The following is a 57,671-nucleotide window of genomic DNA, read 5'->3' as shown; positions in this document are numbered from 1 at the left end:
GAGCCTGCTTCATATATCTCAAGATACAATGGAGAGAAGTCTGTAGTTCTTGCCCTTTCCCTTAAATCTGGAAAAAATAATATACTTCTAGGTCAGGAAGCTGAAAAGATGATGGGGGACTTTATGGAAAAGTATCCCATTGGAGTGAACTTTGATTTCCTGGCATACCAGCCTGGAATAGTTAGCGACAAGATAAACTCCTTTGTAAGTAACCTTGTTCAGGCCATTGTTACTATTATTGCTGTAATGGTTCTTGCTCTGGGACTGAGAACTGGAGTAATTGTATCTACCCTTATTCCTGTCGTGGCTTGTATTACATTCCTTATCCTCAAGAGCCTGAATATGGGGCTGGACCAGATGTCCCTTGCTGGACTTATCATTGCCCTGGGGATGCTGGTGGATAACTCCATCGTTATGTCGGAGAGCATAATGGTTATGATGGAGCAGGGTAAGAGCCGTATGGATGCCTGCCTGGATTCAGCCAATGAGCTGAGAGGGCCCCTTCTTGTTGCTTCCCTTATTATTGTAGCTGCATTCTCACCTATCTTCTTGGCTGAGGAATCTATCGGTGAATATACAGCTCCTATCGGTATAGTTGTAGCTATCTGTCTTCTTTCATCTTGGATGATAGCCAACACTCTGATTCCTCTTCTGTGTCATGATTTCCTTCATGTAGAGGAGCAGGAAGCTGACTACTCTGGTAAGTGGTACAACATGTACAAGGGTATACTTGTTAAGCTCCTTAAGTTTAAGAAGATGACAGCCCTTGGGGCACTGGGTATCTTCATGGCAGGTATCTTCCTGTTTAAGTTTATACCAGTTAAGTTCATGCCAGATTCAGATAAGCCTATAATGTTCTCTGAGATCAGGTTGCCAGTGGGAACTGCCATCGAGACAACCGAAGCTGTTATCGAGGACCTGGATAACTACATCCAAAACAACCTCCAGGTCCCAGATAATGAGATCGGAGTTGGATTATTTAAGAACATCGTTTCTGGAGGTACTGCAAAGGCCTATGAGAAACCTGGAATTCTTAGCTGGGGAGCATTTATCGGTGGGGGAGCTCCTAGATACTTCCTGCCATACTCTCCAGAAGCACCGGCACCTGAGTATGCCTATGTACTCTATAACCTAACCGACTATAAGCTGGTTCCTGAGTATGCTGAGCAGGTGGATAACTACATCAAGAGTAAGTATCCAAATGCTGATATTATCAGCCGTCCTTTAAGTAGTGGACCTACAGCTTCAAAGGATATCCAGTACAGAATCAGAGGTAAAAATCTAGAAGATCTCTACACTAAGATAGAGATTATCAAGGAAAAATTAAGAACAGTTCCTGGAGCTATAAATGTTTCAGACAACTGGAATATTAAGACAAAAAAGGTTACCGTTAGAATAAACCAGGAAAGAGTAAAGAAATCTGGCCTTACCAATGCTGAAGTGGCAAGCTCCCTCAAGGGAATCCTTTCAGGAATAGCTGTTACAGACTACAGAGAGGGAGACGACATCATCCCTATAGTCTTCCGTACTGAGTCGGATTTCAGAAACCGTATCGACAGATTAGATACCACTATGGTCTACTCCAACGACGGCCAGACTGCTGTTCCCCTTAGACAGATAGCTGATATAGAAGTAGCTTTCGAGCCTGGATTCATCTATAGATGGGATAGGGAGTACACAATTATTGCCCAGTCGGATGTAAGACGTGGATATACTGCAAACACCATCAATAGAGAGATGATCCCGTGGCTAGATGAAAAAATGGATGAGTGGGGGAATGGATACGACTACATCCTTGGGGGAGAAGCCGAGCAGGGAGATAAAGCGAGTACTGCAGTAGGGGAGAAGCTTCCAATTGCAGGTATGCTGGTTATCCTTCTTCTGATAGTTCAGTTCAACTCCCTGAAGAAGCCTCTCATCATCCTTCTTACTATTCCCCTTGGAATACTTGGAGTATCTGCAGGACTTCTTCTGAACAGGATGAACTTTGGATTTATGCCTTTAATCGGTCTTATCTCACTATGCGGAGTGGTTATTAATGCCGCCATAGTACTGATAGACAGGATCGATATAGAGATCGACAAGGGACTTACTCCTCAGGAGGCTGTCATAACTGCCTGCCTGGCTAGAATAAGACCTATTCTTCTGACCACCCTGACAACTGTATGCGGACTGGTTCCTCTGTGGTTATTCGGTGGTACTCTGTTCTCGCCAATGGCAGTAGCTCTGCTGTTCGGTCTTATATTCGCTACTATGCTGACTCTGGGAGTTATTCCGGCGCTCTATAGTATCCTGTTTAAGACTGACTTTACAGACTATAAGGACTAGCCTTTTAAAGCTAATTAAAAGAGGAGAGATAATATCTCTCCTCTTTTTTAATACCCTATCCGGTGGACCTCTTGTGCTCCATCACATACTCCCTCAAAAACTTCAAGTCCCTTGCCAGATCTCTGGCAATATTCAATATTATCTTTCCAAAGAGCTCTGGATTCTTCTTACACATAGTCATGAAAAGCTTTCTAGATATAACTGCAAGCTTTACATCGGTTTTAGCCAGAGCTGAAACCAGCTGCTTCTGTATTCCTATAGTGGCTGACATGCCAAAAAGGATTCCAGGCTCCCCTTCAGCCACCTTCTCCTCTAAGATGGAGAATTCCATCCTCCCTTCAAGAAGGATATAGAGGTCTCCAGGTGGATCACCCTCCCTGTAGATATAGGTTCCTGCTTCTACCTCTATCTCATCCACATACTCCATTATTTCATCCATCTCATCCTCATCTGCCCCTCCAAAGAAGGAGATCTGAGGAAGCATATCCAATATTTTCTCCTGTATTTCCCACTTTTCCATACCCTTCATCTCCTTAAGAATTCTTTCTAAAGGAAAGAGCTTCCAGTAAGTGTTGCCTCTCTATTCCCTTGCTACCCTCTAGATCAGCTATGGTCCTTGCCACCTTGAGTATCTTATCGTATGCCCTTGCTGAAAGAGCCAGTTTATCCACAGCTCCCTCTATGAGCTTTCTGCCCTCTACATCCAACTTGCAATATCTCCTTATCTCCCTCTGATTCATCCTGGAGTTGAGCTTTCTTCCTCCAAACCTCATCCTCTGAAGTCTTCTGGCTTCCTGTACCCGCTTTCTGATATCATCAGACCTTTCACCAGCTCCATAGGTCATGAGCTCCTCCCTTCCCAGCCTCTTTACCTCTATATAGAGGTCCATTCTGTCAAGGATAGGCCCAGAGATCTTCTTGTTGTAGAGCTCCATCTGGTATGGAGTACACCTGCACCTTCCGTCCCCCTCAAACATCATCCCGCAGGGACAGGGGTTACACGAAAGAAGTAGTATAAATTCACTGGGAAATTCCACCCTGTAATCAGCTCTCGTTATGGAAACCACTCCATCCTCCATGGGCTGCCTAAGGGTTTCCAAGATGCTTCTGGGAAACTCCGTTGCTTCATCTAAAAAGAGCACTCCATTGTGAGCCAGGCTTATCTCCCCGGCTTTAGGTACCCTTCCCCCTCCAACTAGGGCTATAGCCGAGGCTGAGTGGTGGGGACTTCTAAAGGGTCTCTTGGCTACAATGGGCATATTCTCTCCAAGCATCCCTGCGCTGCTATAGATCTTTGTTGATTCAATAACCTCCTCCTGGTCCATCGAAGGCATTATTGTAGGAAGCCTCTTAGACATCATAGACTTTCCAGAGCCTGGACTTCCTATCATATAGATATTGTGTCCCCCTGCTGCTGATATCTCCAGGGCTCTCTTTGCTCTGTACTGTCCCTTTACCTCTGCAAAGTCTATCTCAAATGCTTCATCCTCCTCTACCTGTTCCTCCAGATCTATCTCAGGTCTTATATCCTCCTCCACAAAATCATAGACCTCCCTTATATTATCCACGGGGATTACCTCTATCCCCTCTATTGTGGAAGCTTCTGGATAGTTTTCTCTGGGGATAACTATTCCCTTCATCCCCTGCTCCCTTGCACAGATTACTGCATTTATTATTCCCCTTGTTCTTCTTACCTTTCCTCCAAGGGAAAGCTCCCCTATATACATATAGTTCTCCAGTCTGGAATCCTCTGTTATATGCCCCATAGCCTTCATTATCCCCAGGGCTATGGGAAGGTCGAACTGAGGTCCCTCCTTCCTTATTCCTGCAGGAGAGAGGTTTACAACTATCCTCCTGGGATTCATATCAAACCTGCAATTTTTAAGGGCTGCCCTTACCCTCTCTCTGCTCTCTGAGATAGCCACATCAGCCAGCCCCACTATATTGAAGATAGGCAGACCATTTCCCACATCCACCTCTACCTCCACCCTATAGGACTCTATCCCTAAGAAGCCCGAGCTCAGTACCTTAGCCAGCATAATTCCACCTCCTGAAAACATCTCTAATATTATTTTATGTTTGCTCCTGATTATTTCCTCTAATAAAAAAGAAAAGCCCTAAAGGCTTTTCAATCTTTTTAAACACTCTATTAATCTGTCCACATCCTCTGTACTGTGGTTAGCTGAGAGGGAAGCCCTAAGCCTCGGAGTTGTTACCGTAGGCTTTCTTATGGCAGGAATCATTATCCCCTCATCCCTGAGCTTCTCACTCATCCATAGGGTCCTCTCATTGTCTCCCACTACAATGGGAATGATATTTGTCTCACTGTCCAGGGTTCCCATTCCTATCTTCTTTAGTTCATCTCTCAGATAGTCTGAGAGGGCAGCAAGCCTCTCCCTGGCTTCCCTGTCTCCCTGGGCTCTCTTTACCGCCTCCAGGTTGCAGGCTATAACTGCAGGAGGAAGGGAGGTTGTGTAGATCAGACTCCTGCATCTGTTTATGAGATAGTCTATTATATCCTCCGAGGAGGCCACATAGGCTCCCTGGGATCCATAGGCCTTGGAGAAGGTTCCCATGTTGATATCTATCCTCTCCAGGACTCCTGCCTCCTCTGAGGCGCCCATACCGTCTCTTCCAAGAACTCCTCCTCCGTGGGCTTCATCCACCATGAGCTCTATATCATACCTTTCCTTGAGTTCCACCAGCTTCCTCAGAGGGGCTTTGTCCCCCTCCATACTGAATACACTGTCCACAACTATAAGAGCTCTTTCATATTTCTCCCTGGTCTTAACTATCCTTTTCTCCAGGTCCTCCATATCGTTGTGAAGGTACCTAACCATGTGGGCTCCGCTCATCTTTATCCCGTCGTAGATGCTGGCATGGTTCAGCTTATCGCAGTAGATTACATCGCCCTTTCCGTAAAGGGTGGAGATTATACCTATATTGGCGTCATAGCCGCTGTTAAAGAGGAGAGCCCTCTCCTGCTTCTTCTTACAGGCTAGAAGCTCCTCCAGCTCTCCGTATATATCAGCTGTTCCCACTACAAGCCTGCTGGCCCCGCTTCCCACCCCATATCTCTTCACTGCATCTACTAGTGTTTTCTTCATCCACTCACTGTCACGATACCCCAGGTAGTTACTTGAGGAGAAGTCCAGATACCTCTTTTCTCCCTCATAGATATACTTTCCCGATATCCTCTCGATATTCTTTATCCTTCTAAAGAGTCCCTTTTCTCTCAAACCCTCCAATATTCCCTTAAAGTTCATATGCACACCTCACAAATATAGTTATAAAATTATATCTTTATTTTTTTTCTTTTACAATAGGAGGTCTCAGAAACTCACATTCAGGGAATATAAAAAGGAGCGTGACGTTGCATCCTTATAATCAACCGGAACTCTCATTGCTTCATTTAATTTTTTTATTCATTCTATACTTTTCTTAACAATAAAAAACTGGCAGTTGGTCCACTGCCAGTTTAATCACTCTATTTAAAATCCTTCATAGAGGCCCCTGAAGAATAGTGAAAGAGATACCGCTCCTGGATCTCTTGTACCCATAGCTCTTCCCCACTTATCTCTACCCTTTCCTCGGCTACACTCCATAGATTTAGTTCGCTCCGCCCTCTTGAAGGCTTCCTCCTTCATCCCACGGAATATCTCATAAAATTCACTTTCAGCATCTAAAGACTCCACCACAGGTATGAATACATCCATAAGGGTCTTATCCCCTACCCTGGCCTGGGAAGCCTCCTTGAGGCACTCCAGTGAAGAGGTAAACATCTCTCCAAGTTTTTTCTCATCTATCTCATTCTCATCCTCATCCAGGGGTTCAGCCAGTCCTTGGAACATTACTCCCCACAGAGGTGCTGCCACTCCCCCTTTAATAGAAAGAACTCTCCACCCAAGATCATGGAAGAAATCCTTCAGGGACTTATCCTCTATCCTCTCTAGCTCCTCATTTATTAAGTAGGCTATCTCAGCTATAGCCTCACCGTGATCCCCGTCCCCTACCTTGCTGTCCAGGTAGGAAAGATAAGATCTGCTTTCCGTCAAAAGGTTTGCCGTGTACTCCAGCATATTTTTAAGAGTATTTTTTCCTATTTCCATATTATTACCCCCTATCTCCAATAATAAGATTAGTAGTAATGACCACGAAGATTTTTATGATTTCCCAGCACCATCTTAACCACCTCCAGATCTAAAAACATAGAAGTTATAAAAAACTAATTGAGATCATTCATTTATTTAATATATGTTACTTAAATAATATTACCTAAATCCTCAAAAAACAAATTTCACTTACTTAAAATTTCATTAATGGAGCATTTGTACACTTTTATATATTGAGGGAACCATTGTTTTCTTAAATTTTTAAATATAAAAAAAAAGAGTTATCCTATAGATAACTCCTTTAAAATTATTTCTTTATAATTTTTGCCAGAACTCCGTTAATAAATTCGTGAGACTTCTCGTCTCCGTATTTTTTAGCGAGCTCTACTATCTCATTTACTACGATCTCATGTCCCATATCCTCAAACATAAGCTCATAAGTTCCAAACTTTAGAAGTGCTCTCTCTACATTTCCAATTCTGTCGAGGCTCCAGTTTGTCATCTCAGAGTTCAGAGTTTCCTCTATCTCATCCTTCTTCTCAACAATCCCCTTCACATACTTCTCTATAAAATCTTTGGAGTTTTTGCTCAGCTCAACTTCACCTCTAGAGATTACTCTTTCCGACACCTCTGCGATGCTTGCGTCATTAAGCTCAGCTTCAAATAAAATTTTGAATAATTCTTCTCTTGCTATCTTTCTGCTCATCTTCCTACCTCTCTAATCTTCCTTCAGTCGGTTAATTATAATTTTTTTTAGGCTTCCTATCTTCTCACAGTCACCTAGGTTATACCCTAACACTGTAACTGCAAGAACTATAATCATCTTCACGAACCCATATTTTATCAGAATTAATCCAAAAATAAAACCCCAAATTGCTCCAAAGTATTTTTTTCTATTCTCAAGGAACTCCTCTAAAAACTCAATAAGCATTATTCTTCACCTCTTTCAGCTAAGATACTACTCCCTCTCCTCTTAAGAAGTTTCGATACCTTTACCTCTACTTCCTCTACCTCTAGCGAAAGATATTCAAATATTTCATGTTTTATTCTTCCCTGAGTATCCGATATATTTCTGGCTATATCACTGTCGGAATATGCATCCACCGTCACTGTGATATATAGCTTCTTCCCCTTTATCTTGTTCTTTGCCTTTATGTTTTTCAGGTCTGGATTTCCAAGAACAACCTCTCTTACAAGGTTATTTATAGAGGAGGAGGATACAGTGAGTTTTCCGTTTTCCGTCTGTACCTGATAGTCCTTTGACTTTTCAAAGTTCATGAGAAACTTCTCAATAAATATCAGCAGATAGAAAACAGCTACCCCAAGGGTTGCTCCCCTAAAAACTATTCCCTCTAAATTAAAGTTAAGTATATACTTTGGAAAGATTGCAAGATAGATCCCCATTAGAGACAGGAAGAGTATTCCCAGCCATGCCACTGCAAAAAAAAGTTTTCTTACCATACTAAGACTCCCTCCACAACTTGATTTTCTAGTAATTTATAGTTTATCTTCCTATAAATGGCAAAAAATAAACTCGTGTGATTGATAGGAACTATCCACAAAAAAATTGCCAATAGTTCCTTCAATGACTATATATTAGTCAATATAAAGATTAGAGGCGGAAACCGCCCCTAATTTTTTTAGTCTAATATCTCCATTGACTCTTCTTCTTCCTCTTCTCTTATCTTTACATCCTGCACATATACATTCACTTCTACAACCTTAAGACCTGTAAGCTCAGTTACACTCTTAACGATTGCTTCCTGTACCTCTGTTGCAACTTCGGGGATAGGGAAACCATATTCCACTATTACATAAGCTTCAATGCTGCACTCCTTCTCTCCTACTTCTACCTTCACTCCATGAGTAAGTCTTTTCTTACCTAAGATTTTATTTACTTCATCTGCCACTCCACCTGCTAGCTTATAGATTCCTTTTACGTCTGTTGCTGCCTTAGATGCTACTACCTTTACTACGTCATCCGCTATTTTGATGTTTCCTAATTCAGTCATGAAACTACACCCCCGTTATAAAGTATTTCCTTAAAAGTTTTCTTAAAAAGTGCCGTATTTCCTTTTATTTAAATTATTTTCCCATCTGCCTGGGAGCAGCTGTCTATCTTTACTTGTCTCCGAAGTACTCCTCGATGAAGCTTGTGTATACCTCACCAGACTGGTACGCCTCATTGTCTAGTACCTTCAGGTGGAATGGTATAGTTGTATCTACACCTTCTATTCTGTACTCTTCAAGAGCTCTTCTCATTCTGTTGATAGCTTCCTCTCTTGTCTGTCCGTGAACGATAAGCTTAGCTATCATAGAGTCGTAGAATGGGCTGATCTCATATCCTTCATATGAGTGTGAATCTATTCTTACTCCGTTTCCTCCAGCTACGATATACTTAGTAAGCTTTCCTGGAGATGGAAGGAATCCAGCCTCGCTGTCCTCTGCGTTGATTCTACACTCGATAGCGTGACCAGTAAGTACTACATCCTCCTGCTTTACAGTAAGCTCTCCACCTGCTGCTGCGATGATCTGCTCCTTGATGATGTCCACACCTGTTATCATCTCTGTTACAGTGTGCTCTACCTGTACTCTTGTGTTCATCTCCATGAAGAAGAAGTTGTTTGTCTTATCCACAAGGAACTCAAGAGTTCCAGCTGAGTCGTAGTTTATAGCCTTAGCCAGCTTAACTGCTGCCTCTCCCATAGCCTCTCTTACATCATCAGTAAGTACTACAGATGGTGCTTCCTCGATAAGCTTCTGGTGTCTTCTCTGGATAGAACAGTCTCTCTCTCCAAGGTGTACTACGTTTCCGTGCTTATCTCCGATTATCTGGATCTCGATGTGTCTAGGATCCTCTACAAACTTCTCAATATATACATCTGGGTTACCAAAAGCTGCTTCTGCTTCGTTCTGAGCTGCTATGATGTTTGCCTCAAGCTCCTCATCATTTCTTGCAATTCTCATACCCTTTCCTCCACCACCGGCAGTGGCTTTTATCATTACAGGATATGTAATTCTCTCATTTACGTGCATCTTTGCTTCTTCGATAGTCTTTATGATATCTGTTCCCTCTGTAATAGGTACTTCATTCTCTATAGCTGTTTTTCTAGCTGTAGCCTTGTCTCCCATGTTTATAATACACTCTGGGCTTGGACCTATGAATGTGATGTTGTGCATCTCACAAATTCTTGCAAACTGAGCATTCTCAGCCAGGAATCCGTATCCAGGGTGGATTGCAGTAGCTCCAGTTACCTCTGCTGCTGCAATTACATTAGGTATCTTCAGGTATGACTCTGTACTCATTGCAGGCCCTATACATACAGCCTCATCTGCTAAACTTACATGCAGGCTCTCTCTGTCTGCCTCTGAAAATATAGCTACTGTCTTTATTCCAAGTTCCTTTGCCGCTCTTATTATTCTTACAGCTATCTCACCTCTATTGGCGATTAGTATCTTTTCAAACATCTTCTTCCTCCTAGGATTATTCAGCCTCAATCTTTATTAAAGTCTTTCCAAAATCAGCAATGCTACCATTGTCTAAAAGTATCTCCTTCACAACTCCGTCAAAGGTAGATTTTACAGAACTCTTTACTCCTATTGTAGCTATATAACCAATCTCCTGGTTCTTCTTTACTCTGTCTCCAACCTTTACCATAGGGTTTCCAGCTTTATCTACATAGTAAAACTTTCCTACATTCTCCGACTTTACTTCCTTATATGCTGGAGCTACAGCCTCTGCAACTTCCTCTACTGCAACCTCCTCTACCGGTGCTGCAACTACGTTGGATCTCTTGATCTCAACCTTGAACCCCTCCTCCTCAAAGGAGATGTTTGTTAAATTTGTATCAGTTAATATCTTCATTAGCTCTTCAACACTGTTTAAGTCTTTATTCATTTAGGAGCCTCCCATTCTTTTTATTTTATATTAGGTCTCAATTTTAGCACAAATATATATCCCTTTCAAGTTTGAATTACACTCGTAATTTTATGTTAGTGAATTTTTTTCTATTTTTTAATTACTATGTTATCCCTTCCTAAAAGGCTTACTACTTCTTCTACAAAGAGCTTAGAGGAGCTTACATTATACTTGTCTCCAAGGTCCACCCTTTTTTTATTACCGTCCTCCTCCAGAGCCAGTATAACATGCTGGGAACCTGGATGTCTCATTACTATTCTTTTCAGTTCTCCAAGAAGGTGTTTTCTCTCCTCCTCTACTAATATATATACCTTAAAAATTCCCATTTCTCCAATTTCATCTATGGGTTTGATGGTTCTCACTATGAGTTTCTTCTCCTCCTGCCCTCCGAAGGAATCTATCTGTACATTTCCCTCAAGGTAGAGGATCTCTCCCTCTAGGATATAGTGGCCCAGTCTCTCAAACTCCCTTGGAAAGGCCACCACAGATATTCTCCCATAGTAGTCCTCTAGTTCAAAAATCCCCATAACCTGGCCGCTCTTCTTGGTCACTACCTTTTTCAGGTTCCTTACTATTCCATAGGTTTCCATATGACCGTGACCCTTGGACTTTATCTCACGGGTTGTAGCCATCCTGTGCACAGCCATATACTCCTTGAGCTTGTCCAGGGGATGTCCCGAGAAGTAGAACCCCAGAAACTCCTTCTCACCCTTTAAAAGGTTTTCCAGCTTATACTCGGATTTCCCCTCCATCCTGAACTGCTCTATGGTTGCCTTGGCCTGACCAAAGAGGTTCATCTGCTGGATCTCATCCTCCTTCTGAAGCTTGGTAGCCCAGTTAAGTGCCTTCTCTATACTTTCATACTTCTCCCTTCTGTTCCCCGGAAGGGTATCCAGAGAACCAGAGAGAACCAGAGCCTCCAGAGCCTTCTTATTCATCCCCACCCTCTTGGTTCTGTTTACAAAGTCCTCAAAGTTGGTATAGTCCCCATTTGCCTCATGCTCCTCCTTTATCTTGAGCATAAGATTCTCTCCCAAATTCTTTATGGCAGACATACCAAACCTGATATACTCTCCATCTATACTAAATATACTGCTGGCTTTATTTACATCTGGAAGGGCCACCTTAACCTGATGGTTCTTGGCATCCTCTATATATATGGCCAGCTTCTCTATATTATTTCTTTCAGAGGTCATAAGGGCTGCATAGTAAGCCTGGGGATAGTGCACCTTGAAGTAGGCTGTCCAGTAGGCTACCAGGGCATAGGCTGCCGAGTGGGACTTATTAAATCCATATCCTGCAAACTTATCTATAAGGTCAAATACCTCTGTGGCCTTCTCCTCATCATATCCCTTCTTTACAGCTCTCTCCACAAACTTGCTTCTGTTCTCCTCCATTATAGCCACTTTCTTCTTACCCATGGCTCTCCTCAGAAGATCCGCTTCCCCCAGGGAGTAGTCTGCCATTACATTGGCTATCTTCATTACCTGCTCCTGGTAGAGGATTACCCCGTAGGTCTCCTTGAGGATATCCTTGAGGCTCTCGTGGGGATACTTTATAAGTGCCTTACCATTTTTTACAGCTATAAAGTCATCTACCATCCCCGATCCCAGGGGTCCCGGTCTGTAGAGGGCCAGGACCGCTATTACATCCTCAAACCTATCGGGCTTCAGCTTCCTCAGCAGCTTTCTTATACCAGCCGACTCCAGCTGGAAGACCCCCATGGTATCTCCATTACTCAGGGCTTCATATACCTCCTTGGAGTCCAACTCCACCTTCTGGAGGTCTATCTCCCTACCGCTTTCCTTCCTTATATAGTCTATGGTCCTCTGAAGGATTGTGAGGTTACGCAGTCCCAGGAAGTCCATCTTTAGTAGTCCCAGATCCTCCAGCTCCTTCATCTGATACTGAGTGGAGACCATCTTGGTCTTATTATCTGTATAGAGAGGAACATCCCTTGTTAGGGGATCCTTTGTTATAACAACCCCTGCAGCGTGGATAGAAGCGTGTCTTACGGTATTTTCAAGCCTCTTGGAAAACTCAATAAGGTTTTGGGCTTCCTCATCCCTGTCATAGTACTCCTGAAGTTCAGGTACCTCCCTAAGGGATTTATCTATAGTATAGAACTGAGGTATGAGCTTGGCTATCTTATCCACCTTGGACAGGGGAATATCCAGTACCCTTCCCACGTCCCTTACTGCTGCCCTTGCCTTCATGGTTCCGAAGGTTATAATCTGAGCCACCCTGTCGTGTCCATACTTCTCCCCTACATATTCTATTACCTCCTGCCTTCTCTCCTGACATATATCTATATCTATATCTGGCATTGAGATCCTTTCGGGATTCAGAAATCTCTCGAAGATAAGGTTATACTTCATGGGATCTACATCTGTTATTCCCAGGGTATAGGCCACCATACTTCCTGCAGCAGAACCTCTTCCAGGTCCTATGGGGATATTCTGCCCCTTGGCATAGTCTATAAAGTCCCATACAACTACGAAGTAGGCCTCATATCCCATCCTCTCAATGATATTCAGCTCATACTCCACCCTTTCAAAGGCTTCTTCCGTGGGTCCCTCAGGGTAACGCCTGCTAAGCCCCTCATACACAAGCTTTCTCAGGTATTCCGTTATGCTCTCTACCCCTTCTGGCACCTCATAGTGGGGAAACTTTAACTTTCCAAACTCAAGCTCCAGGTTACACTTCCCTGCTATCTCCAGAGTGTTCTCCAAAGCTCCCTTATACTTGTTCAGCTCTGTAAGGATCTGCTCACCATTTTTCAGGAATAGCTGATCTGTGGCTATCCTCATCCTCTTCTCATCCCTTACTTTTGCTCCCGTCTGGATGCACATAAGGATATCCTGGAGCACATGGTCCCCGTGGTAGACATAGTGGGTATCATTTGTTCCCACCACCTTGAGATCATTTTTTTGTGCCAGCTCATAGAGCTTTTCGTTAACTATCCTCTGGTCTGGGATACCATTTGCCTGAAGCTCTATATAGAAGTCCTCTCTTCCAAATATATCTATATACTCTGAAAGGGCTCCCTCTATCTTCTCATCCTCCTCATCATCCAGGATCCTTCTGGCTATCTCCCCCTGCATACAGGCTGATAGAGCTATAAGGCCTTCACTGTGATCCCTGAGAAGGGTCTTATCTATTCTTGGTTTTCTATAAAAACCATCTATATAAGCTCTGGAAGAGAGCTCCATGAGGTTTTTATAGCCGGTTTCATCCTTGGCCAGAAGTATCAGGTGAAATATCCTTCCCTCCTTCTCGCTTCTGTCAAATTCCGCCAGGTACGCTTCCATACCTATTATGGGCTTTATTCCCTTGGCAATGGCCTTCTCATAAAATTCAACAGCTCCAAACATATTTCCATGATCTGTTATGGCCATTGCCTCCATCCCCAGCTCCTTGGCTCTGTCTAAGTACTCATCTATCTTACCAACTCCGTCAAGGAGGCTGTATTCTGTATGAAGATGAAGGTGTACAAATTTACTTTTCATATTCCTCCTCCTGCTTTTACCTACACTTTTTTATCTTCATAAATTATACCTTATATTTAGAAATTTGTTTCAAGTTATTTTTTATAGTTAACGCCAGTTATTTTTACTATTTTTTAATCCTATGTTAATAAATACTTGTCATATATAAAATGAATAACTGTATAGTGAACCATTGAAACAGTATAATCTATTTAGGATTTTAGCAACCTCCAGTACCATTTGTGTACTACAGACGTATTTTTTGTAATATATTAGCTTGCTTTTTTCTAAAATATCAACTATTATTGAAGGTGTACGATAGTGAATGCTTTTAATCTAATATTAAGCATTCATACATTTTTTTTAATCTATGAGGGGGTTAATTATGTCAAAGAACACAATGGCGGTGGAAAAGAAGGCTAGTTTAACAGACAAGTTTCTTAACATCGTAGAAAAAGGTGGTAACGCACTACCACATCCTGCAACACTATTCGGGATCCTAGCACTGGCTATGATCGTTATTTCAGGTCTTGGAGCTGCTATGGGTTGGTCTGTAGAGTTCATGGGTATCGATAGAAAAACTCTTGAAACTAGAGAGATGCTCATCCAGACTAAGTCACTTATGTCTGCTGAAGGGATCAACTACATCTTCACAAGTATGGTTAAAAACTTTACTGGATTTGCTCCACTTGGGACGGTACTGGTTGCCATTATAGGTATCGGTGTCTGTGAGAGATCTGGACTTATGGCTATGTTACTTAAGAAGGTAGCACTTGGAACTCCAAAGAAGCTTATCACTGTAATGGTAGTATTCCTTGGAATTATGTCAAACGTAGCATCAGATGCTGGTTACGTTGTACTTCCACCACTTGCTGCACTTATCTTTTTATCATTTGGTAGGCACCCACTTGCTGGTCTTGCTGCTGCCTTTGCAGGAGTATCTGGTGGATTCTCAGCAAACCTTCTAATCGGTACTATCGATCCACTACTAGGTGGTATCTCTACTGAGGCTGCTAAGATCCTAGATCCAGCATATGAAGTTCTTCCTACAGCGAACTACTTCTTCATGTTTGTTTCTACTTTCGTTATCTCAGTTGTTGGTACATTCGTTACTGAAAAGATCGTAGAGCCTAGACTTGGTTCATACACTGGAGATGCTGAGATGAAGTTCGAAGCTGTTACTCCAGAGGAGAAGAAAGCACTTAGAGCTGCTGGTATTGCTACTATCGTTCTTATTGCTGCTCTTATTCCACTTTGGAACGTTCTTGGAAAGAACTTCCTTGGAAAGGGTCTTGTACCAATCATCGTATTATTCTTTGCTATTCCTGGTCTTGCTTACGGTAAGAGTATCGGAACTATCAAGAATGACGCTGACGTTATGAAGATGCTTAACAAATCATTTGAAGCAATGGCTGGATACATCGTACTTGTATTCTTCGCTGCTCAATTTATCGCATACTTCAACTACACTAACCTTGGAACTATCCTAGCTGTTAAAGGTGCAAACTTCCTAGAAGCTACAGGAATCACTGGTATTCCTCTAATTCTTGGATTCATCCTTGTTGTTGGATTCCTTAACCTATTTATGGGATCTGCTTCAGCTAAGTGGGCTATCCTGGCTCCAGTATTCGTTCCAATGCTTATGAGAGTTGGATACACTCCTGAGTTTACTCAGCTTGCATACAGAATCGGAGATTCAGCAACTAACATCATTTCACCACTAATGTCTTACTTCGCAATGATCATCGTATTCATGCAGAAGTATGATAAGAAAGCTTCACTGGGAACTCTAGTTTCTACAATGCTTCCTTTCTCAATGGCATTTATGGTTATCTGGTCTCTACTACTAATCGTATGGATGCTAATCGGTCTTCCAATCGGACCTGGAATCGGAATGATGCTTTAATCTTTAAGAGATTACTTAAGAGACGGTTTATACCGTCTCTTTTTTTATTGACGCAACATCACCTTGCAATTTCAAAAAATAAAAGAAGGCAGCACAAGCTGCCTTCTATATATGAAGCCCTTCAGGCTTATTTTTGGGAGATCCTGCCTATCTCTAAGCAGGAATTATGAAAAAGAAAATTACTAATTTTTTCTATACTTGTTAGTCTCAGTTTAGATGAAAAAAGTTTATTAATTTTTATTTTTTTATAAATTTTATTAATCAGCTACAGCCTTAGCTCCCTTTCCCAGTGCCTTGACTCCAGTTGCTGCAGTCTTTACAGTCACCTTAGCAGCCTTTACTCGAAGCTTTACTACAGCACATCCCCCGAGGATAGTAGCCAGTAAAAACAATATTAAATACCTCAAGATTCCCTCCTGTCTGAACTCCTCCTTCAAAGAGTATCCATCAAAATACATTTAATTGTAAAGTAGACATCTGTTTTTTCAAATGTCAAACGTCATTAGAGAATATATGAAGATAGAATATAATATTCTCAGTTACATATAAACCACTTTGATGGAGGTATTTAATATGAAAAAAATAATCGGAATTCTTATGGTAGTTTTAACCACTTCAATATTTGCACAGGAGACCCAGCCAAAGGCAGAGCAAGCAACTGCTGTAGTTGAAAGAGTAAGTGTTAAGGTCTCCAACTCCAGACAATTAACCGCAGAGGAGCAGAGGGAGTTTCACTCCATAGTAAAGGCCTTTGAGGAGAAGCAGACCCTGGCTCAGCTGGAGGTCAAGGAGATCAACTTAAAGATCCACAGGGAGATGCTGGGAGAGGATCCCAACCTGAAAACAATAAATAAGTTAATAGATAAAAAGGCCAAGATAGTGGCACAGATGGAGAAGGATCTCTTTGAAGTTAACTTTAAGATTCATAATCTCCTATAATATGAAACTCATCCCTAAAGGGGTGAGTTTTTTTTATTGGGATACTTTTTAGCTTATTGGATAAAATTTTCAAAGAAAGCCCGGGATTTTTAGAATACCTTTTTGATGAGAATAGATAAACTTATGAAAGTATAAGTAGAAGGAGGTATCCCTATGTCCCACCTTTCCATGAGATCTGGATATATAGGTCTCATCGACAGATTAAACAAGGCTCCCCAGGGAGTAGTTCCATCCAAGACCCTCTATGAGATCTTAAAGCTATTATTTACCGAGAGGGAAGCCCGCCTGGTATCCCAGCTCCCTATCAAGCCCTTTACCCCGGAAAAAGCTTCTAAGATATGGAAACTCTCCCTGAGGGAAGCTACTGAAGTTTTGGAAACCTTAGCATCCAGAGCCATCCTTCTGGACGTTGAGTTCCAGGGAGTGCAGCACTACATACTCCCACCGCCTATGGCTGGATTTTTTGAGTTTTCCCTCATGAGGACTGGAGGAGATATCGATCAGAAGTACCTGGCTGAACTCTACTACCAGTATATGAATGTAGAGGAGGACTTTATCAAGGAACTTTTCACCAGGGGGGACACCCAACTGGGAAGGGTTTTTGTCCACGAGCCGGTCCTTACCAATGAAAATGCAGTACATGTACTGGACTATGAGAGGGCTACCCATGTTATAAAAACTGCTTCCCACAGGGGGATAGGTACCTGCTACTGCAGGCATAAGATGGCTCACATGAATAAGAGCTGCGATGCTCCCTTGGATATCTGTATGACCTTTGGAAATACAGCTGCTTCCCTCATAAAAAACGGATATGCCAGGGAGACCTCCATAGATGAGACCCTGGAAAAACTCCACCTGGCCTATGAGAGGAACCTGGTGCAGTTTGGGGAAAATGTCCGGAGAGATGTGGCCTTTATATGCAACTGCTGCGGATGCTGCTGTGAGGCCCTCATAGCCCATAAAAAGTTTGGCTTCCTCAATCCTGTGCACACTACAAACTTCATCCCCAGAATAGATGTGGATAAGTGCATAGGCTGCGGAAGGTGTGTGGGATCCTGCCCGGTCGATGCCCTCTCCATGAGCTCTGAAGGAGAAAAGAAAAAAGCCCTTTTATCGGAGGAGGTCTGCCTGGGGTGCGGAGTCTGCGTAAGAAACTGTCCCACCAAGGCCATTGGCCTCAAGGAGAGAGAGGAAAGGGTCCTTACCCCTGCAACTACCGTACACAGAACTGTGCTCATGGCCATCGAAAGGGGAAAGCTTCAAAATCTCATCTTTGACAACCAGGCCCTCAAGAGCCACAGAGCCATGGCTGCTATCCTCTCTGCCATATTAAAGCTTCCACCGGTAAAACAGGTCATGGCCTCCAAGCAGATGAAGTCCAGGTATCTTGAGACCCTTCTGGATAAGTTTGTAAAGTTTTAAAAGCAACGTGACGTTGCATCCTGATAATCAGTTGGAACACTCATTATTTCTTGAAACTTTTTATAAGTCCCATACTTTCCTTAATAAGAAAAGACGGCTCAAGTAGTCAAGAGTAAAAGTGTCTCAGTTGCTCTCAGAGGACGAGAGAACTATTCTTGAAGTATTAATTTTATTGAATTTCTTTGAAATATATTTTTTCATAAATTTTTTAAAGTTTTTTCTAAAACTCAAAGTGAGAGGAGTAAAATCCTCTCTCTTTTTTGGTTATTCAATTTAATGATTTAAGCAGCCAAGTTATGAGATAATTTAAACCTTTGGTATTCAAGTTTCAATTTATCCACAGGCATTTTACAGATAGATTTTCTTAGCCATCTTTTAAATAGACTGTGTTTAGTCTCTAGATCCATAGTTTGAAAGATAAATTTTCTCTCTATCTCTGGATATTTTAAAAAGGTAAAATTATCCTCATAGTAATATGCAAGCATACTATTAATACTTCTAGTAGTCTGTTTTCCCCTTTCCCTCCTGGGAGTCAGTTCATATTTTTCAAAAGAATATAGTACGTTTTTTATTTCCTCCTTGTCTGCTGAATTATAGATATTCCAATATTTTTCTTTTAGAATACCTCTTCTTCTGATACTAGGAGCTTTTATTCTTGTGGTAATAGATTCTAATCTATGAAATATACAATTTTGAAGAGGTAAATTTAATTCCAACAGTTGGTTTTTAAGTGGTCTAAACATATCACTAACCACAACTTTTACCTCTTCAAGTTCAATATGATCCTTTAACCAGGTAACAACATTCTCCCAGCCTTTGGCAGTCTCTCCACCATCTTCAATATGAGTATATAGTGATTTTAAGTTACCTTCTGTAGTCATTCCCCATAAGATATAAATAGACTTTTTGTTCTCACCTCTACTAAAAGAAGTTGAATCTAATTTTAAAATAGGATAAGAGTATTTTTTATTATTGTTTATAAGAAGACTTGTTTCAAGAAATTCTTTAATTTGAGTTTTTAATCTTTTAGGAACTTTAATTTTTAATGTTCTCTCAATGTCTCTTATGCTGATATTAGTTTTTAAAAGAAGTTGCCTAATATGTTCAAGATCGCCAGTTAAATGTCTTGAATATTTTGGAAGAAAAGAAAGATTAAAGTTTGAATTGTCTTTTAAAAATTTAGGATATTTTATCTGCACCTTTCCATAATTTACTAAAGTTAATCCTCGGTCTCTATAACCAGTGATTCTATTTTCTGGATACCTTATTTTGCTTTCTTCTAAATACTCTTTGGCTTCACTCGTTATATTGTCATTTATTACATTAATAATGTTTTCGACTATTTGTTTTGTGATTGCATTCATATTCTTAGAATTTAACAAAATCATCCCTCCCTTTTAATTAGTCCTTAAAAGCACCTTAACTTTATATAGTTTTAAGTTGCTGAAAACAATTGTTTTTGTCAACACAGGACGAAAAACCCTAACAAGGGCTTTTCTGGGAAAAGTGTTAATTGAAAAGTTTGTTTAAAAGTTAGGTTTAGCAGTCTTTGACTGCGGCTACGCTCCGCTATCCTCCTACGGAGGTTTTCTCCTAGTGGGAGAACTGTTATTCAGGTGGTATTTCAACAGCTTATAAAGTTTTAACTTACAGCTGCCTGGCTCGGTACTTCGCCCAGGACGGCAGCCCTTCCAGGTAGAAGCGTGACTCTCCTTTAAATAGCTGCTTAATTTTAAAATATTGCATATTTCTCTGTTGGAGGATAGTGCCCCAGAGTTCAAAACTCAAGAGTTTTTCATCTGGACACAATCCCCAACAGGGGTTCCACCAAAATTAAGCAATTAAAAAAGAGGGGAGTTCCCCTCTTTCTCAATCCCAGGCTTAGAATGTTTGTGCTACATCTACTCCTACAACAGTAAGGTTTGCAACACCTTCTTTTGCATAATCAAGAGCCTTTAGTGCATTGGCTACTGTTGCCACACTTCCTGAGTTTTTGAACCAAGGAACTACGATTGTGCACTTATCTTTGATTTCATTGAAAGCAACCTTGAAAGCCTTTGTTGATACGTCACCAGTAGTATCAGCTGGAACTAATTTGTCATGGTCCTCAAAAGTTCCCTCTCCACAAGCGATCTTAGTAATTACCCCATCCATTTCATTCTCAAGTGTTGTTGCTAAAGTTGAAACAGCAGTTTCAGTATTTGCCTCAATATAGATCCCGTTAGTTTTTCCGTAAGGCTGAGAATCTCTAAGAACTAGCACTTTACTTGCTGCGTCTCCCTTTCTTGCTGTAAGTGTTGCGTATAGTCTTTTTTTCATTGCCATCTTTGTTACCTCCATAATTTTTAAGTTTTTTTTTATATTTAAACCCTGCAGGAATTTAAAACGTTTCTGTGTACCCATATTTTTTAATCTCTTTAAAGTCTCTTATATATTGCATGAGGGATTTTAAATCTGCCTTTGATGTCTTGGTCTTGTCCAGGAAAGGGATTGTAACAATAAAGGCTGTCTTTATCGCCTGGGTGGTAAAGTACAAAATTTTAAAGTTTTCCAGGTTCACCCCATTGAAATTTTTATTTTTAAATACTTCCCGATCTGCGTCAGACATTTCAGAGATAAGTTTGTTTACCCTTATGATTTTGGCATCTGGATTTATAGAGTTATAGGTACTTACAAACCTATTTACATCTGTCTCAGTTTCAAAGGAAAGTTTTCTAATATTGGTCTTTCCCCCGGCATTCTCAAAAGTTAAAGAGTAGAGTCCAGGCATACTAACCACCTAACCTTAAGAGGTTTTTAACCCCACCTAAAAACTTTTTACTTGTCACCTTTAAAGGGATCTCCCTTTTACCTAATTCCTCAGATATAAAATCATGTAATGCGTTTGTGTCTCTTATCTCTTCAGGAGTTACTATTGTTCTGATCTTCTCCCCCTTCTCGTTGGAGGAGTATAGAACCATGTACCCTTGCTTGGTAAATGTGATTTCAACCTCTCTATTTCTCTGGGTATGAATTGCAAGAGCCTTTAATATATGCTCTATTCCAAATACTACTGTCATGCAGTTCCACCCCCTGAAGGGTTAATCTTGTTTACTCCTGTTTTGTCTGGGCTATGCCCCATACCATTTAACAGAGCATAGATAGCTTGTGTTAGGTCTGCATTGGCTCCTCCCTTGAGGTTTTGAATAGTTCCATCATGCCCCTGTTTAATTGACCCAGTTCCACCGCTAAAGGCGGTTGCTTCAGTTGCAGCGGATTGTCTCAATTGGTAAGCCCTAGTTCCATCTTTTTCAAGTTCGGTAATTTCCCTTTGATATTGAGATTCAAGATTTTTTAACCTCTTTCCCATAGCACCTTTATTAATAGATTTTTCCCTAATACTTCTTGATTGTGTTTCGAATTTATCTTTTAAATGATCTTTTCTAGCTTGTATCTTCTCCTCAATTTTATTTTGAGATTTAAGAGCATGAGACATGATTCTAGCATTGGTAGCAGAAGCCATTCCCATACGTACTTGATTAGTAAATTGCTTCATATAAGAATTGTTAAAGTTAGGCATAACAGCTTGCATAGTATCGTCTATTTTATCAATTACAAAATCCGTTGTGGTATCTACTAAAGCCTCACATGTGACTTTTGCCAGAGTATCCAAAGCAGCTATTCCAGCCATTGCTAAAAACGTTACAGCCATTGACTCACCTCCTAAAGTTAAAGTATAATTGAAATAAAAAGGAGTATCATATGTTGATTTTTATCTCAATTTTGATCGTAGTGTTGATTTTTTTTGTTTGTTATAAAGCTGATAAAAAAAATCTAAAAAAATGTGATCACTGTAAAGAGTGGATCAATAAAAAGTGTATTAAATGTCCTATATGCCAAAGTGATTTGAGAGGTTAAGACCTCTCTTTTTTATTGCTCCAATGGCACATCTGGTACTTCTTCAGGCTCAGTACTAAAGAACTGTTTTCCTATTTCCCTATGAACCTTGTAATCATCTAGCTCCTCTGGGATGATTGTATCTTTTACAGAGGTATTCTCTATATTTTCCTTGGAATCCACCCTCTGTTGTTCAAACTGGTAATCTTCAGCTAAGGTTATATTTGCCTGGTTCTCTCCCAGGACATCCTTATGCTGCTCTATATTCTTTTCTGCTACCTTGGAAGGTAGAATGTTTTGCTTGTATCCTTTCTTAAGTGGGATAACAGTTCCCTCACTGTCTGTATAGGTTCCTGCATCCTCTATGGAGTATTCCACATCTAACTTAGCAGTATTTACAGCCACTTCCTTGCCTTTAACAGATCCCTCAGCAGGAGTTTTTTCACCGGTATAATCGTACTGATTAGCCAGTTCTAAGGCTTGTGTAATTCCCTTTACTCCCTCTGCTAATCCTTCTGGATTTATTCCCACAGTAGCATCTGAAGCCACTCCCACAGTTCCATTAACTCCAACTGTAGCCCCTGGAGTAATCCCAACAGTTGCACCACTATTAAGGGAAACAGTAGGGTTTGATATTACCAGGTTAGGATTTGAAATTGTGGCACTGACGTTTGAACTACTCATAACTAAATCCTCCTTCGCTTGACCCTCTAACGGTGAATAGGGCAAGTCCTTATCTGTACCTATTATCTTTTGTCCTGTTGTATTGTCTATCTGGTACATGCTTCCAGACCATTCAAAGATATAATCACTTCCACCCTCTGTTGCAGGGTGAATTGAATAGTCATAGTCCATAACTTGAAACCTATTTTTTAACTTGAGAGCAGCATTCAAAGTTGCAAGCTTTTTAGTATAGTCACTCAACCAGGACAGGAAGTGTTTTTGTTCTGCCACAGCGATCTCATATTTTGAAGGTACCCTAGCTGGATCAACTATATAGTCCTTATGGACATTATCAGCAGTCTTTTTATTTGTGTTATGAAAAACTACCTCAATACTATCTTCCTGGATACCTTCGGAGCTTTTTCTTTTGGCTATGGAGAAGCCTTTATTCCTCCATTCAAAAGCAGGTTCGGTCATATTGGCTCTATACTCTTCAAATACATTCGTTGACCTCTCAGGGGTAATAGGCATTACAGTTTCCTGCACTTCTCCTTTATCATTAACCCAATCAATAATGACCTCTTTAACAGTTGCCGTATAGATCATATTTGCCTTTTGGATCATAGCCAACCTGGGGAACTTGGTTACTTCATTTGACATATGAACAAGCTTATCCTCCAAGGAATCAAAGAAGTTGCTAACATATTCTTTTTTAGATTCCTCATATGCCACAGCTGCCAATCCTACCATTGATACACCTAAAGCAACAGGAATTATTAATGGTAAAGCCATATCTATCCCCCCACAAGTTTAACTACGTTATCCATTTTCAAATTTAACATTAACTTAGGTTTCATATTCTCCGACACTACATCTTCAATATATTCCTGGTCTTTTTCAGAATACATCTTTAAAAATAGCTTTGTGGAATCTACCCACTTAATAGACTTTGAAAAACTCTCTAAGAATTTAATCTCTAGATAATATCCACTCTTCAAACTCTGATGAATTTCAGGAATAAAAGCATACCTATAAAGGTTATTTTCCCTGTAACACTTGCCTACATAACTTTTAAAGTAACTATGGTTTAAAAAGCTTTCATAAAGTGCTTTCTCTTCCTGGCATTCCTCAAAAGTTTTTAATTTATTAGGTTCAACTGTATAATCCCCCTCCTTGGTATAGGCTTCAAATACCAGGTCATAAGCTGCTAGATAATCTGGAAGTTCACTCTCTGGAATCTCAGGGAGGAAGTTGCCTTTATACTGAAATCCATAGCCTACTTTAATAAACTTAGCAGTTGGTACGGGATCTTGTAGCTCATGACCATAGACACAAAACTGCCACTCTGAGTTAATGGGATATGTATCTCTAAACCAGGAGAACAAACTTCCCACTCCCCCTGAAGCAGTTCTATAAATAAGATTTTTATAGTTCCTAACTATTCCATTTAAAGCAGATAGATAACCTTCTTCCAAATGCTCCATCTTTTCCCTATACCCAATACATCTATCAAACTGGAAAGACATTACTCCATCCAGTTCAGGGATTCTTACACTTTCCACCCACAGCTCACTCATAGGGTTCCAAGCCAAGAAGGGCATAGGTCTTTGAAGCATATACTCATAATATCCAGTTAGAAAGCCTGATTGCCGACTTCCTAAACCTTCATTGTAATTTGCTAAAGTATAGAAATACCCATAATCAATAAAGAAGCTTGAATATATTTTAGGATTGACTGCATTCAGCTTGTATAACATGTGATATTTCCAAGCTTTTAAAATCACTTCCAACCTTTCAAGATTTCCAATTTCCTTAAAGACATAATCCTTCATCTTATGAGGAGTTCCATAAACTTCAAATACATCTGAATTAATTTTGTCCAGGTAATCTGTAAAGTTCCGCATGTTAATCCCCCAATAACTCAAAGACCCCGTCAGTATCCAAGAAATAATAATTTAAGCTTTGATCATAGAGATCAGACATTTTATTAAAAGTCTCCAATGACTGTTGATATTCCCTATCCCATAACAGGGCTTCAGAGACAGCAATACTCTTTATAATCTCAGTCTGTTCCTTGATAACTTTTATTAGTTCTGTAAAGTCTCCACCTGGGGGTATTGGGGGTTCTACTTTCCCGCGATCTGCTCCAACCAACTGTTGGCAGTCTTCAATTCATCAACTGCACCTTGAAGAGTTGATAATACGTTCTTCTTATGGTCTACTTCATCAAAGGAGCCATTCTCAACCATCTTACCTGTAATCTCAAATCCTATTAAAGCCAGGCTTTGAGCATCATCTAAAACAGATATATACAGCTCGGAAACAGTATCAATAACATTACCTACACCCCACCTGGAACCAATTTCCTTGTAATCCCATTTCTGTGGGTAATCATCATCTAAAACCCTTGAGATGCAGCCGACAGTATTTTCCTCTGTACCATCGGTTCTGATATATCCTAAAGCCCCTAAATTGTCCTCGGAAGCCCCTGCAAATATATAACATTCGGTTTGGTCCTCATAATCATCAAAAGCCAAAGCCTTTACACTTTCAAATCCTAAGATATTACAGCCTAAATTCAGCTTGAGAGAGACCACATACATAAAAACATGCCCCTCGGTTGTCTCCTCTGGTATAAGCTTTATAGGAGCCTTCTGGTAATAACAATCAAAGTTTGTCCAATGCGTACCTGAGTTATCTGTCACAGTAGGCAATACACTGTATTTGCTTTGAAATGGATAAGGGGTGTACTCGGAACTGTAATCATCCAATAGATAGGTTTGTGGCTCCCTCTCTTTCATGTTTCCATCATATGGAGTTCCAAACAAAGTTTCATATTCAGAGAATGGGTATACCTTTACAGGAACAACTAGCCCCCTCTCTTCCCAGTCAGGAGCACCACTTCCATCATTCTCCATCCTTACCTTTAAAATGACTAACTCCGATCCCTCTGGTAACTTTCTAGATAAATCCGATACATTGAAATAAGCTGTTTTAGATTCCATCCTACTAATTACCTCCTGATCTTCTTCACAAATTTTCTAACAAAGGGATACTCAAAGATTAACTGTTCCAGGAACTCAGCAACACATACATCCCCAGAGCTATCAACCTTTATGTTGTCTAATATCTTAATCACAATCTGCTTATTAACTTTCACAATTTACCTCCCTAGTTCGTAATGAGCTATATCTTTCTTTATTATCCTTATGGGAACACCCAAAACTTTTGAACACTCTATAAATAAATCTCTTAAATATTCTTGTTCCTCCCTGTAACCCTCTGGTGGGTTATTCAGGTCTTTAGGTATTGGATAAGGATACAAATCAACAGCCCTACCTCTTGTGTGCTCACTCTTAAGTGTCCAGGTAACTATTTCTCCTGGTTCGGTTCTTCCCTGGGCATAGAGCTTATTCTGTCTTGTCTGGGGTCTGTATCCCTCTGTTACTGCAAAATCCACCTCTGATACAGCCAGGACATAAGCCACTAAAATGACAAGCTCCTTTTTAACGTATTCCAAATTGTCTTTAGTTCGCTTTGACATCTTGTTCACAGCTCCACCCCCTTCAGCTTAAAAATGATACTGATAGCAACCTTTAACACTATGAAGAAACCGCCTGTAAAAATGGTACACAGGAATAACAGGAGCTTATATATTGTGTCTACTTGTATCTTTAATTTTCCCAATTCTTGAAGCTCACCTATAAAGGGGCATTCCTTTTCATTACAAGGTTCCAATACTAAGCTCCTCCCAATCCCTAGATTTTTTTACCAAAGATAAACATGGCAACTTTGCACAGGATCACCACTCCATCTACCAGGGTAAACTCTCCATCATTGTCACCGTACTTATCTAGTTTCTGCTTAAGTTTCTCGGTAACTTCTCTTTTCTCCATAGATCACCTACTTTACTTTTTTAAATGCAGCTACATCAGCAAAGTTAAAGCCATTTGTTTTAGGATAATAGTTCAAGTTAACCACTAGATTTAGTTTATCTCCTGGGACTACATTCTCAGCCATAAGACCATGGAACATTTCCCTTGAGATCTTCCATTTAGGTTTTGCTAGTCCTCCATCCTGGATAAGTGAATAATAATGCTTCCCCTCAAACTCAACCTCTTTTACCTCTGAAACTACTATTCCTTGTACATGTGCTTGCATTTTGATTCCTCCTCACCCTAATTTACAGGGCACATTTTTTATTTATAAATAATCCCTAATTTACAGGGAACTTTATATTCTTGTTTAGTGGAAATTTTGTTGTCGATTTACTTAAAAACTACACCCAACTTTTTTGACCTGAAAGCCTTGATAATACTGGGGTTATATAAATTGGGTAGTGCTATGATATAAGGGTAGCACATCAACATCAAGTCAGTTTATCGAAACAAACATTTGCTTTTAAAACACCAATGATGTTATTATTTATAAAAATATAAAGGAGGTGAAAATATGAAAAAAATTATTTTGTTTCTAGTTTTATCGCTTTCTCTTTTTACAACTAGCTTTGCAACAATTAAGAGTTTTAAGCTTGAGGAAGCGAACGTAGATAAAATCATTATTGGAGACATTGATACTCATCATTCAGGTAGAACTAATAGTCAAGGTTGACATAATGATCATAAAAATGGTGGTTATCATTGACACTAGTTTTAAAAGTGCAGGTTGTACTTAAGTAATGCTCCGAGGAGTTCCTTGACCCCTTTCTTTATTTAAGAAGGGGGAGAGCTTTATCCAATTCTTAAAAAAAATTCAATATAAAACTTTTAATTTATTAAATAGTAGTATTATTGATTTTTTCCTAGGGACATACATAGTTAAATAACCATATAATTAAGGGAGGTGAATACAATGAAAAAAATATTTGTATTATTTTTTATTATTTCATCGCTTGCTTTTTCAACAACAATAGATGAACTTGCCTATCAAGTTGCTGTTATTAATAATAATGGAGCAATTTCTAAAAACGATATTTCTGTAAAAAGAAGTAAATATTTACTTCAAAATATTTCAAAGCATGTTGTTGAAACACCACAGCAAGTAGCTGATATGAGTGTTATAGGAATGCAAAGTTTAGAAAATAAATACGGAATAAAAGTAAGTTTAATAACCATTTTAGAAGAAATGAACAAAACATTAATGTCCGCTGATTTACCATCAAATCAAAAATATTTAGACCTTCTCACAATGTATGTACTTCTTTTAGCAAATGGATAAGAAGACAAATCTTTGAAGGACTCCCTTCTTTTTTTTACTTTGAAGATAAAAGAAATAATTCTTTATCTGTATTTTTTATAATAAATGTTCTCTTAGATAAAATACATTTACAAAGGAGTGTCTAATGATTAAAAATATAACTAGAGATCATATTTTAAAAGCCATCAGTAAAATAGATAATGAAGTTATTCCTGCTAATAGAAGGTCTACAAAATATAATCTTGTTTTTAACAATAAAACATACCCACCAAAATATGTTATTTCTATTGCTAATATATTCGTTAAGGGTAAAGAGCTTCAATCTTCTAAATTTAATGGAGGTAGTGAAACGAACAACTACTTAATAAGCTTAGGATTCGATATACAAACTAGTATTAAAGGAGGTAATAATGACTAAATCACTTACTCCCGTTGATATAGCTTTAGCTAATTTTATAAATACACCTATTGGTAAGGAAGTAACTTTTATAAAACTTCTTCCTTCTAATGTATTGGCAGATTATTCTGACGAAAGCATTAGAGGTTACTCTACAGCTTTTACCAATAAAGTTAGAAACCTATATGCTAATAAAATAGAAATACTAGATAAAGACAAAAAGATTAATGGAAAAACTTACTATAAAATAATTTTTCCTCTTTAAAGGGTACTAGGTACCCTTTTTATTTTTAAACGTAACAATTTATCACTTATTATACTTCTTATTATTTACACATATCACACCAACCAGAGGAACAACATTGAGAGCAAACTTGCTCCTTCTCATTACAAGTTTCCCCATAAGATCTAAATTCATTACCACAAATGTAACACTCTATTATCTTAATATTTACCATTGTCACCCTCCTCAATAAGCCAAGTTTCAAAATCAAGTTGTTCAAATGAAGATAGTATTTCTTTAACTTCAGGTTGCTTCCCTTCTTTTTTAGGAGTTGGAGCTATTGCCACAGACTCCCTGTATTCTTCTAAGCCTTCACAGAAAGCCTCATAGTTTATGTTTCTCCCTTTTAAAAACTCTTGAGAGAAAATTAATTTGGCATTATTCCACATCTTTTCAGAGTAATTTAAGAAAAAGAAATCTTTAAAGTAATCTAGTTTAGTTGCTACTTCTCCAAAAGAAACAACCCTTTCATTCTTTTCACTAAGAGATACACCAAGACTTGCTAAACCTCCTCCAATTCTTCTAACTGCATGTATTATCTTTCCTTCTATTGTTCCAGCTATCTTAGAGTACTTGTTAACAAAATCTTCTTCAGATCTGATAGCCTTAGCATACCTTTTTAAATCTCTGTCTAACTCCCCTTGAATAATTCCAGTATGATTCATAAAAACATCATAGATCATGGACTTAACTTCTTCTAAGTCCAGGTCACTTACAAACCTAAATTTATTTTCTAAATACTTTGCTGATAGTTGATATTCAAATCTTACTACCTGCATCTTCTCTTTTAAATAATCTCTCAATAGGCAATCATTCCAAGATTTTAAATCTACTTGTGTTCTTCTTGAAGGTTCCTTATCAATCTTAGGAGCCAGGACAACACTTTCTTTTTTATAATAGGCATCCAATACCAGTTCGCTTTTTTCTGGATGATCTGAGTATTTTTCTAAAGTCTCTAATATCTTGTCATATATTCTCAGTTTTACAGATTGAGTTCCAAACATAACTCCTGTACACTGAGGTCCTTTTTTATTTTTAAAGTTCTTACAGTAAGGCACAACGTCCACAGGAGCTTTCATACTCCCATACCTAGAGAAAAAGACTTTTGAAAATCTCTCCTCTCTGATAAACCAATTCATTTTTTTATATGCAAACTTAATATCTGTTGCCCAGTCTATCCTTTTTACTTTCATCCTTCCAAGCTCAATACCAAAAACAGAAACTATTTCATGCAGCTCTTCCTTGATTTTCTCCCAAGGAGTACAGAAGAAGGTTTTAGCCAATACTTTAACCTGGAATATCTTTTTTATATTCTTTCCATCCTCTGCCCAAACAACTGAAAATTGATATTTCTTTTCTGGATCATTAAAAGTCCAGGCAAAAGGATTGTATGATTTTGATTTCATAATAAAGCCCTGGTTCCCTTTCAGGTTAAACACCTTTATAACCTTCTCACCAGCTTCATAATTTTCACTAAAATATTTTCCATCCACACTATACATAAAAGGAACTTCTTTTAATTGCTCTAATCCTGCTAATTCCTTCTGTTCATAGAAAAAATCTCTATCATGTAAATAGAAATCTGTTGTACTAAATACCAAAGTGTCAAACCCGTTGTAAAGTACCATTGTCTCCTCCTAAGTAATCCCTAATTTTATAAAAAGTTCAAAGGTGAGTGATCAGCCCACCTCATATCAAACTTTTATATCCTTAGGGGAAAATTTCAGGCATAAAAAAATGCCCCAAAGGGCTTTTAACACCCTTTGAGACAAATTTACCACACAATACTCAAGCCGTCTTTTTTATCCCTCTATCTCCTACTTTCCTACAACTACCGATGTGGTTGTTCTAAACTGCAGGATCTCCCCCGCTCTTATGGCTATGGCCCCTGTATTGGTAAGGGCTCCCATACCTGCTCCCACAGCTCCTCCTACCTTCAGTCCCTTGGAACCGCTGGACCCTGTGGCTTTACTTAAAAGGCCTCCCACTGCCGCTGTTTTTCCCGCTGTTTTCACTGTACTTGCTGCCTGGTTGGCCCCCTCAAAACCTATGGCTGTGGTATTTATCCCATAGTTAAATCCGTCCACCTGAATCTCTGTAATAGTCAAGGCCAGCTTGGAGCTCCCTGAAATATTTCCCGCCGACTTGGCGTCTATTATCCTTCCAAATACCTTTGTTCCCACTGGAATTACTTTCCCGTCCTCAAGGGTTATCCCCCCCTGAAGGGTCCCTGTAAATATCTGGCCGTTATAGGCTGAGTTTGAATCCAGGGTAGTGTCCAGCTTCACAAGGAGATCTGTATTCTGAGGAAGAACCGATGCTCCCATGAGCCCCACTGTAAAAATTAAAAAGAAACTTATAATTAATCTCTTCATAGAAACCTCCTGTTATTTTTTTACTCCTGTTATAGTTATATCTATTTTTTTCTCCACATCCTCTTTTTTCCCCTCCCTCTACATTTGTCCTGTGTTTTTTTTAAGCTATGTTATTTCTCTAATCTCTCTCCTCTTTCCAGGATTAAAATACCAAATTTTAAAGACAAAAGACTTACTCTCCTGGAATAAAAAGTTGAATTTGTAGTGTAATTTTATATTTTTTATGTTGACACCTGTACCACCTCTTTGGTAGTATTACCGTAATAATTTTTTAAGGGAGGAGAAAGCCATGATGATGAGAACAGCTTGGTGGTGGAAGAAGAGTAAATCAACCAAATTAAATAGCCATCTCAGATCAGGTCCGGCTGCTCTTCTTTAAGTGCATATTTTTATCTAACTATTAAAATTGTAGTTTTAGCAGTCTGTTCTTTTAGAGCAGACTTTTTTATTTAGATTTTATTTTAGAGTTATTGTGGGAACCCGTATCTTTTGGGTTCCCTTTTTATTTAAAAGGGGGAAGGTATGAAGAACGTTTTTTATAGAGATATCAATACACAGTTAAAAGCTGAGGAGGCCTATCTGAGGCTCACCAGAGGAGAAAAGGGAGTCCTCTTTGAAACAACTGAGGCAGATACAGGGTATACATTTATCTGCTGCGATCCCTATGACAGTATCTCCGGAAACAGAGGAGTCATTGAAAGGGTCAGGGAAGCCTTGGCTAAGGATGTAGTCAAAGGGAAGAGAAGACCCTATGTAGGGGGAGCCTACGGAAGTATCGCCTACGACACCATTAGAGACTATGAGAAACTCCCTGAGGAAAATGTCAGCGAGCTGGGAATAGATGACACCACTATGCTCCTCACAGAGAGGGGAATGGTCTACGATCACAACACAGGAGAGGTCTACCTCACTGTAGTTGCTTCCAGCCAGAAGGAGGCCTTTGAGACCTTTGACACAATGCTAGAGAAGTTAGCTGAGGAATATGTGCTGGTAGAGGAAGAGGTAGTAAATGGAGGGTATACAGCAACTCCTTCCAGAGAGAAGTTTATTGAAAATGTCCACAGGGCCAAGGAATATATCAAGGCAGGGGATATCTTCCAGGTGGTCATCTCCCAGAGGTTCACCCAGGAGAGTAGCATGGCTCCCTTTGATTTCTACAGAAGGTTAAAAGCTGTAAACCCCTCCCCCTATATGTTCTTCCTGGACTTTGGAGGTCATCAGATTATAGGGAGCTCCCCTGAAAGGATGATAAGCCTTGATGGGGGCAAAATCAAAACAGTTCCCATTGCAGGAACCAGAAGAAGGGGAGAGACCCCCGAAGAGGATGAGAAACTTGCCAGGGAACTTCTGGCAGACGAGAAGGAGAGGGCTGAGCACAGGATGCTTGTGGATCTTGCAAGAAATGATGTGGGCAGGGTTTCAGTTACCGGAAGTGTAGAGGTCACAGAGCTTATGGCCGTTAAGAGGTTCTCCCATGTTATGCACCTTGTGAGCCTGGTGGAGGGGGAGTGCTCCCCTGAAGAGGATGCCTACTCGGTTCTCACCTCAGCTCTTCCTGCAGGTACCCTCTCTGGTGCACCTAAGATAAGAGCCATGGAGATCATCGAGGAGCTGGAGGATAGTAGAAGGGGATTCTATGGGGGAGCCGTGGGATATATAAACTATCACGGGGAGATGGACACCTGCATAGCCATAAGGACAGCCCTCCACAGGGAGGGAAGGTATACCTACCAGGCCGGTGCGGGGATCGTAGCTGATTCTGTACCTGAGTCGGAGTACAGGGAGTGCCTCAACAAGGGACTCTCCATAAAAAAAGTATTTTCGGAGGTGGAGTAATGATAGTGCTTATAGATAACTATGACTCCTTTACATATAACCTCTTCCACCTGTTAAACAGGGAGGGAAGGGAGATTGTGGTAGTGAGAAACGATAAAGTGAGTGTAGAGGAGATAGAGAAGATGAACCCAGAAGCCCTTGTGATCTCGCCCGGCCCTAAGGCTCCAAGAGATGCGGGAATATGCCTGGAAGCAATAGAGAGGTTCCAGGGAAGGCTTCCCATCCTGGGGGTGTGCCTGGGGCACCAGTCCATAGGAGAGGTCTTTGGAGGAGAGGTTGTAAGAGCAGGAGAAACTGTCCATGGAAAGACCTCTGAAATCGTCCACTCTGAAAGAGGGCTCTTCAGGGGAGTAACTCAAAATACCCAGGTGGCCAGATACCACTCCCTAATTGTAAGAAGGGATACCCTTCCAGAGGAGCTCATCATTACAGCTGAGACTTTAGAGGGGGAGATAATGGCCCTGAGACACAGGGACCATCCAATATTTGGATTGCAGTTTCATCCAGAATCCCTCTTCACACCAGAGGGAGATAGAATGATAGACAATTTCTTTAGGGAGGTCGATGAATATGATATATAGAAAGGTTATGAGGGGTGAGGTGCTCGAGGGGGGAGAGGTCAGAGAACTCCTCGAGGGACTTCTAAATGACAAATACACAGATATACAGACGGGGGCCATCCTCACTGCCCTTTCAGTGAGAGGAGAATCTCCCAGGGAGATAGAGGAAGGGGTGAGGTATCTCAGGGAGATTGCAGAGATCTCTCCAGAGGGTAGAGGGGCCATAGACATCGTAGGGACTGGGGGAGATGGTCTGAACACCATAAACATCTCCACAGCTTCAGCTTTTATAGCTGCCGCTGCAGGAGCCAGGGTGCTAAAGCACGGGAACAGGTCTGTATCCAGCAGCTCTGGAAGCTCCGACCTCCTGGAAGCCCTGGGAATCGATCTGAACAATCTAAAGGATAAAACTGAAAGAGTCTACAAGGATACTGGAATGACATTCCTCTACGCTCCCCACTACCATCCGGCCCTAAAAGCCGTAGGAGGAGTGAGAAGGGAGCTGGGAGTTAGGAGTATCTTTAATCTAATGGGACCCCTTGCCAACCCCTCCTCTCCAGACTATATCCTTCTGGGAGTTTACTCTGAGGAACTCATGGAGGGTATGGTCTCTATCCTCAGAGGCCTTGGAATTAAAAGGGGGATGGTGGTACACGGAGTGGAGGACGGAGCAGACGAGATATCCATCTGTGGAACTACAAAGGTTATCGAGATCTCTGGTAGTAAGGTGAGAAGGTATAACATCCATCCTGAGGAACTTGGATTAAAAATGGGGAGGCTGGAGGAAATCCAGGGAGGAGGTCCCAAAGAAAATGCCAAGCTTATCAAGGAGGTCCTTGCAGGGAGAGATACAGGGGCTAAAAGGGATGCCCTGATTATAAATAGTGCCGCTGCCCTCTACCTGACTGGAAGGGCAGAAACCCTTATAGAGGGAGTGGTCCTTGCAAGGGAAACCATCGCATCGGGAAGGGCTTATTCAAAACTACAGGAGTATGTGGAGGCTGTGAGATGATACTTAAAAGAATTATAGAGGATAAAAGGAAGAGTCTGGAGGAGCTTCAGCTGAATATAGATGATTTAAAAAGGAGGTGTGAAACAGCTCTTCCACCAAAGGATTTCTACTCTGTCCTTAGGAGGGAGGGGATATCCATTATAGGGGAGATAAAGAGGGCTTCCCCCTCCAAGGGAGTCATCAGGGAAGATTTTCCCCATGTGGAGCTTGCCAGAGAGTATGAGGGAGCTGTAGAGGCTGTTTCCATTCTTACCGAGGAGGAGCACTTCAAGGGGAGCATGAAGTATCTGAAAGATATAGCCCAGGAGATAGATACACCCCTCCTGTGTAAGGATTTCATCTTCACAAGGGAGCAGATCTACCTGGCCAGGGCCAACGGAGCTTCCTCCATCCTTCTCATTGTAAGGATACTGGAGGAGGAGCTGCTAAAGGAACTGCTGACCTGTGCCAGATCCCTGGGGATGGAGCCCCTTGTGGAAACCCATACAGAGGGGGAGGTCAAAAAAGCCCTGGAGGCAGGGGCAATGATAGTAGGTATTAATAACAGAGACCTCTCGAACTTTACAGTGGATATAAGGAGGAGTATCGAGCTTAGAAGGAATATTCCAGAAGAGGTAGTTGTTGTTGCTGAAAGCGGAATTAAAAGCAGATCCCATGTGGCACTCCTTGAGGAAGCAGGGATAGATGCCATCCTTGTGGGGGAGACCCTCATGAGGAGCAGGGACCTGGTAGGTACTGCCAGGGAACTAAGGGGAGTAACTACAAAAGTAAAGATCTGTGGTATCAAGACCCCTCAGGAGGTGGAGATCCTCAACAGATGCAAGCCCCACTATACTGGTTTGGTCTTTGCCCCTTCTAAGAGGCAGGTGGACAGGGAGACATCCAAGGAGCTAAGAGAGAGGCTGCACCCCAGTATAAAGACCGTGGGAGTCTTTGTAGATGAGGAATATGAGGAGATTTTAAACACTGCAAGATACTGCAAGCTGGATGTGGTTCAACTTCACGGAAGGGAGGATACAGATCTCTGCAGAAGACTGAGGGAAGTGAGGGAGTTTAAGGTATGGAAGGCTCTTCCTGGGGAGACCATCTCCGACTATATTATCGAAAACTACTCCCAGGTTGCAGACTATCTTCTCTTTGATTCCATCACTCCTGGGGGAGGGAAGACATTTCACTGGGAGAGGATTAAAGATGTCCACGGGAATATTATTCTGGCCGGAGGGCTGGCTCCCTACAATGTAGGAGAGGCTGTCAAAAAGGTAAGACCCTCCATTGTAGATGTCAGTTCCGGGGTAGAGGGAAGTGAGGGAAAGGATTATTCAAAAATTTTAAGGTTTATAGAGGAGGTTAGGAAATATGGCTAAGTTTGGTGATTTTGGAGGGCAGTTTGTGCCCGAGACCCTTATGAATCCATTGAGGGAACTGGAGAATGCATACAATAAGTATAGGGATGATAAGGAGTTTAAGGAGGAGCTGAGCTCCTACCTGAAGGAGTATGTGGGAAGGGAGACCCCCCTCTACTTTGCTAAGTCCCTCACAGAGAGGTTAGGGGGAGCAAAGATATATCTGAAGAGGGAGGACCTAAACCACACTGGAGCTCACAAGATAAACAATGTTATGGGACAGCTTCTTCTGGCTAAGAGGATGGGAAAGAAGAAGGTTATCGCTGAAACGGGAGCCGGCCAGCATGGAGTAGCTACAGCTACTGGAGCAGCCCTTTTGGGAATGGAGTGTGAGGTATTCATGGGTCAGGAGGATACCCAAAGACAGAGGATGAATGTGGTGAGGATGGAACTCCTGGGAGCTAAGGTTACACCGGTCACCTCGGGAACCGCGACCCTCAAGGATGCCACTAACGAGGCTATCAGAGAGTGGGTTGCCAGGGTAGAGGACACCTTCTATGTTATAGGTTCCGTTGTAGGTCCCCACCCATACCCGACCATGGTGAGAGACTTTCAGAAGGTTATCGGAGAGGAAGCCAGAAGGCAGATCCTGGAAAGGGAAGGAAAACTCCCCAACGCAGTTATTGCTCCAGTGGGAGGAGGGTCCAATGCCATGGGAATCTTTTATCCCTTTGTAGGAGATAAGGGGGTCAAACTCATAGGGGTAGAGGCTGCTGGAGAGGGAGTTGATACAGACAAGCACGCTGCCACTATAACCAGGGGAGTTGAAGGGGTTATCCACGGTATGAGAACCTATCTTCTCCAGGATGATATGGGGAATATAACCCCTGCCCACTCTATCTCCGCGGGACTTGACTATCCCGGAGTAGGACCGGAGCATGCCCACCTTCATAAGAGTAGGAGGGGAGAGTACCTTGCTATTACCGACATAGAGGCCCTGGAGGGATTTCAGCTTCTTTCAAGGTCCGAGGGAATTATTCCTGCCCTGGAGAGTGCCCATGCTGTGGCCCAAGCAGTTAAAACAGCTTCCCAGATGAAGAAAGATGAGGTTGTAATTGTAAACCTCTCTGGAAGGGGAGATAAAGATATACATACTGTGGCAAAGTATCTAGAGGAGAGATCGGAGAAGGAGGAGAGGTAGATGAAGGCAGAAGGAATGAGAGACAGAATAGAGGAGAAACTGGGGGGAAAGAAGAATCTATTTATAGGTTATATCACCGGAGGAGACCCTACCCTCAACCATACAGAGGAGATAGTCTATGCCATGGAGAAGGGAGGGGCAGACCTTGTGGAGATAGGTATCCCCTACTCCGACCCCCTGGCTGATGGTCCCACTATTCAGAGGGCTGCTGGAAGAGCCCTAAAGGAAGGCTTTTCCATGAAAAAGCTCTTTGATTCAGTGGTTAGGATAAGAAGAAATACCGACCTTCCCCTTGTTTTCCTGGTCTACTACAACACCATCCATACCTATGGAGTTGATCAGTTTGCTGTGAGATGCAAAGAGGTAGGGATCGATGCCCTCATCGTGCCAGATCTTCCCCTGGAGGAGAGTAAGGACTTCCCTCAGGATATCATTCCTCTAATTCCCCTGGTAGCACTGAACTCCCAGGAGAGAATAGAGGATATCCTCAGAGACAGGTCAGGTTTTGTGTACTGTATCTCCTCCTTTGGAGTAACTGGCAGCAGAAGCTCCATATCAGATAAGACAAGGGAGCTTGTTGAAAGGGTCAAATCCCACACAGACCTTCCTGTGGCTGTGGGATTTGGAATTTCCACCAGAGAGATGGTGGAGGAGGTCCATGAATATGCTGATGCTGCCATTGTAGGAAGTTCCATTGTGAAGGTGGTAGAAGAGGAGATGGGAGATCCTGAGAGAGTAGAGGCCTTTGTCAGAGAACTTACAGGAAGAGGTTAAAGGTTCTATAAACTTATTTACCTCATAAAAAAGGCAGCCATTAGGCTGCCTTTTGATTATCTATAGTGAGATAAAATATCCATATTTCTTTAAGATATCCACTACCTTTTCCTTATTTTCTTCCCTCACAAGGATATAGAATCCTTCTGCCTTGAGTATAAGACCCTTGAGTTCTTCGCTCTTTCCGATTATGTTGATAAGCTCCCTGTCGTGACTCAGCTGAAGTACAACTATATCATCTACCTTCCTTATTGCCTTAGCCTTGCTTTGAAGCTCCCTAAAGAAATCTTCCCAGTACTCTGGAAGAGAAGTTCCGACAATCTTCCTGAACTCAGCGATCTTTTCCTCTAGCTTCTCCAGCTCCTCTACATCCTTCAGGAATACCTCCCTGGTAAACTTAAACTTGTTTGGACCTATTCTAGTAGCCATCCTTTCAAGAAGCATGGACTTTATAGGGGCTTCCCCTATTATACTCAGGATCGGTCTGTCCTCATCCAGGTATATCTCAGCTTCCTCCTTGTCATCTCCGAAATCATAGGTATCCACTTTCCCTAATACATACTTTCCCAGATCTGTAAGAGCTACATACTTCAGTCCGTCATACTTACTCAGGTATCCGTTTTTAAGATATAAACCCTCACTGGCACAAGGAGTATCGTAGTAAACCTCTATCACTCCAAGAGTTCCCAGAAGGAAGAGGATAGACTTTACAAAGGGCTCCGTTATATATCCATAGTAGGAGTCGTAGTTTCCAATCCTGGTTCTTCCATAGTTAGCCTCATTGATATAGATATAGTCATATACATCCTGAGGGTTTATTATCTCCAAAAATTCATCCCTGTATACAAGATACTTGATTATATTGTCAACACCTACCATTCCCTCATCGGGGAGTTCCATAAGTACCCTTCTTATACTCTCAAGACACCTCTTTATGTTTTCACCATTCTTCCAAATATTTCTCAGGCCCTTTAGGTAGTTCAGATATAGGCTTGTATAGTGGTAGCCGTCATCCTTTATAAGCTCCCCGCTAAGAAGCTTATTTACTGTATCTTTATAGTTATCCAGTCTAAAGGTTTCTGGAATCAGATACTCCTCCTTTATTAGGAAGAAGAAGAGTCCCAGGGTCTCTGTCTTCAGGTAATCCAGGTCCTTGCTGTCCTTATAATACTCATCTATACTACAGTACTTATACATATTTCTCTTGGATTCCTTCAGTATCTTATTACTGGAGGAGAGAGAAAGGTTCCCCTGACTGTAAAAGTTGTAGTAGAGAGGAAACTTCTCCACTACCTCCCTTTCATTGTTCTTGCTGTAGGCGTAGCTCTTCCCCCTGTTGACATTTATATAGTACTCCTTAGGTTTAGGAAGAAGCTTTCTCAGCATCCTTACTATATCATTGTGCAGGTGAAGGTACCCCTCCTTCTTCCCGTTTTCTCCCAGCTTAAAGAAGAGATATTCATCCTTTAGTCCCCTGTAAACGTTGTATCCCTCCTCCTTGGAGAGATACTCCTCCCTGTCTGTAATGTTGTATCTTCCATCCCAGGCCAGGTGAACAAAGATCTTTCTTACCTCCTCTGGAAGAGTTTCAAATATAGTATTGAAGACCTCCTCCTTGGAAAACATCTGCTCCATCAGATCTAAAAATGTTTGTTTATTTGAGTTTTCAGATATTAGGGAAACCTCAAACAACCCGAGATTACTCCCTATATAACCCTCTGCAATCCAGTCTAAAAAATATCTATTATATAGTTTAAACAAAGTCTCCCTGGAGTAAAACATATCCAGGGCTTCTCTAAATCTTTCCTTACTAATAGCCATTATTCTCTCCTATCCCAGAATGTTTCTTCCATTTCTGATCTTTTTTACTCCCCTAGGATATACTCTATATCCTTTTCACTCAGTGTCTTTACTGTTGCACTGTCACTGGATATGAGGTTATCAAAGAGTCTGCTCTTCTCCTCTTGTAGTTTCAGTATCTTTTCCTCTATAGTCCCCTTGGTAATCATCTTGTAGGAGAATACCGTTCTGTCCTGACCCATCCTATGGGATCTGTCCACTGCCTGATCCTCCGCTGTCTTATTCCACCAAGGATCATAGATAAATATCGTGTCTGCTGCTGTAAGGTTTAATCCAACTCCCCCTGTTTTAAGGGTCATTACAAAGACCTTGCACTTCTTATCGTTCTGGAACTTCTCCACCAGTGACTGTCTGTCCTTGGTTCCTCCAGTCATGGATATATGCTTTATCCCTGCTTTGTTCAGATCCTCGCATATATTATCTATGGATTTTATAAAGTTGGTGAACACCAGTATCTTGTGACCGTTATCCACAGCATCCTTTATCTGCTCTATAAGCACCTCTCTCTTTATAGAGGATACCATGTCGCTGCTCTTCATCTCTGGGCAGCTAGCTATCTGTCTCAGTTCATTCAATGCCTGAAGGATGAAGATCTGGCTTCTTCCTATTCCATGTTCCTTTATCTGGTTGTGGATAAGGTCGTAGTAGAACATCCTTCTCTCATCGTAGAGCTTCTTCTGCTTCTCATTCATCTCCAGGAAGAGGGTCTTCTCTATCTTATCTGGAAGATCCTTAAGTACCTCTCTCTTGGTTCTTCTTAGGATAAATGGGTAGATCTTCTTCTTCAGTTCCTCTATTACCTCCTGGTCGTTGTCCCTCTGTATAGGGTTGGCATAGAAGGTATTAAACTCCTCTATTCCTCCAAACATAGTTGGATTTAGGAACCTGAATAGGGAGTAGAGTTCCCCAAGGTTGTTTTCCACAGGGGTTCCCGAAAGAGCGATCCTGTTTCTGGAGTTCAGAAGCATCACTGCCTTGGTTGTCTGGGAGTTTACATTTTTAATGTTTTGAGACTCATCTAAGATAACCATCTCAAACTCTATATCCTTTAGAAGTTTTATATCATTTCTCACCGTTCCATAGGTTGTAAGAACAACATCTGCTCCCTCTATCTCATTTATATCCCTGTTGTTTCCATAGTAGATCTTTACATTTAAGTTGGGACTGAACTTCTTTATCTCATTGTCCCAGTTATACACCAGACTCTTTGGCATGGCTACAAGACTTGGTAGGTTGCTGGTACTGTGAACCTTTGACAGGATAGCAATAGCCTGAAGGGTCTTCCCCAGTCCCATATCATCTGCCAGACATCCTCCCAGTTGGTTTTCCAGAAGATAGCTCAGCCACCTGTAACCATAGTCCTGATACTCTCTAAGAGTTGCCTTTACTGGAGGTTTCTCTCCCTCATATATTGCCAGATCATTAAGCCCTCTGAAAACATCCTTACTCTTGTTCATCTCTCCCAAAAGCACCTTGTCATCTATCAGGTCCTCTACCAGGGGAAGATCAAAGAAGGAAACCTTGGCTTTGTCATCCTTCTTCTTAAAGAGTCTTTCCAGCTTCTCTATATACTTTTTATTTATAAGGGCATTGGTTCCGTCACTTAGGACTATATAGGAGTCCTTCTTGTAGGACGCCAGTACGTCAAAGATCGAGAACTTCTCCCCATCTATATCCAGCTCCACATCTCCCTCTAGGAAATCTATTGAGTGCTGGAGGTTGGTTACAAGCTTGGGCTTTACAGTTCTTATCTTATACTTCTTAAGCTTATCCGTTCCTACTATCTTATACTTACCTACCATCTGAAGTAGTTCCTTGGTAATGAACTCCTTAGCTAGCTTCTCTTGAAGGATGATAAGGTTTCCGTCCAGGTAGTACCCCTCACGAAGCTTAAGACGCCTCTGAAGTTTAGTAAGAAGTTTTACTACCTCCTCTATAGCCTGGCCTATCTTATGAAGGTTTACATCACATATGGATATCTTGTTCTCCATATCATTTACTATGGCTGCTCTGTTTATATCATACTCCGATAAGAACTCATAGCTCAGGGTAGACAGGGTAAGGCCTATATTCAGATATAAGCTGTTATCCCTGGATATCTTTTCTATTATTATCTGAGGTTTCAGCTCCCTTTCTTTATCAAAGACCACCCTATAGTCCCTGTACTCTATCTCCAGGTTCAGGAAGTAGGACAGAGATACTGTCAGGAAACTTTCAAGCTCCTCCTTTGGAAATTCAGAGTTCAGATCTCCTGCTTCCATATAGCTTTCCCCGATATTTTTTATTCTGTATATCTTGGTGTCACACAGGACTATTCCATCATTTAAAAACTTATACTCGTGAGACTTCCCCTCTAGTAATAAGCTAGACCTCAGCTTCTTACCCTCTTCATCTGTCTCCTCTATCTTCAGTGTAAGGGTTTTCTCCTCTGAATCGACAAATTCAATTATCTCCATCTTCTCATTTACAAGATACTTGCTGTGTTTTAAAAGCTCAAGGAGATGAAAGTTGGTATCCAAGTAGATCCTGTCTGGAACATTGTCCCACGAGATGGAAAATAGGTTACCCTCTCTTATGTGCTCTATACACTTTAATACTTCCCTTGTATTGACATCCTGCTGGCTGGCCACTACCTCATACTGCTCCTGACCCTTGGAATCCACCACTTCTACATAGGCTCCACGGTCATCAAAGGCAAGCTTGAAGTAAACCTCTTCAGTCTTCAGAACATCCTTCTTCTTTCCTATATTCTTCTTCAACTTGTCAAACATAAGACTCCCTTTCCATAAATTTTGCTAGAATATATTATATCAAAAAATACATATTTTTACAAATGAACAAAGGAGTTCAGGGCAATAAAAAAACCCCTGTTCCATTCAAAACAAGGGTTTTATTAGAGATCCCTTAGTATCTAAAATCTCTCTTCATATATTCCAGGGCTGTTTCTCCTATATTTCCCTCTCCCTCTCTAAAATCAAGAGGTATGAGAGTTGCATAGTAGTCGATGAGGGAGTAGTTTTTCCAGATTCCCTTTACATACTTGAGCACCCTTTTGGTATTATAATTTATAATTACTTCCCTTCTCTGAGACAGTATCTCCAGATCCCTTTGAAGGATATCAACCACCCAGTTAACCTCAGGATCCCTCTCCATGGTGGAGATAAGGCTTTCTCTCAGGTTATGGATGGTCTTAAAGCTATCGGTTCCATGGTATATTTCCACAACCTTGTAGAAATCCTCTACCTGCTTCTCTCCCTGAGATTTAGTAGGTGCATAGTAGATGAGAAGCTTCTTTATGTCCCTGAACATATCTCCCCTGTTTACCTTAAGGTTAAATGCTCCTCCTATGAAGGTGGTATAGGATCCCTCGCTGAGGTACCTTCTTTCAAAGTCAACCAGCCTCATCTCTCCTCCATACCTTAGGTAGTAGAGGTATCTGTGGCTGATATTTAGATACAGCTCCCTCTTCTCCTTATTACTTCTTTTGTTTTCCAATATGGAGAGGATGGGAAGATATACGTCTAGCATATAGTTAAAAACTATCTCCCTCGGAGCTAGGATCTCCTTCTCTCTCTTTCTGTACTCCCTGGAGTACCTCACAATATCCTCTATTATATCCTGATCCTCGTCAAAGAGGGGCTTCCCTCCAAGAACCTGACTTTTTTCCAGGAAAAGCTCATAGTACTGGGCATATACCTCGGTAAACCAAAGGTCTATACCCTCTCTGAAGCTGTCTATATTATTTAGGTATCTGTAGAGCTCTACCTCGCCTATTATATGATTTTCCCTAGAGAACTTGCGGTTGCTGAACTCTCTCAGGATGGCAAACTTCTCCTGGTAGTCAGGTTTATAAAATATCTTCTTATCAAAATCATAGAGATTTCTAAAGGTTGTTATAAAGTTCCTGTCCACCTTAAAGGTAGTGTATACCTTCTCCCCAGATTTTACCTTCATATAATTTATGAAGTCTATGAGGGAGAAGGTGTAACCCACATTATACTTTCTGTATTCCGACAGGTAGTACTTGTGATCCAAGTAGCTCAGGAAGAGGTCCCCTCCCTTACGTGAGGAGGTGAGGAGGGTGTTGCTGGCAATTATCTCCCTTACAGGACGGTAGAGTTTTTCATACCACTCCCTGGCTGCCTCTTCAAAGCTTCCCTGCTCCGTCCTTGAGTCATTTTTGAAATCCCATATGTTTCTTTTGAGCCTCTCATAGCTCCCTGCACTGGTCACTACTATCCCCTCGAGTCCCGTTTCCTTCTCAAAGGCAAACCTCTCTCGGTAGATGACATCCTCCTCGCTATCTCCCGTAGGGAAGAACTCAGTCACCTCAGCCTCTATAAACTTATAGTTCATAAACTTAGCTACAGATATTCTGTGGTTCCCGTCATACACAAAGTATTCATCCCTTATCTTATAGAGGTTCACCGGGGGAAGGTTGGCATCCCCCATGACCTCCTTATATATTCTGCACCACCTGTCCTCTATTATAGAGTTGGTGGGAATAAAATCCCTGTCAAAGTCTCCGTATTTTTCAACACTTCCCACAATCTCATCCAGGGAAACATTTTTTATCCCCAGAAAGCTGTTGTTGTAGGCCTTACTCTCCTTCTGTATATCCTTAAATCTCTTAAGCTCCTGCACATTTAGAGAGAACCCAAAGATTCCCCTCTTTCTCAGAAAGCTTTTATAGGCCTCCCTTGCTCTTTCATCGCTTAAATACACCTGTCCATCACCTCTCTTTTTTCAGGTGGACTACCTTATATCCAAAAGCATTTACTATCCTGGTATCTTTATAGGCTGTTTCCTGCACTTGATGGTGATCTTTAAGGTGTATGTGCCCGTGGAGCCACAGCTTGGGTCTCAGGAACTCCAGTGCCTTTTTAAAGCATAGAAATCCCTTGTGCACCTCGTGCTTCCCCTCGTGAACCCCAGCCACCGGGGCATGACTCACTACAATATCTGGTTTTTTCAAGAGCAGTTTGGAGCAGGCCCTCCATACCTGAATCCTCATCTGGGCTTCAGTGTACTGGTGGTCTCCTCCTGAATACATCCTGGATCCGTCAAACCCCACTATCATCAGGCCCTTTACCTTGGCTATTCCTCCCCCGTCTACATTGGTGCAGAAGGATATATCGTGATCCGGGCCGTACACATGATTTCCATTTACATAAACCAGGGGTTTATTCAAGATGGTAACCAGGTAATCAAGATAGTGGTTGGACAGATCTCCACAGGATATTATGAGATCCACATCCTTAAACATGGTTTTTAACTTTTCCTCTGGGTATTTGATAAGAGTTTCCTCATCACTTACGACCAGAAGCTTATAGTCTGGTCCGTGATGGCCTTTATTTTTCAACCTATATTAATCCTCGTCCAGGTGATATCCCATTTCCTTTAGGAATGGTTTCTTCTTTCTCCACTTTTCCTTTACCTTTACCCAAAGGTTCATATATATCTTCTTACCTAGTATTTCCTCTATATCTCTTCTTGCCTCTATCCCCACTTCCTTAAGGACCTTACCGTTCTGACCGATAACGATCCCCTTCTGGGATGATCTCTCCACATAGATATTTATATCATATCTGTCCTTACCATTTGGTCTTCTAACTACATCCACGATCTCCACTGCTATAGAGTGAGGTATCTCATCCCTTGTCTTGTGAAGGAGCTTCTCCCTTACAGTTTCAGTTATTATCTTGTACATAGGCATATCTGTGTACATATCCTCTGGATAGTACATCATCCCCTCCTCAAGGTATGGGTCCAGTGCTGTAAGTAGCTTTGGAAGTCCCAGGGCATACTCTGCAGAAAGCTCTACCACACCGTCAAACTTACCTAACTTCTCCTCTATCTCCGCTCTCTTAGCCTCCATAGCCTCATCACTCATCTTGTCGATCTTGTTTATTACAAGAACTCTCGGAGTGTTTCTAGCTTCCTCGATCCTTTCCATTACAAACTGGTCCCCTGTACTGATCTCCTGACTTCCGTCCAGTACAAATAGGATAACCTCTACCTCCTTAAGGGTCTGGATAGCCACGCTTGTCATGTGCTCGCCTAAAAGGTGCTTTGGTTTATGGATTCCCGGAGTATCTATAAAGATATACTGGTTTCCTCCGTGGTTTAATATTCCCTTTATTGAATCCCTTGTAGTTCCCGCCTTATCCGATACGATGGCTACCTTCTCACTTACAAGTTTGTTTGTAAGAGTTGATTTTCCTACATTTGGTCTTCCTACTACTGCTATAAATCCTGCTTTCATCTCTTCTCCTTCTTAATCGTCACCTATACCTATCTTCATATAGATCTCTCTTAATTTATCAAAATTTCTGGTCATATAGACTCCTGTTCCTTCGAGGCTCTCATAGTGAAGCTTTTCCTTCAGCTCCTCTATTCCCTCACCTACATACTTTTTTGCCAGGGTGTTTCTAAGCATATTGGGATAGACCTTTCTCTCTATTCCAGCCTTCTGCCCATACACCTTAAACCTGGCACCAAAATTCTGCCTGGTGATACCATTAAAGAGCATATCACTCTCCTCGGTGATAGACTCTGTAAACTCCTTCAGTTCTTCTCCTAGGGTATCACTTATCTCTATAAAGTGAAGGTTTCCATTCTTAATATATTTTATCCTTTTGTAGGAGTTTTCCTTCAACTCCGATTTTCTTATATCCAGTACATCGGATATGAGAAGCCCCGTTTCCAGGAGGACCTTTATAAGGAGCTTGTCCCTGTATCCCTTGGGCTTGCTCCCGCACTGGTCCATTATCCTTCTTACCTCTTCCCACTCAAGGGTCTCTGGAATCTTAACTGTGGGTTTTACCGGATCCAGGTTCTCCATGGGAAGCTTGTCCACAAGCTCCAGCTTATAGAGGTATTTATAGAAAGCTCTCAGGGATACCAGCTTCCTGTAAACACTGTTTTCCGAGTACTCCTCCCTGAGGGTTTCAAGGTAGGCCAGGACATCCCTCTCGCTTACCTGCTCATACTCCTTCCCCATAAGGAAGTGGGTAAAGTCCTCAAGGTCCTTCCTGTAGGCCTCCATACTTACCTGGGAGAAGTTTTTCTTCTCTCTTGCATATGTTAAAAACTCTCTCAATAACTCCCTCATAACTCTACTCCTCTTCTAGAAGCTCTCTGGCATGCTCTACTACAGCCTCACTGAGGTTTTCCCCAGCAAGCATTCTGGCTATCTCCAGAACCCTCTCCTCTGGGTCCAGACCCCTAACTGTAGTTACAGTTCTCTCATCTATATTCTGCTTCTCTATGTAAAACTGCTGGTGTGCCTTGGATGCTATAGCCGGCGAGTGGGTGATACACACAACCTGGGAGTTCCTACCGATGTCCTTCAGCTTGCTGGCTATCTTCCTTACAGTTTCTCCCCCTACCCCTGTATCTATCTCATCGAAGATAAGGATAGGAACATTGTCCACACTTGAGAAGATGGATTTCAGGGCAAGCATGATCCTGCTCACCTCTCCTCCAGAAGCTATCTTGGAAAGGGGTTTTAGTCCCTGCCCGGCATTGGTAGAAATAAGGAACTCAACTGCGTCGGCTCCGCTTCTTCCCATGCTCTTTGTAGGTTCAATGGCCACCTTAAACCTGGCATCCTTCATATTCAGGAACTTAAGCTCCCCTCCAAGGTTGGCCTCTATCTCATCCGCCTTCTCCTGACGATAGGTTCTCAGCTCCTCAGCATACTCCCAGTAGGAGGTGTGAAGCTCCTCCTTCCTCTTTAGGAGTTTCTTTATCTCAAAGTTCCCCTCATCCAGGGTATCCAGCTTCCCCTGGATATCATCCCTGTAGTCCAGGATCTCATCGATGGTAAATCCATACTTCTTCTTCAGGTTGTTTATCTTATCCAGCCTGTCCACTACCTCATTGAGTCTGAACTCATCTATCTCGATATCTGAGTCTATATTCTCGATGTTATAGATGGTATCCTCCAGCTCATAGTATAACTTTTCCAGCCTGTCCAGGACCTCCTCAAACTCGCTTCCATACTTGGCAACAGACTCCAGGCACCTCTTGGAGTTATAGATAAATGAAAGGGCATTAACCTCCCCCAGCTTTAGAAGGCCCTGGGACTCAGCCAGATTTTCCTTTATCTTTCCTGCATTGAAGAGCTTTTTATACTCCTCCTCCAGGTCATCCTCCTCTCCCCTTACAAGGTCCACAGAGTTTATCTCCTGGATCTGAAACTCATAGAACTCCTTCTTCTCCTGGAGCTCCTTCTTCATATCCTCTATCTCTTTTATCTGCCTGTCTATCTTGTTGTGCTCATCGAGAGTAAGCTCCAGACTCCTTCTTACCCCTTCAGCTTCCTCCTTCAAGAACTTGTCCAGAAGCTTTATATGGTTTCCCTTGTTTAATAGCATCTGATGGGAGTGCTGTCCCACAAGGTCCACAAGGGTTCCCATTACCTCACGGAGGCTGGATAGGGGTATCCTTCTGCCGTTTATAAAGGCCTTTCCACGGCCATTCTTATCCAGCTGTCTTCTGACGATGATCTCCTCGCCCTCTTCCACCTCTATCCCCATCTCACGGAGTTCATGGATCTGATCCTCGCTGGCTTCAAAGATCCCCTCAGCCATAAGGTACTCTGCTCCGTCCCTGAGCATCTCAATACTTGCCTTCTCCCCGATAAGAAGGTTTATACCACTTAAAATTATAGATTTCCCTGCTCCCGTTTCACCAGTAAGAGTTATCAGTCCCTCATCAAACTCCAACTCCAGCTTCTCTATTATTGCCAGGTTTTCTATTCTTAATTCCCTTAACATAACCCGTCTCCCCACTTTAACTTTTCTCTTAATACACCATAGTAGTTCCTGCTCTCTGGGATTACCAGTCTCAGAGCTTTATCTGAATACTTTATCTTAACCCTGTCTCCATGCCCTATCTTTAGTGCCTTGTCCCCATCGATGGCTATATATCCACACCTGTCCTCATCCTCTATCTCCAGGGTCAGCTCCTCGCTCCCATCTATAACTATGGGTCTGGTACTGAGGTTATGAGGGGCTATAGGTGTCAGCACCATGGCATTCAGTGTAGGTTTCAGTATAGGTCCCCCTGCTGACAGGGAGTAAGCTGTGGACCCTGTAGGAGTTGCCACTATTATTCCGTCTGCCCTGTAGGTATTTACATATCCGTGGTTTGATTCCACCCCTACCCTTATGAGTTTACTCAGGGTCCCCCCCTTGGATATTACCACCTCATTTAGGCCGTAGCACCTTACTCCCCTTACATCTACCTGAAGAAATCTTCTTTCCTCCAGACTATAGTTTCCTGCAAGGACACTGGCGTAGGTATCAAAGGCCTCCTCTCTCTTTATCTCAGTGAGGAAGCCCAGGCTTCCCATATTTACAGCCACTATAAATATCCTGTCATTTCTCAGAAGCTCCTTGGCTGCCCTGAGGAGGGTTCCGTCCCCTCCGATTATCACAGCCATATCTGAATCATGGGCTTCCTCCCTTCCGCAGTTGTCATACCCCCTCTGCCTGAAGTACTCCACACTCTCATTGTAGAAGGAAAGCGCCTCGGTCTTACTTTCATTGTATATGATGCATATTTTTTTCATAATTTATCTATCCTGCCTCCCGACATCTAGAACATACTTACTGGATTTATAGGCTTTAAGTTGAATCTGAGCTCATAGTAAAGATCCGGCACGCCGTCTATGGATAATCCCAGGATTCCCAGTTTATCTGCCTGCTTGACATCCTCTCCCACCTTTACATCCACTGAGATGAGGTTTCCGTATATTCCGATCATATTATATCCATAGTCCACCATAACTACCTGACCCAGTCCCTGGAACTTTCCAGCATAGATTACCTTTCCTCCAGCTGCTCCTCTTACTATCCTTCCCAGGGCAGCTCTTATCTCTACACCACTGCTCCTTACATTTCCCTTTTTAACATTACCAAAGGTTGTGGTATAGCTTCCAGATACAGGCTTTCTCAGCCTACCTACCCGGCTCTTGGCAGTTGACATATTTACATTCTTTACCGATCTTGCTCTCTCCCTGATTATCTTCTCGATCTGAGCCTCTATCCTCTTCTTCTCCCCCTGAAGACTGGAGATCTTGGTAGTGTGCTGCTTCTTCTCAGCTTCCAGCTGCTTGATAAGTCTGGAGAGCTCCCTCTTGTTCTGCTGGTTTTGCTGCTCCTTCCTTACAAGCTTGGTCTTCAGGCTGCTCAACTGCCTTCTGTCCCTTTCGATATCTATCCTTCTTATATCCAGGTCCTTCTGTACAGACCTTATCTGCTCCATCCTCTCAAGGTCGCTGTAGAGAAGCTCCTTAAACTTTCTCTTATTCATGGAAAGGTTCATGGAGTCATCGCTGTGTTTCTGAGACCTGTTCCAGGCTTCCAGCTTGGCGTTGTACTCCTCTAGCTTCACCTTTTCCTCTCTGGAACTGAACCTCAGGCTTCTCTCACTGTAGTCCACCCTTCTGGAAAGGGTGGTTATCTGTCCTGTAAGCTCTCCTATCTCCCTTTCAACCTTTACTATCTCTCCCTCAAGCTTTACTATCCTGTCCTCTGTTTTTCCCTTCTCTACCTCTATATTGCTTATCCTCTGGGTACTCGCTTCAATTCCACGGTTGATGCTCTCCACCTTCTGCTTCATCTCATCCAGGGAATCTCCAAGGGCCACAGTAGAAAAGATAAGTAATCCCGCTGCTACTCTTTTCATATCTACTCACCACTTACCCTGTACAGACTACGGGAGAGTAGTGGGAATATTACAGTTGTCACTGCAGTTACCACCACAGCTACCACAAGGACCTCCTCGGTACTTGCAAGAACTCCTCCCTTCTCTATTCCGATGAAACTCTTTCTGAAGAGTTCATAGATATTTAAAAATATCAGAGTTCCAATGGCTGAAGCACTTACAAAGATGCAGTCGCTTATCATGTAATAAGGCTTTAATGCCGCCTTATGAGATTCTCCTATGAAGATCTTAGAGTTAATATCCCTGTTGTTATAGAGGATATTGCTGTGAAATAAGCTGAATATTATAAAGATCAGAGGAAGAAATCCTCCTGCAAGGAAGGATAGGAATATTCCACGATTCTTTTCTATCCTGTTATTCAGACTCTGGAGCTGCTCCTTATCCAAATATACCTCCTTTATGAGGTCCTCCTTATCCAGCTGCTGCTGAAGGGATTCCAGGCTCTTCTCCCCATCAAAGGTTACAAGGAAGTTGTTGGATAGGGGGTTGTTCCCTCTGGGAACCCTTATACCCAGCTGATTCTCCAGGTCTCTCAGAGCCACCTCTCTGGACTCATACTTCAGAGATCTGACCTCTGGCATCTCCAGAAGCCTTCCCTCAAACTCATTTAACCTCTCCTCTGAAGGATCTCCCTTAAAGTAGATGCTCAGTTTGTAGTTATCCCTTAGATTTTCATTGTTTTTATGTATATTTACCAGCACTGCACTGGCTGTGTTAAGTACTATAAAAGCTGCTATAAGGGTAAAAAGGTTCATCCTGTATCCCTTTATCCCCTTGGCAATTATGTCATTGAGTTCTCCAAAAAAAACTTTTACCTTTTTTAACATTATAGTGCTCCTTCAATTATATTCTTCATCTGTCTCTCTGCAGCAAATTCCCTGTCACACGTCAAATAGAGTATCCCCGTTCCGCTTTTACTGAGTTTTTTCAAAAAATCAAATATCCTCTTCCAGATCTCCTCCTTGGTTGAAAGGTGGATATCATCCAGGATGAGGAATTTAGGTTCTGTAGTCATAGCTCTGGCTACTCCCAGGATCACCTTCTCCTCATGGGTAAGTTCCTCTATCTCACTGTGCTTTCTGTGCTGGATACCAAAAAAATCAAGGGTTTCATCTATCATCTTTTCAGCATCACCACTACTATATCCCCTGATCTTCAGGTAGTAATCTAAATTTTCATATACATTTTTATAGGTAATAAACTTATAGTCGTTGTAGACGATTCCAAACTCCTTAAGTTTTGATCTGTAAACTCTCTCTTTGCACCTTACTATGCTCTCCTTGCCTATGAGGACATCTCCCTTGGTCGGAGATATCTTAGTCAATATTTGTAAAAATAAATTCTTTTCCTCTTCACTTTTACACGGAAGACAGTGAAAGGCATCTTCCCTCAGGACAAAATTCAAACTATTATTTCCACATAAATTTACATTTACAACTCTAACCAAAACTCCCCCTCTCCTTTCTGTTTTCTATAAAGTATTATAACAGATATTACACTAATAAAAAAGAGTAGAGGAGCTCCTCTACTCTAATCTATATATTTTAAGTATTTTTAAAGGTTTTCCTTGATTACAGAGATAATCTTCTCTGCAGTAAGCTCATACTTCTCTAGAAGCTCTGCTCCCTTTCCACTCTGACCAAACTCATCGTAGATTCCGATCTTCTTAACTAAAGTTGGGTGAGTCTCTCCAAGGAACTCAGATACTGCTGATCCAAGACCACCGATTACCGAGTGCTCCTCAGCTGTTACGATGAACTTAGTTTCCTGAGCTGCCTTCAGGATAGTGTTGCCGTCTAGCGGCTTTATTGTTCCTACGTTGATTACTCTTACAGAGATTCCCTCTTCAGCAAGCTTTTCAGCTGCTGTTAGAGCTTCTGCTACTAGGATTCCTGTAGCTGCTACAGTTACGTCTGTTCCTTCCTTGATTGTGTTTGCAGGACCGATCTCAAAGTCATAGTCCTCATCGAAAAGTACAGGTACATCTAGTCTACCCATTCTGATGTATACAGGTCCGTTGTACTCTGCTGCTGCGTGCACCATCTTCTTTGTCTCAGTTGCATCTGCTGGAGAAAGTACTACCATACCAGGGATAGCTCTCATAAGTGCGATATCCTCGATAGACTGGTGAGATCCTCCGTCCTCTCCCACAGAGATTCCTGCGTGAGTTGGAGCTATCTTTACATTAAGCTTTGGGTAAGCTATTGTGTTTCTGATCTGCTCAAATCCTCTTCCTGCAGCAAACATTGCAAATGTTGATGCAAACGGGATCTTTCCGCAAGTAGCAAGACCAGCTGCTGTAGCCATAAGGTCTCCCTCTGCGATTCCTACGTTTATATGTCTTTCAGGGAACTCTGCCTGAAACATAGCTGTTTTAGTTGATTTTGTAAGGTCTGCATCAAGTACCACTACATCTTTATTTAAATTACCTAGTTCAACAAGGGCTTCTCCATAAGCCGTTCTTGTAGCTTTCTTTGCCATTATTTATACCTCCGAATATAGTCTGTTACTTTTCTCTTGAAAGAAAATGTAACCAAAAGTTCAAGACCTCGATAATGTCTCTTTAGAAATATATTGATCTACGACCTTTATAAGCTACAGTGCTGAAATCAATTAAGGAAGCACAAAATTCTTTCCAAGAATTCTGTGTACTGACAATCATCTTCAGGTTCCTTCATTGATTCTCAGCAAACTGAGCCTGTTTAACGGTCTAGCTAAAACTCATTGTACAAAGTATCATCGACCATCTCGGCCGCTTTAAAAGTCCTCATTCAGAAAAAAGCGTAGACGTAATATGAAGGAAAACTTTAGAAAATGTCGACTGTCTGAAGCGAAGCAAGTTTCGATATTTTCTTAGGTTTCCGATTATGAAGTAGTCTTTTTCTGACAGAGGCACCCTTTCTTGATTCGTTCTTTGGGTGAGCAAAGAATGAATATTACGCCTCGATCTTTTCAACGTGCTCAAGCTCTGCTACTGCCTTAGCTGTTTCCTCTTCAGTTGGAGCTACTCCGTGGAATCCACATACGTTTTCCATGAATGATACTCCCTTACCCTTAGTAGTTTCAGCGATTATAACTGTTGGCTTTCCTTTGCACTCCTTAGCTTTAGCTAGTGCATCTAGGATAGCTTCCATATCGTGTCCATCTATCTTTAGTACATTCCATCCAAAGGCTTCCCACTTCTTATCCAGTGGCTCTACACCCATTACCTTATCTACATTTCCGTCTATCTGAAGGTTGTTGAAGTCTACAAATGCACAGATATTATCAAGCTTGTAGTGAGCAGCTGTCATTGCAGCTTCCCAGATCTGACCCTCCTGAAGTTCTCCATCTCCCATTAGTACATAAGTTCTGAAGTCTTCCTTAGAGATCTTAGCTGAAAGTGCCATTCCGTTTGCTACCGATAGTCCCTGTCCTAATGATCCAGTAGAGATCTCCACTCCAGGTACCTTCTTCATATCAGGGTGACCCTGTAGGATCGATCCATATTGTCTTAAAGTCCCCAATAGATCCTTAGAGAAGTATCCTCTCTCTGCAAGAGCAGCATATATTACAGGAGCTGCGTGTCCCTTTGACAGTACAAATCTGTCTCTTCCCTCCATCTTAGGGTTAGCCGGGTCTATGTTCATCTCATCAAAGTATAGTGCCGTTACGATATCTGCTGCAGATAACGATCCTCCTGGGTGTCCAGATTTTGCTGCACAGATCATCTGAACGATATCTTTTCTAACATTACTTGCCTTTTCCTTTAAAAGCTTGATATTTGACATCCTTATTCTCCTTTCAAAATTAACTTTCATGTAAATTATATTAAATCATACCTAATATTGTCAAGCAAACTACACCATTTAGAGTAAATTAATTAAAGTTTTTTGAACATTAGTGTACACTAACGATACAGTTTCAGCCACTTCATTGTACTTTATTGAGGATATGAGGAGCATCACCAGAAGGAATGCACACATGGGTCTCATTACCTTCTCCTCCTTCATCCTGTTTATAGCTATTATCACAATTCCATAGAGGGAGACAAATATCAACTCCTCTATAGTCTGGGTACTCCTTATGCTCATTCCCAGAGATATCAGTATAAAGGCAAGGAAGAGAAGGATAGACCATCCCTTTCTAAACCTGTATCTTATAAAGGGCATCTGAAGAAGAGCTCCTCCTCCCCATCCCTTGGGAAATATATCAAATATAAGGTGGATCCCTATAGCCAGGGAGAATCCCATAATAAAATATCTGAACTCCGTCCCCGGATTTCTCGTGTAGAGCCATGTAAAGAAGAACAAGATTAGGGGACTGTGGGTTAATATATTCCTGTGTCTCAGCTTCAGTTTAAAATCCCAGTCGGGAAACTTTATCCCTATGAGAAAGGCTGTAAAAAATATTACCATCCCTGTGAAGCTAAGGTTTGTATAATCAAATGCAAGTATATCCAAGGAACCCACTACTTTCCGCAACACTTCTTATATTTTTTTCCAGATCCGCAAGGACAAGGATCGTTTCTTCCTATCTTCTTTTCCTTTACGATGGTCTGCTGCAGGGGCATCCATCCGTGGTAGTACCACTTACCCTCGATCTTTACAAAGGCCGACTTCTCGTGGTGTACCTGCACCTCTCCCTCTTCCTTGTATGTGGCTTTAAACTCAACTATTCCCTGATCATCTGAAGGAGTTCCTGCCTCAGTAGATATTATCTCAAGACCAAGCCACTCAGAAGACTTTGCCCACTCCTCAGTCTCCTCTATAGAGATCCCTCCTCTAGTAGCTGGATCGTGTGTTTCCATTATGTAATCTATATTTCCCACAGTGTAGGCTGCATATCTGCTCTTCATTAGTTCCTCTGCAGTTTCAGGTGTTCCCTTTCCCTCTACAAAGTCCATATATTTTTTCTCAATCGACATTACCATTACCTCCAAACGTTTTTCATATTATAGCACAAATATCCTCCCCCTATACCCACAGGGAGAAAATTTCTCAAAAGATTGAATATGTGATAGAATAAAGGTTCAGTTGGGGTGGTATCCAGAGGTTAAAGGGTACCAAAATTTTATTAGAGAAATATCAATGATCCATAGAGATTACTTAGGAGGTAGCCATGAGATTGCTTAGAAGATATATTCATGAGGATGCAGGATCCCTTGAAGGAAAGGAAGTATACAGTAGGACAGCTGCAAGGGCAGTGGTGGTAGACGGAGACAATATCCTTCTTCTCTATACAAAAAAATACAACGACTACAGCTTCCCAGGGGGAGGAGTAGATGAGGGAGAGGATATCGAGTCTGGAATGATCAGAGAGCTTCAGGAGGAGACTGGAGCCAAGAATATAGAGGTAATCTCCGAGTATGGTATCTATGAGGAGATCAAACCCATATGGAAGAGAGAGTACGACTTCATCCACATGATCTCCCACTTCTATATCTGTGATATCCACAAGGAACTAGGAGAGTCCAACCTGGAGGATTATGAGATAAATAACGGAATGGAGGCAAGGTGGGTAAATATCTATGAGGCCATCGAGCACAACAGAGGTGTTATAGAGGCACAGCCTGAAAATATAGGCCTCTACATAGACAGGGAGCTATTCATGCTGGAGCTGGTTGCCAGGGAGTTAATCAAAAAATAAAAGGTGAGGACCTAGGTCCCCACCTTTTTTTAATACTTATATATCCTACTAATAGGTCTTTCCCATATAGTACTCATCTACAAACCTTCCATCTACCAGAAGGGACTTCTTTCTTCTTCCCTCTATCTGATAGCCCATCCCCTCATAGAGACTCACTGCCCTCTCATTATGACACATCACCGTAAGCTCCGACCTGGAGATATCATTTTCCACATTCCACCTGTCCAGCTGCTCCATGAGCTTTCTTCCTATACCCTGTCCCCTATAGCCTTCCACTATTCCCATGGCTATATAGACTGTGTGCTTCACCCTGTTAAAGGTTCCCCTTCTTCCTCCAAGGAAGCCCACTATCTCCTCCTCATTTTCCACTAAAAATACAGGGTCGCCATTTTTCTGAACCCTCTCTATTATCTCCCTCTGCTCCTCCAGGGTGGTCCTTCTCTCCCCTGGCTCATACATCATAAACTCCGTCTCGCTGTCCAGCTTCTTCAGCATCCTTAAAAACTTCTCAGCATCCCCTGCCTCTATCTGTCGTATCTTCATCTGCCTTCCCCCGCCTCTAAGATCTATTTTTTCATTCTTTATACCCTGAATTTATCTTTCCACTTTCTCCAATATACTACACTATGGGATATTATCAAAACTTTACCTTCCTCTTAAAGGGAGTTTTCCCAAAACTCGGTATACTATCCACACTATAATTATTATTTCGGGAGGTTCCTATGAAAAAAACTTATAATATTCTATTTCTCCTTGTCTTTCTCACCCAGGCAGCATGGGCTGCAACCTTTAATGAGAGGATCACCTATGAGGGAAGGGAGCTGGTGAAAACCTTTGAGGCAGGGGCCATGGCTGAGTACATCTCTCCCAAGGAAACCTTAGACAACTGGTCGGAGATGTTTGCTGTGAGGGTGCACCTGGATTCCTCCCCAGAGGAAGCCCTGGGGCACTTAGAGAAAAACCTTGAGGCTCTGAGAAGCTCCGGAAGAGATTCCTATGCCAGGGTCATTGAGAGCTACAGCAACTCAGAGGAGAGGATCCACTTTATCGTCATCACTCTCAGCGAGGACAATATCTTTGAATACAATGTCTTCAGGTATATTGGTATAGAGGGGGGGAAGGTGATCTCCTTCCAGCTGGCAAAGAGGCACTACAGACCTATGGAGTTTACAGAGGAGGAAGCTAACAAAGTTGTAGAGTGGACTATGAAGCAGATCGAGGGGAGCAAGGATGACGTACTGTTTCTATTCGATGAGGAGCTCCCAGGCCAGATCTTCGGATCATAATTTTTTAAAAGAAATCAAAAAAAATTATAGAGAAAGGTATTTCATCTATTGCTGACCGCAGGCTGACATCGAGCGCTACTGAAAGCATTTACTCCGTTTCGTCGAACTGTTTAGGTTCAATCTTGAGCCCATAAAAGAAACGCCGAATATGCCGATACACACAAAGTCAATTGCCGCAGGTCTTGAACTTTTAGGTACCTTTTGGTTCAAGCTAAAAGGTACAAAATAAACTTTAGAAGAAAACACAATAAACTAAATATGGAAACTCAGAATTTCCTTTGGAAATCTGAGTATTGGAAAATATGCTCAGAGGAACCCTCAGTATTTTCCAATAAAAAAGAGGACTCTTACGAGTCCTCTTTGAATTTCTATTAGGTTTCCAAAGAAACATCTTAGAAAAAAGTGAAATTATAAGTAAGTTAATTACTTAGTGATAGTAGCAACTACTCCAGAAGCTACAGTTCTTCCACCTTCTCTGATTGCGAATCTAAGTCCCTCTTCCATTGCGATTGGGTGGATTAGATCAACAG

At 41.6% G+C, this 57,671-nt stretch carries 59 protein-coding genes (1 of these 59 running past the window's edge); 16 read left to right on the top strand and 43 right to left on the bottom strand.

The features are described 5' to 3' along the window. On the top strand, nt 1-2,328 hold the 3' portion of the coding sequence (locus QMG11_RS07550; RefSeq protein WP_281834828.1) for an efflux RND transporter permease subunit. The gene continues 804 nt to the left of window position 1, outside the view; only the last 2,328 of its 3,132 coding nucleotides appear in the window; its start codon lies beyond the left edge, outside the window; its stop codon occupies nt 2,326-2,328. Nucleotides 2,329-2,383: 55 nt separating this feature from the next. Here QMG11_RS07550 and QMG11_RS07545 read toward each other — a convergent pair whose 3' ends face one another. The 11 genes from QMG11_RS07545 to QMG11_RS07495 form a co-directional block, all read right to left on the bottom strand. Further along, on the bottom strand, nt 2,384-2,848 hold the full coding sequence (locus QMG11_RS07545; RefSeq protein ID WP_281834827.1) for a cyclic nucleotide-binding domain-containing protein: 465 nt from the start codon (nt 2,846-2,848) through the stop codon (nt 2,384-2,386). Nucleotides 2,849-2,861: 13 nt separating this feature from the next. Then, nucleotides 2,862-4,367, bottom strand: coding sequence for a YifB family Mg chelatase-like AAA ATPase (locus tag QMG11_RS07540; RefSeq protein WP_281834824.1), 1,506 nt, complete (start codon nt 4,365-4,367; stop codon nt 2,862-2,864). Between the two features lie 78 nt (nt 4,368-4,445). After that, on the bottom strand, nt 4,446-5,594 hold the full coding sequence (locus QMG11_RS07535; RefSeq protein ID WP_281834823.1) for an aminotransferase class I/II-fold pyridoxal phosphate-dependent enzyme: 1,149 nt from the start codon (nt 5,592-5,594) through the stop codon (nt 4,446-4,448). Nucleotides 5,595-5,819: 225 nt separating this feature from the next. Continuing rightward, entirely contained in the window at nt 5,820-6,437 is a 618-nt protein-coding gene (locus tag QMG11_RS07530; protein WP_281834820.1) for a dihydroxyacetone kinase subunit L, read from the bottom strand. 310 nt (nt 6,438-6,747) lie between these two features. After that, nucleotides 6,748-7,146, bottom strand: coding sequence for a transcription antitermination factor NusB (gene nusB / locus QMG11_RS07525; protein ID WP_281834819.1), 399 nt, complete (start codon nt 7,144-7,146; stop codon nt 6,748-6,750). Nucleotides 7,147-7,158: 12 nt separating this feature from the next. Then, nucleotides 7,159-7,371: a DUF2273 domain-containing protein gene (locus QMG11_RS07520; RefSeq protein WP_281834818.1), complete on the bottom strand. Its 213-nt coding sequence runs from the start codon at nt 7,369-7,371 to the stop codon at nt 7,159-7,161. Further along, nucleotides 7,371-7,901, bottom strand: a complete 531-nt coding sequence (gene amaP / locus QMG11_RS07515; RefSeq protein WP_281834817.1) for an alkaline shock response membrane anchor protein AmaP — start codon at nt 7,899-7,901, stop codon at nt 7,371-7,373. The genes QMG11_RS07520 and amaP overlap by 1 nt, the downstream gene beginning before the upstream one ends. A gap of 179 nt (nt 7,902-8,080) precedes the next feature. Beyond that, entirely contained in the window at nt 8,081-8,452 is a 372-nt protein-coding gene (locus tag QMG11_RS07510; protein ID WP_281834816.1) for an Asp23/Gls24 family envelope stress response protein, read from the bottom strand. A gap of 109 nt (nt 8,453-8,561) precedes the next feature. Beyond that, entirely contained in the window at nt 8,562-9,908 is a 1,347-nt protein-coding gene (gene accC / locus QMG11_RS07505; RefSeq protein WP_281834815.1) for an acetyl-CoA carboxylase biotin carboxylase subunit, read from the bottom strand. A gap of 16 nt (nt 9,909-9,924) precedes the next feature. Next, complete coding sequence (locus QMG11_RS07500; RefSeq protein ID WP_281834814.1) at nt 9,925-10,338, bottom strand: acetyl-CoA carboxylase biotin carboxyl carrier protein; 414 nt, start codon at nt 10,336-10,338, stop codon at nt 9,925-9,927. A 110-nt stretch (nt 10,339-10,448) separates the two neighbouring features. Then, a complete protein-coding gene (locus QMG11_RS07495) occupies nt 10,449-13,868 on the bottom strand; it encodes a DNA polymerase III subunit alpha (RefSeq protein ID WP_281834813.1) in 3,420 nt (1,139 codons plus the stop codon). A gap of 379 nt (nt 13,869-14,247) precedes the next feature. Between QMG11_RS07495 and QMG11_RS07490 the strand changes: the two genes are divergently transcribed. Further along, a complete protein-coding gene (locus QMG11_RS07490) occupies nt 14,248-15,753 on the top strand; it encodes an AbgT family transporter (RefSeq protein ID WP_281835144.1) in 1,506 nt (501 codons plus the stop codon). 257 nt (nt 15,754-16,010) lie between these two features. Here the strand turns inward: QMG11_RS07490 and QMG11_RS07485 are convergent, their stop codons facing one another. Then, nucleotides 16,011-16,160, bottom strand: coding sequence for a hypothetical protein (locus QMG11_RS07485; RefSeq protein WP_281834812.1), 150 nt, complete (start codon nt 16,158-16,160; stop codon nt 16,011-16,013). A 166-nt stretch (nt 16,161-16,326) separates the two neighbouring features. Between QMG11_RS07485 and QMG11_RS07480 the strand changes: the two genes are divergently transcribed. Next, entirely contained in the window at nt 16,327-16,692 is a 366-nt protein-coding gene (locus QMG11_RS07480) for a hypothetical protein (protein WP_281834811.1), read from the top strand. 153 nt (nt 16,693-16,845) lie between these two features. Next, nucleotides 16,846-18,114: a 4Fe-4S dicluster domain-containing protein gene (locus QMG11_RS07475; protein WP_281834810.1), complete on the top strand. Its 1,269-nt coding sequence runs from the start codon at nt 16,846-16,848 to the stop codon at nt 18,112-18,114. A gap of 281 nt (nt 18,115-18,395) precedes the next feature. Here the strand turns inward: QMG11_RS07475 and QMG11_RS07470 are convergent, their stop codons facing one another. From QMG11_RS07470 to QMG11_RS07415, 12 genes are all read right to left on the bottom strand, one after another. Continuing rightward, entirely contained in the window at nt 18,396-19,496 is a 1,101-nt protein-coding gene (locus QMG11_RS07470) for a transposase (RefSeq protein ID WP_281834809.1), read from the bottom strand. A 499-nt stretch (nt 19,497-19,995) separates the two neighbouring features. Further along, complete coding sequence (locus QMG11_RS07465) at nt 19,996-20,439, bottom strand: hypothetical protein (RefSeq protein WP_281834808.1); 444 nt, start codon at nt 20,437-20,439, stop codon at nt 19,996-19,998. A gap of 55 nt (nt 20,440-20,494) precedes the next feature. Further along, nucleotides 20,495-20,884 carry a hypothetical protein gene (locus QMG11_RS07460; protein ID WP_281834807.1) on the bottom strand — a complete coding sequence of 130 codons (390 nt, stop codon included), beginning with the start codon at nt 20,882-20,884 and terminating at the stop codon, nt 20,495-20,497. Between the two features lies 1 nt (nt 20,885). Next, nucleotides 20,886-21,173: a hypothetical protein gene (locus tag QMG11_RS07455; protein WP_281834805.1), complete on the bottom strand. Its 288-nt coding sequence runs from the start codon at nt 21,171-21,173 to the stop codon at nt 20,886-20,888. Next, complete coding sequence (locus QMG11_RS07450; protein ID WP_281834804.1) at nt 21,170-21,805, bottom strand: hypothetical protein; 636 nt, start codon at nt 21,803-21,805, stop codon at nt 21,170-21,172. Before QMG11_RS07450 ends, QMG11_RS07455 begins: the two co-directional genes overlap by 4 nt. Before the next feature lie 218 nt (nt 21,806-22,023). Beyond that, complete coding sequence (locus QMG11_RS07445) at nt 22,024-23,445, bottom strand: hypothetical protein (RefSeq protein ID WP_281834803.1); 1,422 nt, start codon at nt 23,443-23,445, stop codon at nt 22,024-22,026. Between the two features lie 2 nt (nt 23,446-23,447). Further along, on the bottom strand, nt 23,448-24,557 hold the full coding sequence (locus QMG11_RS07440; RefSeq protein WP_281834802.1) for a hypothetical protein: 1,110 nt from the start codon (nt 24,555-24,557) through the stop codon (nt 23,448-23,450). Between the two features lie 222 nt (nt 24,558-24,779). After that, on the bottom strand, nt 24,780-25,658 hold the full coding sequence (locus QMG11_RS07435) for a hypothetical protein (RefSeq protein ID WP_281834801.1): 879 nt from the start codon (nt 25,656-25,658) through the stop codon (nt 24,780-24,782). 8 nt (nt 25,659-25,666) lie between these two features. Beyond that, nucleotides 25,667-25,813: a hypothetical protein gene (locus tag QMG11_RS07430; protein ID WP_281834800.1), complete on the bottom strand. Its 147-nt coding sequence runs from the start codon at nt 25,811-25,813 to the stop codon at nt 25,667-25,669. Nucleotides 25,814-25,816: 3 nt separating this feature from the next. Next, complete coding sequence (locus tag QMG11_RS07425) at nt 25,817-26,197, bottom strand: M15 family metallopeptidase (RefSeq protein WP_496435783.1); 381 nt, start codon at nt 26,195-26,197, stop codon at nt 25,817-25,819. 214 nt (nt 26,198-26,411) lie between these two features. Beyond that, nucleotides 26,412-26,549, bottom strand: a complete 138-nt coding sequence (locus QMG11_RS07420) for a hypothetical protein (protein ID WP_281834798.1) — start codon at nt 26,547-26,549, stop codon at nt 26,412-26,414. Between the two features lie 7 nt (nt 26,550-26,556). Next, a complete protein-coding gene (locus QMG11_RS07415) occupies nt 26,557-26,814 on the bottom strand; it encodes a hypothetical protein (protein WP_281834797.1) in 258 nt (85 codons plus the stop codon). Nucleotides 26,815-27,105: 291 nt separating this feature from the next. On the opposite strand from QMG11_RS07415, the gene QMG11_RS07410 reads away from it, so the two are divergent. From QMG11_RS07410 to QMG11_RS07395, 4 genes are all read left to right on the top strand, one after another. Continuing rightward, the gene (locus tag QMG11_RS07410; RefSeq protein WP_281834796.1) at nt 27,106-27,264 is read left to right on the top strand and encodes a hypothetical protein; all 159 of its coding nucleotides are present in this window, start codon (nt 27,106-27,108) and stop codon (nt 27,262-27,264) included. A 240-nt stretch (nt 27,265-27,504) separates the two neighbouring features. Continuing rightward, nucleotides 27,505-27,870 carry a hypothetical protein gene (locus tag QMG11_RS07405; protein ID WP_281834795.1) on the top strand — a complete coding sequence of 122 codons (366 nt, stop codon included), beginning with the start codon at nt 27,505-27,507 and terminating at the stop codon, nt 27,868-27,870. Nucleotides 27,871-27,994: 124 nt separating this feature from the next. After that, nucleotides 27,995-28,267 (top strand): ScoMcrA-related endonuclease, encoded by a 273-nt coding sequence (locus QMG11_RS07400; RefSeq protein ID WP_281834794.1) that lies wholly within the window; start codon nt 27,995-27,997, stop codon nt 28,265-28,267. Further along, the gene (locus QMG11_RS07395; RefSeq protein ID WP_281834793.1) at nt 28,260-28,511 is read left to right on the top strand and encodes a hypothetical protein; all 252 of its coding nucleotides are present in this window, start codon (nt 28,260-28,262) and stop codon (nt 28,509-28,511) included. The genes QMG11_RS07400 and QMG11_RS07395 overlap by 8 nt, the downstream gene beginning before the upstream one ends. 179 nt (nt 28,512-28,690) lie before the next feature. Here the strand turns inward: QMG11_RS07395 and QMG11_RS07390 are convergent, their stop codons facing one another. Together QMG11_RS07390 and QMG11_RS07385 are read right to left on the bottom strand one after the other, a co-directional pair. Further along, nucleotides 28,691-30,157: a hypothetical protein gene (locus QMG11_RS07390; protein ID WP_281834792.1), complete on the bottom strand. Its 1,467-nt coding sequence runs from the start codon at nt 30,155-30,157 to the stop codon at nt 28,691-28,693. A 189-nt stretch (nt 30,158-30,346) separates the two neighbouring features. Next, nucleotides 30,347-30,904 (bottom strand): hypothetical protein, encoded by a 558-nt coding sequence (locus QMG11_RS07385; RefSeq protein WP_281834791.1) that lies wholly within the window; start codon nt 30,902-30,904, stop codon nt 30,347-30,349. A 522-nt stretch (nt 30,905-31,426) separates the two neighbouring features. Here QMG11_RS07385 and QMG11_RS07380 point away from each other — a divergent pair. The 6 genes from QMG11_RS07380 to trpA are packed head-to-tail and all read left to right on the top strand — an operon-like array spanning nt 31,427 to nt 37,630. Next, a complete protein-coding gene (locus QMG11_RS07380; protein ID WP_281834790.1) occupies nt 31,427-32,740 on the top strand; it encodes an anthranilate synthase component I family protein in 1,314 nt (437 codons plus the stop codon). Next, nucleotides 32,740-33,321, top strand: a complete 582-nt coding sequence (locus QMG11_RS07375) for an anthranilate synthase component II (protein ID WP_281834789.1) — start codon at nt 32,740-32,742, stop codon at nt 33,319-33,321. The genes QMG11_RS07380 and QMG11_RS07375 overlap by 1 nt, the downstream gene beginning before the upstream one ends. After that, on the top strand, nt 33,311-34,312 hold the full coding sequence (gene trpD / locus QMG11_RS07370; RefSeq protein ID WP_281834788.1) for an anthranilate phosphoribosyltransferase: 1,002 nt from the start codon (nt 33,311-33,313) through the stop codon (nt 34,310-34,312). The genes QMG11_RS07375 and trpD overlap by 11 nt, the downstream gene beginning before the upstream one ends. Then, complete coding sequence (gene trpCF, locus QMG11_RS07365; protein WP_281834787.1) at nt 34,309-35,676, top strand: bifunctional indole-3-glycerol-phosphate synthase TrpC/phosphoribosylanthranilate isomerase TrpF; 1,368 nt, start codon at nt 34,309-34,311, stop codon at nt 35,674-35,676. The genes trpD and trpCF overlap by 4 nt, the downstream gene beginning before the upstream one ends. Continuing rightward, the gene (trpB, locus tag QMG11_RS07360) at nt 35,669-36,856 is read left to right on the top strand and encodes a tryptophan synthase subunit beta (RefSeq protein ID WP_281834786.1); all 1,188 of its coding nucleotides are present in this window, start codon (nt 35,669-35,671) and stop codon (nt 36,854-36,856) included. Before trpCF ends, trpB begins: the two co-directional genes overlap by 8 nt. Next, nucleotides 36,857-37,630 carry a tryptophan synthase subunit alpha gene (trpA, locus tag QMG11_RS07355; RefSeq protein ID WP_281834785.1) on the top strand — a complete coding sequence of 258 codons (774 nt, stop codon included), beginning with the start codon at nt 36,857-36,859 and terminating at the stop codon, nt 37,628-37,630. Between the two features lie 60 nt (nt 37,631-37,690). On the opposite strand, the gene QMG11_RS07350 is transcribed toward trpA, so the two are convergent. The 15 genes from QMG11_RS07350 to QMG11_RS07280 form a co-directional block, all read right to left on the bottom strand. Then, nucleotides 37,691-39,451 (bottom strand): phosphatidylinositol phosphate kinase family protein, encoded by a 1,761-nt coding sequence (locus QMG11_RS07350; RefSeq protein WP_281834784.1) that lies wholly within the window; start codon nt 39,449-39,451, stop codon nt 37,691-37,693. A gap of 44 nt (nt 39,452-39,495) precedes the next feature. Then, the gene (locus tag QMG11_RS07345) at nt 39,496-42,261 is read right to left on the bottom strand and encodes a DEAD/DEAH box helicase (RefSeq protein WP_281834783.1); all 2,766 of its coding nucleotides are present in this window, start codon (nt 42,259-42,261) and stop codon (nt 39,496-39,498) included. A gap of 133 nt (nt 42,262-42,394) precedes the next feature. Next, on the bottom strand, nt 42,395-44,215 hold the full coding sequence (locus QMG11_RS07340) for a DUF4032 domain-containing protein (protein ID WP_281834782.1): 1,821 nt from the start codon (nt 44,213-44,215) through the stop codon (nt 42,395-42,397). A gap of 7 nt (nt 44,216-44,222) precedes the next feature. Next, nucleotides 44,223-44,852: a metallophosphoesterase family protein gene (locus QMG11_RS07335; RefSeq protein WP_281834781.1), complete on the bottom strand. Its 630-nt coding sequence runs from the start codon at nt 44,850-44,852 to the stop codon at nt 44,223-44,225. A gap of 6 nt (nt 44,853-44,858) precedes the next feature. Further along, nucleotides 44,859-45,755: a GTPase Era gene (gene era, locus QMG11_RS07330; protein WP_281834780.1), complete on the bottom strand. Its 897-nt coding sequence runs from the start codon at nt 45,753-45,755 to the stop codon at nt 44,859-44,861. A gap of 12 nt (nt 45,756-45,767) precedes the next feature. Beyond that, nucleotides 45,768-46,604, bottom strand: coding sequence for a tyrosine-type recombinase/integrase (locus tag QMG11_RS07325; RefSeq protein ID WP_281834779.1), 837 nt, complete (start codon nt 46,602-46,604; stop codon nt 45,768-45,770). 4 nt (nt 46,605-46,608) lie between these two features. After that, entirely contained in the window at nt 46,609-48,273 is a 1,665-nt protein-coding gene (recN, locus tag QMG11_RS07320; RefSeq protein WP_281834778.1) for a DNA repair protein RecN, read from the bottom strand. After that, nucleotides 48,267-49,070 carry an NAD(+)/NADH kinase gene (locus QMG11_RS07315; RefSeq protein ID WP_281834777.1) on the bottom strand — a complete coding sequence of 268 codons (804 nt, stop codon included), beginning with the start codon at nt 49,068-49,070 and terminating at the stop codon, nt 48,267-48,269. The genes recN and QMG11_RS07315 overlap by 7 nt, the downstream gene beginning before the upstream one ends. Before the next feature lie 26 nt (nt 49,071-49,096). Next, entirely contained in the window at nt 49,097-50,188 is a 1,092-nt protein-coding gene (locus QMG11_RS07310) for a murein hydrolase activator EnvC family protein (protein WP_281834776.1), read from the bottom strand. Between the two features lie 2 nt (nt 50,189-50,190). Then, nucleotides 50,191-51,054: a cell division protein FtsX gene (locus QMG11_RS07305; protein WP_281834775.1), complete on the bottom strand. Its 864-nt coding sequence runs from the start codon at nt 51,052-51,054 to the stop codon at nt 50,191-50,193. After that, a complete protein-coding gene (locus tag QMG11_RS07300; protein WP_281834774.1) occupies nt 51,054-51,674 on the bottom strand; it encodes an ATP-binding cassette domain-containing protein in 621 nt (206 codons plus the stop codon). The genes QMG11_RS07305 and QMG11_RS07300 overlap by 1 nt, the downstream gene beginning before the upstream one ends. 107 nt (nt 51,675-51,781) lie before the next feature. Then, nucleotides 51,782-52,708 carry a transketolase family protein gene (locus QMG11_RS07295; protein ID WP_281834773.1) on the bottom strand — a complete coding sequence of 309 codons (927 nt, stop codon included), beginning with the start codon at nt 52,706-52,708 and terminating at the stop codon, nt 51,782-51,784. 455 nt (nt 52,709-53,163) lie between these two features. Further along, the gene (locus QMG11_RS07290) at nt 53,164-54,027 is read right to left on the bottom strand and encodes a transketolase (RefSeq protein ID WP_281834772.1); all 864 of its coding nucleotides are present in this window, start codon (nt 54,025-54,027) and stop codon (nt 53,164-53,166) included. Between the two features lie 48 nt (nt 54,028-54,075). Next, nucleotides 54,076-54,669: a metal-dependent hydrolase gene (locus tag QMG11_RS07285; protein ID WP_281834771.1), complete on the bottom strand. Its 594-nt coding sequence runs from the start codon at nt 54,667-54,669 to the stop codon at nt 54,076-54,078. 8 nt (nt 54,670-54,677) lie between these two features. Continuing rightward, complete coding sequence (locus QMG11_RS07280) at nt 54,678-55,133, bottom strand: YchJ family protein (protein ID WP_281834768.1); 456 nt, start codon at nt 55,131-55,133, stop codon at nt 54,678-54,680. Nucleotides 55,134-55,327: 194 nt separating this feature from the next. Between QMG11_RS07280 and QMG11_RS07275 the strand changes: the two genes are divergently transcribed. Beyond that, nucleotides 55,328-55,855, top strand: a complete 528-nt coding sequence (locus QMG11_RS07275; RefSeq protein WP_281834765.1) for an NUDIX hydrolase — start codon at nt 55,328-55,330, stop codon at nt 55,853-55,855. A 48-nt stretch (nt 55,856-55,903) separates the two neighbouring features. Here the strand turns inward: QMG11_RS07275 and QMG11_RS07270 are convergent, their stop codons facing one another. After that, nucleotides 55,904-56,398, bottom strand: a complete 495-nt coding sequence (locus QMG11_RS07270) for a GNAT family N-acetyltransferase (RefSeq protein WP_281834763.1) — start codon at nt 56,396-56,398, stop codon at nt 55,904-55,906. A gap of 179 nt (nt 56,399-56,577) precedes the next feature. Here QMG11_RS07270 and QMG11_RS07265 point away from each other — a divergent pair, with 179 nt between their 5' ends. After that, nucleotides 56,578-57,141 carry an HI_0983 family protein gene (locus QMG11_RS07265; RefSeq protein ID WP_281834762.1) on the top strand — a complete coding sequence of 188 codons (564 nt, stop codon included), beginning with the start codon at nt 56,578-56,580 and terminating at the stop codon, nt 57,139-57,141. A gap of 423 nt (nt 57,142-57,564) precedes the next feature. Here the strand turns inward: QMG11_RS07265 and QMG11_RS07260 are convergent. Then, nucleotides 57,565-57,671, bottom strand: a 107-nt coding sequence (locus QMG11_RS07260; protein WP_281835143.1) for an EF-Tu C-terminal domain-related protein, incomplete at its 5' end; no start/stop codon positions are given.

Origin of the sequence: Propionigenium maris DSM 9537, from assembly GCF_027925155.1 — a bacterium.
In the GTDB taxonomy this organism is placed as follows: domain Bacteria; phylum Fusobacteriota; class Fusobacteriia; order Fusobacteriales; family Fusobacteriaceae; genus Propionigenium; species Propionigenium maris.
The sequence above is the reverse complement of the archived record's forward strand: the minus strand, read 5'-3'. Positions and strand labels throughout refer to the sequence as shown.

What these genes read in the sequence shown, in the direction of transcription:
- QMG11_RS07265 (WP_281834762.1), top strand. Translation starts at nt 56,578, where the DNA reads ATGAAAAAAACTTATAATATTCTATTTCTCCTTGTCTTTCTCACCCAG.
- QMG11_RS07460 (WP_281834807.1), bottom strand. Translation starts at nt 20,884, where the DNA reads ATGCCTGGACTCTACTCTTTAACTTTTGAGAATGCCGGGGGAAAGACC.
- QMG11_RS07400 (WP_281834794.1), top strand. Translation starts at nt 27,995, where the DNA reads ATGATTAAAAATATAACTAGAGATCATATTTTAAAAGCCATCAGTAAA.
- QMG11_RS07345 (WP_281834783.1), bottom strand. Translation starts at nt 42,261, where the DNA reads ATGTTTGACAAGTTGAAGAAGAATATAGGAAAGAAGAAGGATGTTCTG.
- QMG11_RS07420 (WP_281834798.1), bottom strand. Translation starts at nt 26,549, where the DNA reads ATGGAGAAAAGAGAAGTTACCGAGAAACTTAAGCAGAAACTAGATAAG.
- QMG11_RS07455 (WP_281834805.1), bottom strand. Translation starts at nt 21,173, where the DNA reads ATGACAGTAGTATTTGGAATAGAGCATATATTAAAGGCTCTTGCAATT.
- QMG11_RS07490 (WP_281835144.1), top strand. Translation starts at nt 14,248, where the DNA reads ATGGCGGTGGAAAAGAAGGCTAGTTTAACAGACAAGTTTCTTAACATC.
- QMG11_RS07450 (WP_281834804.1), bottom strand. Translation starts at nt 21,805, where the DNA reads ATGGCTGTAACGTTTTTAGCAATGGCTGGAATAGCTGCTTTGGATACT.
- amaP (WP_281834817.1), bottom strand. Translation starts at nt 7,901, where the DNA reads ATGGTAAGAAAACTTTTTTTTGCAGTGGCATGGCTGGGAATACTCTTC.
- QMG11_RS07475 (WP_281834810.1), top strand. Translation starts at nt 16,846, where the DNA reads ATGTCCCACCTTTCCATGAGATCTGGATATATAGGTCTCATCGACAGA.
- QMG11_RS07295 (WP_281834773.1), bottom strand. Translation starts at nt 52,708, where the DNA reads ATGGCAAAGAAAGCTACAAGAACGGCTTATGGAGAAGCCCTTGTTGAA.
- QMG11_RS07410 (WP_281834796.1), top strand. Translation starts at nt 27,106, where the DNA reads ATGAAAAAAATTATTTTGTTTCTAGTTTTATCGCTTTCTCTTTTTACA.
- QMG11_RS07310 (WP_281834776.1), bottom strand. Translation starts at nt 50,188, where the DNA reads ATGAAAAGAGTAGCAGCGGGATTACTTATCTTTTCTACTGTGGCCCTT.
- QMG11_RS07540 (WP_281834824.1), bottom strand. Translation starts at nt 4,367, where the DNA reads ATGCTGGCTAAGGTACTGAGCTCGGGCTTCTTAGGGATAGAGTCCTAT.
- QMG11_RS07350 (WP_281834784.1), bottom strand. Translation starts at nt 39,451, where the DNA reads ATGGCTATTAGTAAGGAAAGATTTAGAGAAGCCCTGGATATGTTTTAC.
- QMG11_RS07530 (WP_281834820.1), bottom strand. Translation starts at nt 6,437, where the DNA reads ATGGAAATAGGAAAAAATACTCTTAAAAATATGCTGGAGTACACGGCA.
- QMG11_RS07305 (WP_281834775.1), bottom strand. Translation starts at nt 51,054, where the DNA reads ATGTTAAAAAAGGTAAAAGTTTTTTTTGGAGAACTCAATGACATAATT.
- trpD (WP_281834788.1), top strand. Translation starts at nt 33,311, where the DNA reads ATGATATATAGAAAGGTTATGAGGGGTGAGGTGCTCGAGGGGGGAGAG.
- QMG11_RS07405 (WP_281834795.1), top strand. Translation starts at nt 27,505, where the DNA reads ATGAAAAAAATATTTGTATTATTTTTTATTATTTCATCGCTTGCTTTT.
- QMG11_RS07375 (WP_281834789.1), top strand. Translation starts at nt 32,740, where the DNA reads ATGATAGTGCTTATAGATAACTATGACTCCTTTACATATAACCTCTTC.
- era (WP_281834780.1), bottom strand. Translation starts at nt 45,755, where the DNA reads ATGAAAGCAGGATTTATAGCAGTAGTAGGAAGACCAAATGTAGGAAAA.
- QMG11_RS07425 (WP_496435783.1), bottom strand. Translation starts at nt 26,197, where the DNA reads ATGTCAAAGCGAACTAAAGACAATTTGGAATACGTTAAAAAGGAGCTT.
- QMG11_RS07545 (WP_281834827.1), bottom strand. Translation starts at nt 2,848, where the DNA reads ATGGAAAAGTGGGAAATACAGGAGAAAATATTGGATATGCTTCCTCAG.
- QMG11_RS07275 (WP_281834765.1), top strand. Translation starts at nt 55,328, where the DNA reads ATGAGATTGCTTAGAAGATATATTCATGAGGATGCAGGATCCCTTGAA.
- QMG11_RS07395 (WP_281834793.1), top strand. Translation starts at nt 28,260, where the DNA reads ATGACTAAATCACTTACTCCCGTTGATATAGCTTTAGCTAATTTTATA.
- nusB (WP_281834819.1), bottom strand. Translation starts at nt 7,146, where the DNA reads ATGAGCAGAAAGATAGCAAGAGAAGAATTATTCAAAATTTTATTTGAA.
- QMG11_RS07495 (WP_281834813.1), bottom strand. Translation starts at nt 13,868, where the DNA reads ATGAAAAGTAAATTTGTACACCTTCATCTTCATACAGAATACAGCCTC.
- recN (WP_281834778.1), bottom strand. Translation starts at nt 48,273, where the DNA reads ATGTTAAGGGAATTAAGAATAGAAAACCTGGCAATAATAGAGAAGCTG.
- trpCF (WP_281834787.1), top strand. Translation starts at nt 34,309, where the DNA reads ATGATACTTAAAAGAATTATAGAGGATAAAAGGAAGAGTCTGGAGGAG.
- QMG11_RS07280 (WP_281834768.1), bottom strand. Translation starts at nt 55,133, where the DNA reads ATGTCGATTGAGAAAAAATATATGGACTTTGTAGAGGGAAAGGGAACA.
- QMG11_RS07390 (WP_281834792.1), bottom strand. Translation starts at nt 30,157, where the DNA reads ATGGTACTTTACAACGGGTTTGACACTTTGGTATTTAGTACAACAGAT.
- QMG11_RS07435 (WP_281834801.1), bottom strand. Translation starts at nt 25,658, where the DNA reads ATGGAATCTAAAACAGCTTATTTCAATGTATCGGATTTATCTAGAAAG.
- QMG11_RS07315 (WP_281834777.1), bottom strand. Translation starts at nt 49,070, where the DNA reads ATGAAAAAAATATGCATCATATACAATGAAAGTAAGACCGAGGCGCTT.
- QMG11_RS07535 (WP_281834823.1), bottom strand. Translation starts at nt 5,594, where the DNA reads ATGAACTTTAAGGGAATATTGGAGGGTTTGAGAGAAAAGGGACTCTTT.
- QMG11_RS07325 (WP_281834779.1), bottom strand. Translation starts at nt 46,604, where the DNA reads ATGAGGGAGTTATTGAGAGAGTTTTTAACATATGCAAGAGAGAAGAAA.
- QMG11_RS07270 (WP_281834763.1), bottom strand. Translation starts at nt 56,398, where the DNA reads ATGAAGATACGACAGATAGAGGCAGGGGATGCTGAGAAGTTTTTAAGG.
- QMG11_RS07380 (WP_281834790.1), top strand. Translation starts at nt 31,427, where the DNA reads ATGAAGAACGTTTTTTATAGAGATATCAATACACAGTTAAAAGCTGAG.
- QMG11_RS07385 (WP_281834791.1), bottom strand. Translation starts at nt 30,904, where the DNA reads ATGAAGAGATTAATTATAAGTTTCTTTTTAATTTTTACAGTGGGGCTC.
- QMG11_RS07415 (WP_281834797.1), bottom strand. Translation starts at nt 26,814, where the DNA reads ATGCAAGCACATGTACAAGGAATAGTAGTTTCAGAGGTAAAAGAGGTT.
- QMG11_RS07510 (WP_281834816.1), bottom strand. Translation starts at nt 8,452, where the DNA reads ATGACTGAATTAGGAAACATCAAAATAGCGGATGACGTAGTAAAGGTA.
- QMG11_RS07480 (WP_281834811.1), top strand. Translation starts at nt 16,327, where the DNA reads ATGAAAAAAATAATCGGAATTCTTATGGTAGTTTTAACCACTTCAATA.
- accC (WP_281834815.1), bottom strand. Translation starts at nt 9,908, where the DNA reads ATGTTTGAAAAGATACTAATCGCCAATAGAGGTGAGATAGCTGTAAGA.
- trpA (WP_281834785.1), top strand. Translation starts at nt 36,857, where the DNA reads ATGAAGGCAGAAGGAATGAGAGACAGAATAGAGGAGAAACTGGGGGGA.
- QMG11_RS07465 (WP_281834808.1), bottom strand. Translation starts at nt 20,439, where the DNA reads ATGGCAATGAAAAAAAGACTATACGCAACACTTACAGCAAGAAAGGGA.
- QMG11_RS07500 (WP_281834814.1), bottom strand. Translation starts at nt 10,338, where the DNA reads ATGAATAAAGACTTAAACAGTGTTGAAGAGCTAATGAAGATATTAACT.
- QMG11_RS07440 (WP_281834802.1), bottom strand. Translation starts at nt 24,557, where the DNA reads ATGCGGAACTTTACAGATTACCTGGACAAAATTAATTCAGATGTATTT.
- QMG11_RS07290 (WP_281834772.1), bottom strand. Translation starts at nt 54,027, where the DNA reads ATGAAAGTTAATTTTGAAAGGAGAATAAGGATGTCAAATATCAAGCTT.
- trpB (WP_281834786.1), top strand. Translation starts at nt 35,669, where the DNA reads ATGGCTAAGTTTGGTGATTTTGGAGGGCAGTTTGTGCCCGAGACCCTT.
- QMG11_RS07520 (WP_281834818.1), bottom strand. Translation starts at nt 7,371, where the DNA reads ATGCTTATTGAGTTTTTAGAGGAGTTCCTTGAGAATAGAAAAAAATAC.
- QMG11_RS07445 (WP_281834803.1), bottom strand. Translation starts at nt 23,445, where the DNA reads ATGGCTTTACCATTAATAATTCCTGTTGCTTTAGGTGTATCAATGGTA.